This is a genomic window from Negativicoccus succinicivorans (assembly GCF_018372215.1).
GTDB lineage: Bacteria > Bacillota > Negativicutes > Veillonellales > Negativicoccaceae > Negativicoccus.
Genome location: NZ_JAHAJN010000009.1, coordinates 1 through 57,148, shown reverse-complemented (window position 1 = coordinate 57,148; position 57,148 = coordinate 1). Strand labels below are relative to the sequence as shown.

Here is a 57,148-nt window from a genome sequence, read left to right as displayed (position 1 = left end):
GTTGGAAACGCGTACGCCGAGGCTGTTCAGTTCGTTCGCGAATTCGTCAGCCAAACGGTTCAATTGCGCCTGTTGTTCCGCGTTCAACTGATCCTGTTTTACCATCGCGCGAGCGACCATCTGCGCCATTTCATAGCGGGTGATGTTCTGCTGGCCTTTGAATGTTCCGTCCGGGTATCCTTCGACTACGCCTTCAGCGGCGAGTTGGGATACTGCCTGGTAAGCCCAATCGTTTGGAGTTACATCCGAGAACGGATTCGGGGCCGCGAATGCTGTCGTTGCGCCGAGGACGCAAGCAGCTGCCAATACTGTTGCCAATTTTTTATTCATCATAATTGACACTCTCCTTTGAGTTCAAAATTTCGACAGAAAGTTTTCAGAGTGTCGCGGTGCGAGTGACCTGGTTTCCTCTACCCTCGACTCTGCCAGCAGCGTCTGTCGGATCGCTGACTTATATGCAGTGTATCATTTAAAAAGTGTGAAAGCAATCTTTTTACAATGGTTTTGGGCTGTTTTGGAAACTTTTAATTTCATTCTAGTACCAACGTCAATTTCTATTTTTGCGCTCATTTTTTAATATTTAGCCGCATCCGCCGCCCCACGGAAAGAAAAAGCCTCTCGCTCAGGGCAAAGCGAGGGACTAAATTAAAATGTGTTTTAGTTTTCTTCATTAGCGGCGAGATAGGCTTTCATCAGCCAAAGGCTGTCGATCGGTCGCACGATACGCGCGTCAACGTACGCCATTTTCGGAGTCAACAGCGTGTGCGCCTGATAATTTCCCGCCGGCGTAATGCCTACAACCAACGCGCCGTAAGCGATGTCATCATCACGGAAACGATACAAGGGAAGGATGACGCTCATCGTGTTTTTGCCGGGATAGTAGACGGGAATGGCGATGGCGGGGTTTTGATCCACGCGGTCGCGCGCGACTTTCACATGCTCTTCCAAACGATCGAGCAGGCGATTTTGCCATTCTTCATGCTCGGCTACCAACGTGCCGAGTTTATAGTTTTGCTGCGCGACGCCTTCGCGGTCGCCCTGCTCTTGCAAGCGACGACGCTGCACGAGGATATTTTTCAGCGGCGATTTGGTCTCCCGGTCGCTTTCTTCAATCAAGGTTTCTTCGGGCAAACGACCCGCGTTGGCGATCACGATATGTTGGAAATCGACATCCAGCTCCGTATCGCGTCCGATCTGTTGCAAGCGCGGATCGAGCGCGTAATCGGCTTTTTCCGGAAACTCGATGAATTTCTCGCTGAGGATTTTACCGTCGCCCGTGCCGCGAATGCAGAACGCGCGATAGACCCATTCCTGGCGGTAACCGGGTTCACGCGCGAATAAGGCGTAAATTTCGTTATCCCGATTGTCGACAAGACCGGTGTTAAAAGCGGCGTATTGGTTATCCAGGGAGTAAACGATTTTTTGCTCGGTTTGCAAACGATAGAAAGTATAGTTTATATAGCTCGCCAAGCTGGCATTGTGAGTGTCGTTCGAAAAATACCATGGCTCGCTCTTCATCATCTTATATAAGTCGTTATAAAACTCAACTTCCGCGCCGAGCCAGGCGAATTGCCGCAACGCGACGTTCGGGCCAACCTCTTCACCGCCGGGCGCGCCGCCCGCGATTTCCGGCGGCAACGCGTCGACGATGCGATGCGCCGTTTTCACCGAATTGTTGTTCGCTATTTTCTTCGCCGCTCCGTTATCTTCCGTCGACGGCGAAGCGTTATTTTGCTTGGCCGACGATTTCGACGAGCGGTTGACCTTCGCCGGTTTATCCGGCGGGACTTGAATGCCCCGTTGCGTCGTGGGCGTCAATGTTTTGGCGAATTTGCCGTTTTTCGCGCGAGCAGGTTTACGCCGTTCCTTTTTACCATCGCCTGCCGCCGCTTCCGTTTCATTGACTTCGCTTAAATACCAAATCCACTGCGGATTTTTCGCGCGGTATGAGTCGGCGTTGGGAATGTAACGAACCGCGACCGCCTTGCCGGTGACGCTGGGGCGATTCAGCAGGTACGCGACTTCCTCATCCTTCCGTTCCGTGAGAGTGCCGTTTTCGCGAGCGCTGAGGTAACTTTCTTCGAGTAAATTATAATAGTCTATTCTTTCGTTACCGTAGAGCTTGCGCAAACGATTCCAACTGGTGGAGGGAATGCAGGCTTTGTTTTTAATTCCTGCCACAGGACACCTCCTTATCTGTGTATACTCGTTTATTATAGCATATGGGTTATATTTTTCACTACGCCGCGGCCGCATGCAGTTTGCCGTGGGGCCGTCGTTGAAAAATAAATGCGCCGCAAAAAAAGAGCGTCGATCGACGCTCTTTTTTATGCCAAGACCATGCTGTCGCTGAACGACGCCGCGGTTTCTTCAAATTTTTGCAACACGTCGGTGACGGTAAGTCGCGCTTTCTCCTCACCTTTCACATCCCAAATAATGCGTCCCTGATTCATCATGATCAGGCGATTGCCCAAGCGCAAGGCGTCGCGCATATTGTGGGTGATCATCAGCGTGGTGAGTTGATGCTCCCGCACGATGCGATCGGTGAGCGCCAATACTTTCACCGCCGTTTTCGGATCCAACGCGGCGGTCGGTTCGTCCAAAAGCAAGAGTTTCGGACGTTGCAAGGTCGCCATCAATAAGGTAACGGCCTGGCGTTGTCCGCCCGATAAGAGCTCCATGCGCGTGAACAGACGATCTTCCAACCCCAGACCCAGCGTCGCCAAAAGTTCGCGATAATGCTCCCGCTTGTCGTTGCTGAACGCCCAACGCAGAGAGAGCGGCAAGCCTCGTTTCGCCGCGAGTATTAAATTTTCTTCCACCATCATGCCGCCCGCCGTGCCTTGCAACGGGTCTTGAAACACGCGCCCGATGTAGCGCGCGCGCCGGTGTTCCGAACAGGCGGTCACATCGCGACCGTCAATGACGATTCGTCCGGCGTCGACAGGAAACACGCCGGCGATCGCGTTCAAAAGCGTCGATTTGCCCGCGCCGTTGCCGCCGATCATCGTGCAGAAGTCGCCGGGTTGTAAATGCAAATCGCAGCCGTCTAACGCGACTTTCGCATTGACCGAGCCGGGGAAAAATGTTTTTTTGAGGTTCGTCATATGAAGCATCAGGCACCTCGCTTCCCGGCCGACCATTGTTTTTGCACCAACGGCAAGGCCAACGCCAACGCCACCAAAACAGCGGTAAACAGTTTCAAATCGTTCGGCGGCATGCCCATGTACAAGACGACCGCGATCACGATGCGATACATAATCGAACCCAAAACAACGGAGCAAAGACTGTTTTTAAAACTGGACCGGCCGAAGAGCACTTCGCCGATGATGACGGCCGCCAGACCGATCACGATGGTGCCGATGCCCATGCCGACGTCGGCGAATCCCTGACTCTGCGCGACGAAAGCGCCGCAGAGCGCGACCAGCGCGTTGCTCAACAGCATGCCCAACACGATCATGCCGTCCGTATTGACGCCGAGCGCGCGAATCATGCGCGGATTATTGCCCGTCGCGCGAATCGCCGTGCCGAGTTCGGTGCCGAAAAACCAATACAGCAGCAAGCCGAAACCGACGGCCAACGAGAGTCCGACCAGAAAGGGCGTCCACATCGGCGGCGCGAAGCCGCCGGCTAAATCGGTAAACACCGTGCGCGCGCGCAATAAAGAAATATTCGCTTTCCCCATGATATGCAAATTCACGGAGTAAAGCGCGATCATCGTTAAAATACCGGCCAAGAGCGCGGGGATTTTCAGCTTCGTATGCAAGAGCGCGGTAACCGTGCCCGCCGCGGCGCCCGCCGCGAGTGACAAGAGCAGCGCCGTCCAGGGAGAGCCGCCGCCCGCGATCCACATCGCCGCGACCGCCGCGCCGAGAGGAAAGGTGCCCTCCACGGAAAGGTCGGCGATGTCCAATACCCGAAATGTCAAAAATACGCCGAGCGCCAGGAGCGACCAAATCAATCCCTGCGCTAAAGTGGCTACGAGTAAACTCAACTTCGTTCTCCTTCCCGCGTTCCTATACTTCCGTAAAACCGATATCCGTCGGCACGGTAATACCCAATAATTCCGCCTGCGCGCGGTTCAGCACGGGAACGAGTTCCGTTTGCGTTTCAATCGGCATGGTTTCCGGTTTCGCTTCGCCTTTGAGGATCTGCGCGCCCATCATGCCCGCCCGTAAGCCGAGCTTGTAGTAATCTACGGAAACCGACGCCAACGCGCCGTTTTTCACGTGCGCGATCTCGGCGCCGTAAACGGGTATGTTCTTTTCGTTCGTCACCGCGATCAACGCCAGTAACGCGGACGCCACCACATTATCCGTCGGCACGTATACCGCGTCGACTTCGCCCGTCATTTGGTACGCGGTCTGCGGGATGTCGTTCACCGACGCCACCGTAAATTTTTTCACGGTCATGCCCAGCGCTTGCGCCGCCGGCTCCAATGCTTTCACTTGCAGTTCGGAGTTGACCTCGCCCGCGTTATAGATGACGCCCAATGTTTTAACCTGCGGCGTCAATTTCCGCATCAAATCCAATTGCGCTTTCAAATCGGTGCGGTCGCTGGTGCCGGTCACATTCGTTTGCGGTCGCGACTCGTCTTTGACAAGTCCCGCCGCCGCGAAATCCGTCACCGCCGTCGCCACCACCGGTATTTCATGCGTGGCGTTCGCTACCGCTTGCGCCGCCGGCGTAGCCACCGCGTAAATCAATTGTTTTTTGCTAAATAAAAAATGCCGCACAATCGTATCCAAGTTAGACTGATCGCCTTGAGCGTTTTGGCTCTCCAGCGTATAATCAGCGCCCTCTTTCAGCCCCGCCTGCGTCATGCCGTCAGCAATGCCGCGAGCCGCTTCATCGAGCGCCGGATGCTGCACAATCTGCACCAATCCGACCGAATACGGTGTACCGCTTTGTTTATGTTCGACGGTCGCTCCACATCCTGCGAGCGCGCCGCACAATACTATGCCTGCCAATCCTACCCACGCTACTTTTTTGAGACGGTTTTTCTCCATCATTCTCATCCTTCCCTGCTACTCTGCTACTCATGCTGCCATCCTGCTTATGCTGCCATACGCTATCTGTCAAAAGATAGTTGAACAGTATTTTACAAGAAAGCGCGGAAAAAGTCCAGCATTTATAATCGCATTTTTGAAAAAGCGGCATTCGCGACAATCGTCAAATAAAAAAAGAACCCGTGAATGGGTTCTTTAATCGTTGATGCGGTAAATCGTTTTCGCGTTGCGGGAAGTAGTTTCGATCATTTTTTCGACCGGCATGTCGTGCAAGCGGGCGAGTTCTTCCGCGACGTAGTACACGCGCGTCGGATCGTTGCGCCGACCGCGGAACGGCGGCGGCGTGAGGTAGGGACTGTCCGTTTCGATCAACAGACGATCAAGCGGCAGACGCCGCGCCACATCTTTTAATTTCGTGCTTTTCGGGAACACTACGGTACCGGAAAAGGAAATGTAAAAGCCCAATTTCAATAATTCGGCGGCCATTTCATAACTGCCGCTGTAGCAGTGCAAAATGCCGCGCAGGCGAGGATGCGCCTCTTCCTGCAAAATCCGCAGGGTGTCGCCGTGCGCGTCGCGATCGTGAATGATGATCGGCAAGTCCAGCTCGATTCCCAATTTCACAAAGCGGCGAAAAACCTCCTGCTGAATATCCCGCGGGCTGTTGTCGTAGTAGTAATCGAGACCGATCTCACCGATGGCGACTACTTTTTTCTCCGTTTGCGCCCATGTTTTGATTTGCGCGAAATCTTCTTCCGTCATCGCCGCGGCCAAGTGCGGATGCACGCCTACCGCGCAATAAAACGCGGGGTATTTTTCCGCCAGCGCCAACGCTTGCGCGCCGGTTTCCCTGTCTTCGCCGGGAATGACCACATGCTCGACCGTTTTCAATACTTCGGCGATCATTTCCTCGCGATCGTACTGAAATTTTTCATCGTAAAGATGGGCATGCGTATCGAACAGCATTTATTTCACCCGACTCCCGGCCGGCAGATCCGGCAGGAAAGGAGCATGCAGCGCGCCGTCTTTCGAACCGGCTAAAATCATGCCTTGCGACAATACGCCGCGCAATTTGACCGGTTTCAAATTGGTCACCACAATCACATGTTTGCCGACCAATTCTTCCGGCTGATAATGCTGCGCGATGCCGCTCACGATGCTGCGTTCCTCATCGCCCAAGGTCACCGTCAAATGCAGTAATTTATCCGCTTTCTCCACTTTTTCGCAAGCGAGTACTTCCGCGACGCGCAAATCCAATTTCGCGAAATCGTCAATCGTGATCTGCGGTTTTTCTTCCGCGGCCGTTTGCTTGCCGTCTTTGGCGGCAGTTTCCGTCTGCGCTTTCGTCACAGCCGCTTGCGTCGGTTTCGTTTCTTCCGTCAATTTCTTCTCCTCCGTAACAGTGTCTAATTCATGGCGCGGGAATAAGGGTTGCGTTTTATGCACGGTCGTGCCGCTCGGATAGGTTTCCGGCGCCGCTCCGTCAAGACGCGCCGCGGCGAAATCCGTCAAGCCCAGTTGCGCCCACATGTTTTCCGCCGCCTGCGGAATCAGCGGCGCTACCAAAATGGCGACCGTGCGCAAACCGTCGACAAGGTGGTAAAGAACGCTGTCCAAGTCGGCCGGCGCCGTTCCTTTGCTTAATTTCCAAGGTTCTGTCGTGTCAATGTATTTATTTAACGCGCGGACATATACCCAAACCGCCTTAAAGGCGTCATTCATCGCGAGCTTATCCATGTCCCGCGTATAGCTTGCGACCGTTTCCCGCGCCAGTTTCGTCAACGCCGCGTTGGCGTCAGCGACTACGGCGCCAAGCGGCGCGTCAGTCGCCGTGACAACGCCGTCACGATATTTTTCGACCATTGTCAGCGTACGGTGCAAGAGGTTGCCGAGATCATTCGCCAAATCCGAATTCGTTTTTTTGATCAAACGTTCGCGACTGAAATTGCCGTCCTGACCGAGCGAGATATCGGTGGTGAGGAAGTAGCGAATCGCGTCCGCTCCGAATTCGTCCAACAGCGGCATCGGATCGACAACGTTGCCGATGCTTTTGCTCATCTTCACACCATCGACGATCAGCCAGCCGTGGCCGTACACTTTTTTCGGCAAGGGCAGGCCGAGGCTCATCAGCATGATCGGCCAGATAATGGCGTGGAAACGCACGATTTCTTTACCGACCAGGTGCAGATCCGCCGGCCAATAATGCTCGAATTTTTCCGGCGCGTCGAGGTAGCCGATACCGGTCAAATAGTTGACGAGCGCGTCAAACCATACGTAAACGACATGCTTATGGTCAAAGGGTACGGGAATGCCCCAATCGAAACTCGAACGCGACACGCTCAAATCTTCCAGACCGCTTTTCACGAATTCAATCATTTCATTGCGGCGCGACGCCGGCTGAATGAAATCCGGATTTTCTTCAATGAATTGCAACCAGCGATCCGCGTAATTGCTCATTCGGAAGAAATAGCTTTCCTCCTTGACGAGTTCGACAGGACGGCCGCAATCGGGACAGGTATGATCCGGACCTAATTTATTTTCCGGCCAAAACGTTTCATCGGGCGTGCAATACCAGCCTTCGTACTGCGATTTATAAATATCGCCTTTGTCGTAGGCTTTTTGGAACAGCGCCTGCACCACTTCCGCATGGCGTTGTTCCGTCGTGCGGACAAAATCATCATTGGTAATATTCAGTTTTTTCCACAGCTTCTGGAAACCGGCCACGATATGATCGACGTAGGCTTGCGGCGTGACGCCCGCTTCTTCGGCTTTGCGTTGAATTTTTTGACCGTGTTCATCCGAACCCGTCAGGAAAAACACATCCTCGCCTTTCAAACGGTGGTACCGCGCCAAGACGTCGGCGAGCGTTGTGCAGTAGGTGTGACCGATATGCAATTGCGCGCTCGGATAGTAAATCGGCGTCGTTATATAAAAAGTCGGTTTCTTATGGGCTTGTTCCATTAATGAGCCTCTTTCTGTAAAGATAAACAATGAGAATATACTTCACGGCGGGAAACGCCCGCCTGCTCCGCGACGATTTTACACGCCACGCTGTATTTTATACCTTGCGCCACCAATTCGGCAACCGCACGGGGCCAGGATTCTTTCGCCGGCGCTTCTTTTTCCGCAGGCTCCGCACCGGCGATCATGATAACGAATTCGCCGCGCGGCGCTTTCATATCCGCGTGCTCCCTGAGTTGCGCCAGCGACCCGCGATAAAAGGTTTCAAATTTTTTCGTAAGTTCGCGCGCGATGACCGCCGGACGATCGCCCAGCGTCGCTTGCAAAACGGCGAGCGTTTCTCCCAACCGATGCGGCGCTTCATAAAAGAGCAACGTGGCGGGTTCATCCGTAAGCGTCGCCAACAACGCCTCGCGTTTCGCTTTCGTGCGCGGCAAAAAGCCGATGAAGCGAAACGTTTTCGTATCTAAGCCGGAGGCGATCAACGCCGTCAACGCGGCATTCGCGCCGGGCAGCGGCACGATCGTAATACCGGCCGCCACCGCCCGCTCCACCAAGTCGCTCCCGGGATCGGCGATCGCCGGCATGCCGGCGTCACTCACCTGCGCGATGTCTTCGCCCGCCAACAAACGTTCGATCAGTTTCGGACCGGCGGTGTCTTTATTGTGCTCATGGTAAGAAAAAAGCGGCGTCGTGATTTCATAATGGCGGCATAAAAGTCGGGTATGACGGGTGTCTTCGCACGCGATCAACGCCACGTCCCGCAACGTCGCGACGGCGCGATACGTCATATCCTGCAAGTTGCCGATAGGTGTCGGCACTAAATATAATGTACCTTTCAATCGGCAACTTCCTTTCCGTATAAACGTAAAATATCCGGCGTATAGTCGCCGTGATCATCATGCACAAAAAGCGGCGGCAAAACGGTACAGTCGGCGCGGCCGTTCATGCGCGCTTCCAGCAGCACCAACTTCGCCGGCAAACCCTGCCGACTGTGCACAAACTGCAAGCGTTTAACGGCAAGTTTCGCCGCTTCCAAGGCCGCGCACCATTCCGCCGTTCGATCGGCGCGCTGCACGAGCGCGAACCGCCCGCCGTAACGCAGTAAGTACGCGGCTGCCGCGATGACATCCTGTTTCGTAGCCGTCGTTTCATGTCGCGCCGCGGCAACCCCCGTCAATTGCGAGCGATCGCCGCCACCGAGCGCGCGATACGGCGGATTGCAAATGACGAGATCGGCGCTGTTGGCGGGAAATAATTCCCGATGGCGGCGATAATCCGCTTCGCGCACTTTAATTTGCGCCGCGCGGCCGTTCCCCACGACATTGCGGCAGGCGATATCCGCCAGCACCGGATTTAACTCCACCGCGGTAATGTCCCTTGCGCCGCGGCTCGTGAGCAAGAGCGCGAGCACCCCCGTGCCCGTGCCCAGATCCCAAACGCGATCGGCCTTTTTGAGGCTCGCGAATTGCGCCAAAAGAACCGAGTCCAGCGAAAAACAAAATTCATCCGAACGTTGGATAATCTTCATGTCGTCACGAATCAAATCGTCCAGCCGTTCGCCCGGGCGCAGTATGAAGTCGGTGCTAGCCACGAACCTCTCGCACCTCGTCCCAACTCCACTCGGTCCGACGCTGATTCTCCATCTGCACGCTGACCGTGCGTTTGTTCGCGTTGACCCGCTGCACTTTCCCGCGGCCTTCCGGCGTGTCGACATTCTTACCGACGCGCGGTGCCGCCGGCTGCTTTTGTTTCTTATGCGGGCAGCTGCAGGTCTTGCACAGTTCGCCGCCTTTTTTATACATGTCGTTTTCGTAACGCAAACAGCACATCAGGCGGCCGCACGCGCCGGACACTTTCGTCGGATTGAGCGAGAGTCCTTGATTTTTCGCCATGCGAATGGACACCGAAGAAAATTCTTCGAGCCATGCCGCGCAGCAATATTCCCGACCGCAAGGTCCGATGCCGTTCAGCTCTTTCGCCTCGTCGCGCACGCCGACTTGCCGCAGCTCGATGCGCGTATGGAAAACGGACGCCAAGTCGCGTACCAATTCACGGAAATCGACGCGCCCGTCAGCGGTGAAAAAGAAAACGATTTTATTCATATCGAACGCGTATTCGACATTAATCAGCTTCATCGGCAAACCGTGACGCTTGATTTTCTCTTTGCAGATGACAAACGCACGCGCCTGCCGTTCTTTATTTTGTTGTACCTGCTTCAAATCCTGCGGGGTCGCTAAACGCAGTACCGGTTTCAACGGCGCGGCGATCTCTTCCTCCCGCACGTTGCGCGGACCGATGACAATGCGTCCATATTCTTTTCCCCAGGCCGTTTCCACAATAATTTCGTCATCGGGAACTACATTCAGTTTCTGCGGATCAAAATAATAGATTTTGCCGGCCTGCTTAAAACGTACTCCTACTACGGTTGGCATGGCGGCTCCTTTCTGCCAATGTATTCAGTTCCAAAATCACCATATCACCGATCAGCTTGGTCGCCATATATAATTCGTTGGCGCGCAATGCCTCGCGCAAGATCGGCGTGACCTCTAAAATCGTTGTCGCATCCCAATCGGCGGCTATTTTTCGCAACCGATTTTCGGCAAAAGGTAAACGTAAAAGCGTTGCATCATTCGTTGTAATGAGGATCGCCAAATCATGCGCGACCCATTCCAACCAATGAATGTATATGCTCAATTCCGCGCGCTCGTGCGCTTGCCATAACGCGCTCAAATCGAGGTACGGCGTAGCGCTTGCGCCGCGAGTTTCAAAAAACGTGAGCGCCGCATCGGCGCTTGCTTTCAAATCGCCCTGCAACAGCGCGACGGCCAGACCCGGATTCCCTTCCGAGACGGCGAAAAGCATTTCCGCCTCTTTTGCGGAACGTTGCTTCGTCGCGAGCCACGCCGTGAATGTCCGCGCATCGTACGCGGTAAAAGCGTAGCGAACAACGCGCGACCGAATGGTCGGTAAAAGTCCGGCATCACTTTGGGCAAGCAAAATAAAATACGTGTTTTCCGGCGGCTCTTCCAAAGTTTTCAAAAGCGCATTCGCCGCCGTGACGTTCAAACGGTCCACGGCTTGTAAAATCACTACGCGCGCTCCCGTATGAGTGCGGCTGAGCGCCTTTTCCACCGCGCGAATCTGGCTGATTTTAATTTCGCTTCCCTGCGGGGAAACGCGAAAGAAATCGGCTTCATCCGCGAGATAAAAAGTGTCTTTCGGTAATTCATCCGCCGGCGTCACGCGCAGTTCGCGTCCCAATATCCGCGTCGCCAATTGCCACGCGGTCGCCGCTTTGCCCAGTCCCGCCGCGCCGACGAACAGCAACGCGTGCGGCAGTCTGCCCGTTTGCCGCTCCGTTTGCAACCGGGACCAAATCGCAGGATGCGCCGGTATTTCAGTGCTCATAATCTCTCCCCGCGACACGCTTACGCATCAATCATAATTAATAAATTATATTATAACATATATTTTTTGACTTCTTCAGCGCCCCGACGCCGCCGCGCGTTGCGGCAAGCGGAAAACCGTGACCGGTATCTCTCGATGCTTTTTCATGACAAATAACATGCCGCTAATCACAAAAGAGAGAAGACGTTTCCGATCTTCCCTCTTTTTCTGTATCCCATGGCGTTTTCTCTCGGCCTCATCATTTGCGCGCCCGTCATGTCCGATTTCGCGAGCGCTTCGGATAAAAGCCGCCAATGCCGCGCCATATAAAGCCTTTAGTTTCGCGACAGGAAATCGCTCTCGGCAGGAATTTGCTCTTTCCCTACCAAATAATCCGCTAACTTAGCGAAAATCGTGTATCCGCCCGAACGAAACGCTACGCTTTCCCACGTGAGCAGTTCTTCTTTATCGACGTCCCACCACTGCTCAGTGAGCGCCATACCATAATTGCGATTGGTGCTTTCCCGTTCGGGATAAATAGAAAGCGGCAACCACAGTAAATATTTGGCGCCTCGCGCGCGCGCCGTCGTCAATGCGTCGGACAGTTCCAATTCTCGGTAATCGCGCGCGATGCGTTGCGTTTCCGGTAAGACCGCCGCATAAATGGCGGTATTGCGATACGCTTGGATGATGCGCGGCGCAAGTCCCATGTCCGTTGTCAACGCGGGCGCGGCTACATAGATATCGACCGGTCCCGATGTCGGCAGGTTCGCGGAAAAGGTCCACGCCGCCTGGTAAAACGCCTCGTCCAAGAAACCGATCATCGTGTGCGGTATGCCTTGCGACGGCGTATGCAAACTCCAAGTGATCGAGTTGGGATTGCTGCGATAGCGATAATTCACCAAACGAAACAGACGCGGAATCAAATCCGCTTCCATGCGAAAATTGACCGCCGGATACTGACCGATCGCGCGGCTGCCGAAAGAGTTGACAAAATCCGGCGCGGCAAACGTAATGACCCGCATTTGCGCGAGATTTCCAGCGTCCTCGCTTACTTTTTGCAAACCGATCAAAGTGGCCACTCCGCCGCCGAGACTGTGCCCGGTGAAAATAACGCGACCGCCGTCGTTCGTGCTCGCCACGGCTTCCCTGATTTGCGGCATCTCCGACAAACGTTGCGCGGCCTCCCAATACCCCTGATGCACGGAAATCTCAGGATATTGCGGAATCGTGACCATGTCATCGCGCAGATTGGCCTTGAGATCGACTTTTCGCTCCGTTCCGGAAATGGCCACTACGTAGTAGGGATGACCTTTAATCTCTTGCGAAGCAATAATGAAACGTTCCTGTCCTGTGTCACCGGGGATGACTTGCCAACCGGTTTTTTGCAACGTGGAAACGGGCAAACCGCTCCACTCCGATTGGTACGCCGCCAATGACGCGTAGGCCGCCAGCAACACCTCATTGCTGTTGACTCCCGCTTTGCTCATCATTTCCGCGCTGCGCGAGTTCGGCGCCACGATGGAAACTTCATCCGCGGGAAAAGGCGAAAGCATCACCGCGTCATGGGCCCATGCCTGCGGTCCGATCCCAAGTAACAAAACAACTGCTAAAACGTATGCATGCATTCTTCCCATCGCGTTTGCACCTCTTCCCATTCATTTTGCCGCGCCAACCATGCTTGCGCCGTATGGATCGCGTCCGCGGTCGCGTTCCCCAACGGCAGTTGTCCCAAGAGCGCCGGCGTTAAATAACGGAAATCTCCGGCCAAAAGGGACATGAGTTGTTCCCTTACCCAATCGGTTTGAAGCGTCATCCACAACCACGCGGCGTGTTCCATGCGACGCGGGCGCATGACAAAAGCGTGTCCCGACAAATATTTGCCGGCATTTTTCTCAGTGATGATCCCGACGCGGTACAGGTCTTTCGTAGCGGCGATGACAATATCCCCCGAAGCGAGCGGTCCCACAGCTTCACCCGACATCGATTCTTCCCGAGCCGTCAGCGGCCACGGTCCGTCGTTGAGCGCCGCCGCCAAAGTGACGCCCCCGTCAGGTATCGGTCGCGTCGGCAAAAGGTCGGCATACTGTTGCAATGCGGTTTCCGCTTGATCCGCTTGCCACGTTGCCGGTGAACGAATTTCTTTTTCCCATCGCCCGTCACTGAAACGCGCCATGCCGTAACGTTTTTTCTGCGTAGGATCCGGATGACCGATCCAATACAGTTTTTCATCATCGGCTCCGTAAAGGTACCACGCGCCCGTCGGCAGTTGCTCTCGATCACGAACGCCGTCAAACAAAAGCCACATATATCTGCGATTCCGCGATGCCCAGTGCGCGAAAACACTCCACCCGTTCCTGCCGTTGCATAATATCCTCACTTTCTCGACTGCCGTTGATGATTACTATTGTACGAAAGTGCCGGCAGGCTGTCAAAACGCAAAAAAGGCCCGAAGGCCTTTTACAATGCGTAAATCACATAATCTGAATGCCGCGGAATTCCAGTTCCGGCGACAGCATGATGACGACCGAGTTGCCGGCAAACATTTCACCGACATCATAGTAAATCAAAACGCCCTCATTCTGTTGCGCATACACGGCCGCGACGTTTTGGAGTTGCGGCAATATTTCTTCTACGGTCGCCGGCGCTTCGTTCACTTCCAGCCAATGCGCATTTTTAAGACTCACAATCGCGGGAGCAATGTCATCGATATGCGAACGATTGGCCACCAGCCAATTCCAAATCTCGTCCGCATACGCCTGCGCAGCGTCCGCCTCCGTTTCGGCAAACGGTTCCACTGTCAGGAGAACAGGTCGACCCGCCAACACTTTTTCCGTGATAAAGCCCGGCTCTACATACGACCAATTCATGCATCATCCCCCCTTATTCGTTATTATACCGAATCGGCAGATTCTTGTCGAACACCGATCGGGCAAACATGGCGCAGCGGACAACTTGCGCATAACGGCCGACGCGCTTTACAGACAAGCCGTCCGTGCCAAATGAGCCAATGGTGCGCTTGCGACCATTTTTCGCGAGGTATATTGCGCTCCAGTTTGCGTTCGACGGCGGTGACGTCTTTGCCCCGCCCCAATCCTAACCGATTGGCGACGCGAAAAACATGCGTGTCAACGGCAATCGCCGGCTCGTCATAGAGAATACTCACCAGCACATTCGCCGTTTTTTGTCCGACCCCCGGCAACGTCATGAGCTCTTTTTTTGTCCGCGGAACTTCCCCGTGATACTCTTCCAAAAGTCGCGTGCAAGTAGCTAATAAATGTTGCGCCTTGCTACGAAAGAGACCGCAATCGCGAATTTCTTCTTCCAGTTCCGCCTGTGTGAGTTGTCCCATCTTCGCCGGCGTATTGAGCCGCGGAAAAATCCGCGCGGTAATTCTATTCACACGCTCGTCGGTGCACTGCGCGGATAAAACGACAGCGACCAACAGCTCAAAGGGCGAGTTGTAATGAAGCGCCGTCTTACGATCTTTATACGTCGCTTCCAAAATCGCCAACTGCTCTTCGCGAATCGCCTTCGTAACGCGCATCTTACGCCTTATGCAGCAGGTAATCGTGCGCTGCCAACGCGGCTTTCGCCCCGTCAGCGGCCGCGATCACGACTTGGCGATGCGGATAATCCGTGTTGTCGCCGGCGGCAAAAAGCCCCGGTAAGTTGGTCGACGTGTCACGTTCCACTTTCACTTCGCGATTGTCGCTTAATGCCAACTCCTGCGGCACGAAACCGGTGTTCGGTTCGCCGCCGATTTCGACAAAGACACCGTCCAGCGGCAATTCCGCAACTTCGTCGGTATCCGTATTTTTCAACTTCAGCGCGGATACTTTTTTATCGCCGATAACCTCCAAGGGAATGTAGTGATGCCATTCTTTGACCTTGCCCGTAGCCTGCATTTTGGAAATTAAAAGCTCTGTCGCGCGCAACCGACTGCGAATCAAAATATGCACTTCGGAAGCGATCCGCGCCATTTCAATCGCCGCCTCGACGGCGCTGTCCCCGCCGCCGACAATCGCGACTCGTTTGTTGCGATAAAAAGGACCGTCACAGGTCGCGCAATAGCTTACGCCGCGCGCGGTCAAGGCCTCTTCGCCCGGAATGCCGAGCGTGCGGCTGCGTTGTCCCGTGGCGATAATAGCGGATTGGCCGCGATAGGTTTCGCCATCGGAAGTAACGGCGCTGTAATTCCCGTCTTCATCGCGCGTTAATTGATCCACGCGCCCCGTGATCCAATCAATCGGATATTTTTTCGCGTGATCCGTCATTTTTTGAATCAGCTCATACGCCTCGATGTCCGGAAAGCCGAGGTAGTTGTCGATGTCTTTGGTGAGCGTCATCTGACCGCCGATCAGTTCCGCGATCACGCCGACTTTCAATTCTTTACGCGCCGCATACATCGCTGCGTTCAAACCAGCCGGACCGCCGCCGATAATTAATACGTCGTACATCATAAAACCTCCCTGATAAGTTTTATTTATATCGAATATTTTCGTTTCTTCTTCATTATACTCATTCTCGTTTATTCGAGCAAGTCCCCGCACAAAAAAAGCATGCCTTGCGGCATGCTTTTCAGCGTGACTTATTTTTTCGCAGCGGCGAATAATTCGTTCACAAATTTCCAGTTGATTACTTTGAAGAAGTTATCGACATAATCCGCGCGTTTGTTTTGGTATTTCAGATAGTACGCGTGTTCCCAAACGTCGATGCCGAGCAAAGGTTTCTGTCCGTCAGCCAACGGGTTATCCTGGTTCGGTGTGGACACTACCGCGAGTTTCTCTCCGTTCCAAACCAGCCATGCCCAACCGCTGCCGAAACGTCCGGTCGCCGCGGCTCCGAATTCTTTTTTGAACGCGTCGAACGAACCGAAATCTTTTTCGATCTGTTCTTGGATCGCGCCTTCCAGTTTGCTGTCTTTGACCGGGGCCATCATCTGCCAGAAAAGGCTGTGGTTATAGTGACCGCCGCCGTTGTTGCGGATAGCCTGACGAACTGCTTCGGGCGCTTTTTCCCAGTCGGCGACAATCTCTTCGATATCTTTCGCCGCCCATTCGGGTGCTTTTTCCAACGCTTTATTCAAGTTGTTCACATACGTATCATGATGCTTATCATGATGGAACTGCATCGTTTCCTTGTCAATCACCGGTTCAAGTGCATCATATGCGTAAGGTAATTCAGGTAATGTAAATGCCATTATGGTTAGCTCCTTTCACAACTACTGCGAATAGTAAGTGTCACATCTACATTATAACCTGAAAACGGCAAATTGACTACTAATTTTTTCGATATAGTTTTTTTCTAACCTGCCCACTTTTCTTTTACTTCGTGCTTAACGCAATTTTTTGCAACACCTCACCGGGGTCATTTTCCGTATCGAGATGCAAAATAAGTTCCGCGATTTCAGCGGCGGCTTTCGCGCCGATAATCGGAACGGCGAGACCGTCATATTTCGCGCGAATTTCTTCGATGGTCATGGTATTGGCGGGGTCGCCTTTCGGATATTCAACGAGCTTTGCCAGCGTCTCCCCGTTCTTTTTGACAATGCGTACACGGGATGCCAGCTTAGTCGGATCGTCCGCTTTGATTTGTTCGATTTCCGCCGAACGTTCCACTTTGATTTTTTTCATCACGTCGCGAATGGCGGTATCTTCGATCCCTTGCGGCGTGAAATGTTCGATGCCCACTTCACCGTAAACTAACGCGCAAGCCAGGCAGTATTGAATACTGAATTTGCAACCGTACGGTGTTTGCGGCGTCGCATTATTGATCAAGCTGTCCGTAATATCATTGACTTCCACGGTAATTTCCCTCATCTCTGCCAAATCGCATTCCTCGCGCAAGCTAATGCCCGCGAAAACAGCGGCGTGCGCGTGCTTACAGCAGGCATACGGTTTGAACGAATTCTCGTCAATTTTGAATGTGCCGTTGCCGAGGCCGTCGGTCAATTTACTCCAATGCGGATCGGGGGAAAGCGCTCTGCAAAATCCCTTTTCGCCTTCCAAAATATGCGTGGCGCCGGTAAAACCGCGGGCGGAAATGTAGGCGGATAAAACGCCCGCGTAAGAGGCTTTGCCCGCGTGAATCGGTTTGCTCATCGCGGCTTCCGCCACAAACTCCCAAAGTCCCGCCGCCTGCGTGCCGGCGGTGCCGAGGTTATACAACATTTGTCGGTCATTCAAGCCGAGCGCACGGCCGGCCGCGGCCGCCGCGCCGAAAATTCCCGCGGTGCCCGTCGTATGCCAGAAATGGTACGATTCCGGAATGATCGTTTCCCCGACGCGGGCGCCGACTTCGTAGCCCGCCACTACCGCGGTAATGAGATCCCGACCGCTTTTGTGCTCGGCTTCCGTCACCGCCAACGCAGGCGGCACGACGACCGTCGCCAAGTGAATAATGGAGGCGTTATGCAGATCGCCGAAGTCGAGCGAGTGTGAGGCCGCTCCGTTTAAGAGGGCCGCGTCCCAGGCGGCGGTGCGCAACAACGGAGAAGTCAGCACCGTCGCCTGATCCGCGCCGGTATTTTGCCCCAAGATCGAGAGTAAAATTTGAATCGGCGTTTCCTGCGAGCCGCGAATGCAAACGCCCGCCCAGTCTAAGATGCATTTTTTCGCATTCTGCACAGTCTCTTCCGCCAAGTCTTTATATTGTAACCTGGCCGCATAGCCTGCAAGCTGTTTGGTCAAGTCCATACGGATCCCTCCTTAAAATGCCGGATGATCCTGATGATATTCACCGAATTCTTCGCGCAAAACGCCACAGATTTCACCGAGCGTCGCATACGTTTTAACCGCTTCAATCAGACACGGCATAATATTTTCTTCGCTGCGCGCGACTTTACGAACATTGGCGAGCGCTTTTTCGACAGCGGCGTTGTCGCGGGTTTCTTTCAATTTTTTCAGTTTGGCCATTTGCCGATCGCCGACGGCCGGATCGACTTGCAACAGTTGCGTGTGATGTTCTTCATCTTCTATGACATATTTATTAACGCCAATGACAGTGCGTTTGCCGCTTTCAATTTCCTGCTCATATTCAAATGCGTGGGTTGCCATTTCCTGCTGCATGTAACCCTGTTCAATCGCCGCGACCGCGCCGCCCATTTCATCGATCTTATGAATGTATTCGCGAGCTTCGCGTTCAATTTGGTCCGTCAAGGTTTCCACATAGTACGAGCCGCCCAGCGGATCGATGGTATCGGCAATGCCGCTTTCAAAAGCGAGCAGCTGCTGTGTACGCAGCGCAAGCGTTGCCGACGCGCGCGTCGGAATCGATTCCGCTTCGTCTTTAGCGCACAAAGCGAGCGATTGCGTACCGACCAAAATGGCGGACATGGCCTGCCAGGCAACGCGGATGATATTGTCGTCATCCTGCTGCGCGGTCAATACGGAGCCGGCGGTATGGACATGGAAACGCAACGCCAGCGTAAACGCGTGCGCGAGATCCACCGGCCCGTGACCGCCGCCGGCCAATGCGTGTTCAACATATGCTTCCAACAAGGGTCGGTAAGCCGGATGCTCGCAGTGCGTGATAATTTCGCGCGCCCGTTCAATCGGTCCCATGCCTCGGGTATCGGCTACGCCCTGCTCGGTGATGAAGATCTGGCTGTCGTGCTCCGTGTGATCGACGTGGCTTACCATCGGCACGACTTTGGAAATCGCGCCTGCGCGATCGTGCCCGAACAGGAAGCGGAAAACTTTTCGAATGAAGTCTACTATACGGCGCTGGATGTGCCCGATCTCTATGTGCAAAAAAGCATCGTCATCGTGCGAGACCGACCGCTCACCAAAGTGGCGCAAAACTTTTTACAATTTCACAATCTGACGCTCGCCGAGCCAAAAAAAAAAGAACTGCCGCAACGGCAGTTCTTTTTTTATAATAATTTATTTTTTCAAGTGCGCGAAGATATCTTGACCGCCATAAAGCGACAAGCCTTCCAGTTCTTCTTCAATGCGCAACAGTTGGTTATACTTCGCGACGCGATCAATCCGCGCGGGCGCGCCGGTTTTGATTTGGCCGGCGTTGACCGCGACGGCGAGATCGGCAATCAACGAATCGTCCGTTTCACCCGAACGGTGCGAAATCACCGTCGTGTATGCGGCGCGTTTGGCCATTTGGATGCATTCCATGGTTTCCGTAAGCGTACCGATCTGATTGACTTTGATCAAGATCGAGTTGGCGATGCCTTCCTGAATGCCTTTTTCCAAACGAGCGCTGTTGGTGACGAAAAGATCGTCGCCGACGAGCTGAATTTTTTGGCCCAGTTTCTGCGTGAGATGTTTCCAGCCGACGTAATCCTCCTGGTCCATGCCGTCTTCGATCGATACGATCGGGTATTGGCGAACGAGGTCCGCGTAGTATTCAACGAGTTCTTCGGCGGAACGTTTCACGCCTTCGCCGACGAAATCGTAAACGCCGTCTTTGTAAAATTCCGAAGCGGCTGCGTCGAGCGCGAGCACGATATCTTCGCCCGGGCGGAAGCCGGCGCGTTCGACAGCGGTCAAAATCAGCTGGATCGCCGCTTCGTTCGACGCCAGATTCGGCGCGAAGCCGCCCTCATCCCCGACCGCGGTAACGAGTCCCTGTTCTTTCAGAACGACTTTCAACGTATGGTAAATATCGGCGCCCATGCGCAAGCCTTCGGCGAAAGATTCCGCGCCGACCGGCATAATCATGAATTCCTGAATATCGACGTTGTTATCCGCGTGCATGCCGCCGTTCAAAATATTCATCATCGGTACGGGCATTTCGCAGGCGTTGATGCCGCCGAGATAACGGTAGAGCGGCAAATGGCAAGCCGCCGCGCCCGCGCGGGCCACCGCCATGGAAACGCCCAGGGTCGCGTTCGCGCCGAGTTCGCTTTTATTATCCGTACCGTCTAAACCGCACATGATCGAATCAATCAAAACCTGTTCGGTCACCGGCAAGCCGATTAATTCCGGCACGATGCGTTCATTAACATGTTCGACCGCTTTTTGCACGCCTTTGCCTTGGTAACGGCTCTTATCGCCATCGCGCAATTCCAGCGCTTCAAACACGCCGGTAGACGCGCCGGACGGAACGGACGCGCGCCCGCGGGTACCGTCATCGAGCAATACATCCACTTCCACTGTCGGATTGCCGCGCGAATCCAAAATTTCTCTGCCGTGAATATCTACAATCATCATAGGTCCTCCTAGTCCAATAGTGACCGGCCTGTCATTTCGGCTGGCACGGATATTCCCATTAATGTTAAAAGCGTCGGCGCCAAGTCGGCCAAGATGCCGTCATGGAGCGCTTTATTTTTATTCTTTTCGCTCAGCAATACGAGCGGTACGGGGTTCGTCGTATGCGCGGTGTTCGGGCCTTGCGTAGCCTCGTCCCACATGCGTTCCGCGTTCCCGTGGTCAGCGGTAATCAGCATTTCACCGCCCTGCGATTTCACTTCTTCCCAGAGCGCCGCCACACATTTGTCCACGGTGCGTACGGCTACCTGCGCCGCCGCCAGCACGCCGGTATGACCGACCATATCCGCATTGGCGAAATTCAAAATGATCGCATCGTACGTACGCGCGCGCAATGCTTCCAGTAATTTTTCCGTCACGATATACGCGCTCATTTCCGGCTGCAGATCATATGTCGCCACTTTCGGCGACGGCACTAAAATACGATCTTCGCCCGGAAACGGTTCTTCGCGACCGCCGTTGAAGAAATACGTCACATGCGCGTATTTTTCCGTTTCGGCGATGCGCAACTGGCGTAAGCCCGCTTTGCTCACCAATTCGCCAAAAGTATTTTGCGGCTGCTCCTTGCGATAAATCACGGGTGTATGGAAGGACGCTTCGTACGGCGTCATCGTGATGAGTTCCAAGGCCGGCACCCGCGGTCGCTCAAAACCCGCGAATTCGGTTTCGGCGAGCGCCGCCGTCAATTGCCGCGCCCGATCGGGACGGAAATTGATGAAAATGCCGCCATCTTTCGGCTGCATGGTAACCGCTTCACCGATCCGTGTCGGCAACACGAATTCATCCGTTTCGCCGCGTTCGTACGCGCGCTGCAAACCTTCCGCCGCCGTCGGCGCGATCGTTCCTACGCCCGCGGTCACCAAATCATACGCGAGACGCGTGCGTTCATACCGTTTGTCTCGATCCATCGCGTAGTAACGGCCGCACAATGTGGCGATGCGTCCGCAACCGATTTTTTGCATTTCTTCTTCCACATGCGCAAGCGACGGTCCCGCACATTTCGGCGGCACATCACGTCCGTCTAAAAACGCATGCACGTACACCTCTTTAATACCATGCTCGTGCGCCGCTTTGACGCACGCCAACAAATGCTCTTCGTGGCTGTGCACGCCGCCCGGTGAAACGAGGCCGAGAAGGTGGAGCGCACCTCCCCTTGCGGCGACTTTTTCGAGCAGTTCGACAAGCACCGGTTTCCGGAAAAATTCGCCCGAGGCGATATCGCGATGAATCCGCGTCAAATCCTGAAAGATGATCCGGCCTGCGCCGATATTTAAATGACCGACTTCGGAATTACCGATTTGCCCCGCCGGCAATCCCACTTTTTCACCTGAAGTGGTGAGCGTCGCGTGCGGATATTCTTTCCACCACTGCGGAAAATGAGTAATGCCCGACGTTTGAATCGCGTCATACGGATCGCCGGGTTTACCGATGCCCCATCCGTCCATAATAACCAGCATCACCGGTCCGCGGTCGGAAGATACTCCCTCATTTTTCATAATTAACCACCGCGGCGAAATCATCGGCCTTGAGGGATGCGCCGCCGACCAAGGCCCCGTCAATGTGCGGCGCCGCCATCAGCGCGCTGATGTTGTCCGGTTTGACGCTGCCGCCGTAAAGAATGCGCACCGCTTCCGCCGCATCGTGGCCGGCGATGGTCTCAATCGTGACGCGAATAAGACGGCAGACTTCATTCGCCTGCTCAACCGTCGCCGTTTTGCCCGTGCCGATCGCCCAGATCGGTTCGTACGCCATGACAAGCGTCGCCACTTCCTCCGCGGACAGATTAATCAACGCCGCTTTGACCTGGCTTTCAATATGACCGCGCCATTCGTCCTCTTCCCGATGCCGAAGCGTTTCACCGACGCAAATAATCGGCGTTAAGCCGTGATCGAGCGCCGCTTTCGCTTTTTTATTGACGCGGGGATCCGTCTCACTGAACAGTTGACGACGTTCCGAATGGCCCAAAATGACATATTCACAGCCGACCGATGTCAACATGGTCGGGGATATTTCACCGGTAAACGCTCCCGATTCTTCCCAGTACATGTTTTGCGCGCCGAGTTTAAGCGGGGTGTCCGCAATTCGTTCGCCGACCGCGGCCAGCGAAATAAACGGCGGGCACAAAATGACTTCCGCCCGTGTCGCAAGTTCTTTGCCGACGAGTTCCTCCGTAAGTTCACAAGCCCGGGACAGATCCGTATTCATTTTCCAGTTTCCCGCAATAATAGGTTTACGCATCGATGCCCTCCTTTTTCTGCGCGAGGCAGGCAATACCCGGCAGAGGTTTACCTTCCAAGTATTCCAAGGAAGCGCCGCCACCGGTCGAAATATGAGAAATTTGATCCGCCACGCCGCTTTGGTTGACAGCTGCTACACTGTCGCCGCCGCCGACGATCGAATAGGCGTTGCTTTGCGCGACCGCGCGGGCAAGCGCCTGCGTTCCTTTGGCAAAGGCCGGGAACTCAAACACGCCCAGCGGACCGTTCCAAACGATAGTCGCCGCATCACGAATCGCCGCTTCATACGCCGCCACCGTGTCCGGTCCCGCATCCAAAATCATCTGATCGCCGGGTACATCCGCGACCGGCACGATCGTCGGAGTCGCCGCCGCGGAAAATTCCGGAGCGACTACCACGTCCGTCGGCAACAGCAGTTTGGTTTGATGTTGCGCCGCCGCTTTGATAACCGCCTGCGCCACATCGAGTTTATCTTTTTCAACGAGTGACGTGCCGATTTCGTATCCTTGCGCCAACAGGAATGTATTGGCCATGCCGCCGCCGATAATGACGGTATCCGCCAATTCCACAAAACGTTGAATCACGCCAATTTTATCCGACACTTTCGCGCCGCCGATAATCGCCACGAACGGACGTTTCGGATTCTTGGCCGCTTTGTCGAGGTGTTCGATTTCTTCGTGGAGCAGTAAGCCCGCCGCCATCGGCAAATATTCGCTCACGCCGACCACGGACGCGTGCGCCCGATGCGATACGCCGAAAGCGTCATTGACCGCGAGATCCGCCAGCTCCGCCAATTGTTTGGCAAAGTCCGGATCATTTTTCGTTTCTTCTGCATGAAAGCGTACATTTTCGAGCAGCAACACTTCGCCCGCGGCAAGTTGCGCCGCTTTTTGCTTGGCTTCTTCGCCCACGCAGTCCGCGGCAAATTGCACCGGGGTCCCCAAAAGCTCAGACAAATGCGCCACTACCGCTTGCAGCGAAAGCGCCGCTACCGCTTTGCCTTTCGGGCGTCCCAAATGCGCCGCCAAAATGACGGCCGCACCATGCTCGCGCAGCCATTGAACGGTCGGCACCGCAGCGCGCAAGCGCGTAGCATCCGTAATTGTGCCGTCATCAGCGAGCGGTACGTTAAAGTCTACACGCACGTAAACTTTTTTGCCCGCCACATCAAGATCCGTCACTTGTAATACCGGCATATTGCCTCCTTAGTAAAAGAAGGCCGCAAAATGCGGCCTTTACCATTATAAACCTTGCTTACCGATGTAGGATACGAGATCCACCAAGCGGTTGGAATAGCCCCATTCGTTGTCATACCAGGAAACCACTTTCACCATGTTTCCGTCGATGACCGAGGTCAAGAGACTGTCGACTGTCGAGCTGTTCGGGCAACCGTTGTAGTCGCTGGAAACAAGCGGTTTTTCCGAGTAACCGAGGATGCCTTTGAGTTCGCCTTCCGCCGCTTTTTTCAGCGCCGCGTTGACTTCTTCGACTGTCGTGTTTTTTTCGACTTCGCAGGTCAAATCGGTAATCGATACATTCGGTACCGGTACACGCATAGCGAAGCCGTTCAATTTGCCTTTGAGTTCCGGAATCACGAGAGCGATCGCTTTCGCCGCGCCGGTGCTCGTCGGGATGATGTTCTGCGCGGCCGCGCGGGCGCGACGCATATCTTTATGCGGCAAGTCCAGCAAACGCTGGTCGTTCGTGTACGCATGCACTGTGGTCATGAGACCTTTTTTGATCCCGAAGGTATCATGCAATACTTTCGTAAACGGAGCGAGGCAGTTCGTCGTGCAAGACGCGTTGGAAATGACATGATGCTTAGCGGCATCATATTTATCCTGGTTAACGCCCATGACAATCGTAATGTCTTCGTTTTTCGCCGGCGCGGAAATCACAACTTTTTTCACCGTTTCATGCAAATGTTTTTTCGCATCTTCCGCATTGGTAAAGCGACCGGTGGATTCAATGACTACTTCGGCGCCGTTTGTACCCCAGGGAATCTTCGCCGGATCCAGTTCCTGAGTGACTTCGATTTCTTTCCCGTCAATGACAAGCGCGGAGCCTTTGATTTCAATTTTCGCATCGATTTCGCCATGCACGGAATCGTACTGCAGTAAATGCGCCAATGCTTCGATGTTGCCCGGATCGTTGATCGCGACGATTTCCACTTCCGGGTTGTTCATCGCTACGCGAAATACGTTTCTGCCGATTCGTCCAAATCCGTTAATCCCGACTTTTGTTGACATGAGTTTGCCTCCTCTGGCTGTTCACTATTTGATAAATTGCCTGTGCGGCGCCTTCGTCCGTGACCAAACGGCCATGTACTCCGGCCCGCGCCATCGCCAAAATCGCGGCCGCTTTTTGCGACCCGCCGGCGACCAAAACTACATCCGGCACGCTTCCGAGCTCCTCTAACGTCAGCCCGACATTGTGCCGGCAATACACAATTTCACCATCGGCTCGCGCATAATACCCGAGCGTTTCACCAACCGCGCCGCCGGTCATCAGCGTCGCGCGTTCCGCCGGCGGAATTTGACGCAAATCCGCCATGCGTGCCGCATCACCGATGCCCATGATCAAAAGATCCGCACGATGAATCAGTGCTTCCACTTCCCGCAAGCTTTTATCCTCGCGCCGCAGGATGTCAATCAATTCCGGAGAAAATCCGTCCGGCACGTGCAGCATGCGATAGGTTCCGCGCGTTTTCCGCGCCACCATCGCCGCAATCGTGTTGGCCTGCGTTTCGAGCGTTTCGCCGAAACCGCCGCGAGCCGGCACCACAGTTACTTTTGCCGTGCTCTCCGGTAACGCTTTGGCCACCAAGGATAATGTCGTACCGCCGGAAACGGCGACCACCAAATCATCCGCTAAATAGCGGGCCACCAACAGCGCGCCTTCCTGCGCCAGATTGCGTTGCACGGTGCGATCCCTTGACGAATCGCCGCGCACAATCCGTACTTCTTTCATCGCCAAAATTTCCACCAGTTCACGCTCCAGTCGCTTGACTGATTGGCGCGTACGGAAATAGGCGGCTAAATCGACCAGCAGCTGTTCACCGCGTCGAGTCATGGAAATACCGGCAGGAGTGACGGTCACTAAGCCGTTCGCCTCGAGCTCGGCGGCAAGATTGCGCACCACCCGCTCGGTAAAGCCTGTCGCATCCGCAATGGCGCGGCGTCCGATCGGTGCTTGCAACGAGACTTCTTTGAGAACGGCGTACCGGCGTTCCGCTTCGGCAAAAAGTTCCGGAACCAAACTCACCAATACGTCTTCTTTCGTCGCAATCACCTCGCTTGCCCGCGGGACAAATTTTGTCCAACCGTGGTAAAAAAATCTTTCCGCATTCATTGTAGCAAAAGAAATCTCAAGACGCAACGACCAACCGAAGCGCTCTCCCTTTTCCCGATATTTTCCGGAATCCCAAAGCCGATTACGAAAATACCGATTCGTTTGTTATACTTACATCGGAAAATGCAAAGGAGCGATACGATGATTACTGTCAATGCCACATTGCCTGCCGAAGCACGTAAGCTGCGGGAGGATGTTTTTATTCATGAGCAGGGCTTTCAGAACGAGTTCGATGAAACCGACCAATGCGCCCGCCATGTGATCTGTCGGGAAAATGATCGCGCGGTGGGCACCTGTCGTTTTTTTCCGGCGGAAGAGGCCGGCACCTACTACATCGGTCGGATGGCCGTCGCCAAAGACCATCGCCATCAACAGTTAGGCACCCTGATTTTGGAAGCTGCGGAGAACGCTATCAAAAAACTGGGCGGCACAAAAATCATGCTTTCCGCGCAAGTGCGCGCCCAAAACTTTTATTTGCGCAACGGTTATACCGGCGATCTCGAAGAAGTTCATATGGACGAAGGGGAGCCGCATCGTTGGCTGTATAAAGAGATATGACGTGTGAAAATTTTTATTTCACTATGCGTAATTCGCAATCTTATTGTTGTATTTTCATTGAACGCATGATATTTTTAGCTCATAATTTAGTTCATAATTAAGTTATAAATAGAAAACATTCATTATAAGGGGGAAATGGTATGAAAACGAAACTGACCGAGCTGCTCGGTATCCGATACCCGATTATTCAGGGTGCCATGGCCTGGATCTCCGAATCGACTCTGGTAAGCGCTGTTGCGAATGCCGGCGCCACCGGCGTGATTGCGACCGGCGGTCGTTCGTCGGAATGGATTCACGAACAGATTCGTAAAACGAAGGAATTAACCGGTCATCCCTTCGGCGTGAATTTGATGTTGCAGGCGCCGAATAAAGATGAAGTGCTCGAAATTATTTGCGAAGAAAAAGTTGCTTTCGCGACCATCGGCGCGGGCAATCCGGTGCCTTACTTTGAACCGTTGCATCGTGCCGGCGTTAAAGCGATCCCGGTCGTGCCGAACGTCAAACTCGCTAAACGCGTGCAGGAAAAAGGCGCCGACGCTTTGGTCATCGAAGGCTTTGAAGCAGGCGGTCACGACGGCATGCAAACGACGATGGCGCTCATGACAAATGTCATTCCGGAAATCGATATTCCGATCATCGTCGCCGGCTCCATTGTCGACGGTCGCGGTATGGCGGCGGCTCTCCTGATGGGCGCCGACGGCGTGCAGATGGGTTCGCGCTTCCTCTTAGCCGAAGAGTGCAAAGTCCATCAAAATTCGAAAGACGCCATCATCGCCGCCACCGATACGGATTCCGTCATCACCGGTTTTACGCGCAACAACAATGTCCGCGGTTTACGCAGCGCATTCACGGACGAATACTTGCGTCTCGAGCGCGAAGGCGCCGCCGATGAGGTTCTCACCGCTCTTTCACGCGGCACGAATCGTCTCGCCGCGGTCGACGGCGACATGGTAAACGGTGTGGTGCAAGTCGGCCAGGGCTTGAACCGTTTGACCAAGATCCAACCGGCGAAAGAAATCGTAGATGAAATTATTCATGAAATGACGGAATGTTTGCAGAACGCCCCGCAATTACTGAAATAATTTTTGAAAGCAAAGGAAAGGAAGTTTCTATGTATACCTATGATGGAGATGCGTTCCAGGGCGTTTCGCCCGCCTTGCATGAAAACGTCTATGTCGCGAAAGGCGCTCAAATCGTCGGCGATGTTCGCGCCGATGAATGGAGCAGCTTCTGGTACAACGCGGTAGCCCGCGGTGATGTCGATTACATTTCCGTCGGCAAATATTCCAATGTACAGGATCTCGTCTGCCTGCATGTGGCGAAAGGTTACCCCTGCATCATCGGTGATTATGTTACTATCGGCCACAGCGCGGTCGTTCACGGCGCCACGGTCGAAGACCATGTGTGGATCGGCATGGGCGCTAAAATTTTAACCGGCGCGCATGTCGGCCGCGGTTCGATTATCGCCGCCGGCGCGCTGGTTCTGGAGAACCAAGAGATTCCGCCGAATTCACTCGTCGTCGGTGTGCCGGGGCGCGTGGTGCGCACGCATGACCAATGGGACAACATTCACAGCCAGGCGATCAAGTACAAAGACGAGTGGACGGTCCAATACAATCTGTATCCGGACGCGCCGGGTGAAAAACATCACGGCGAAACGATCATCTGACCACAAAAAAAGAATCTCCGCGGAGATTCTTTTTTTATATCTAACCATCGGTGCCGCGCCGGCCGTATGGCATTTGTTGTTTCCATCAATCCGGTGCCGCCTTTGCCCGAAATATTTTCAGATAATAAAAAACCCTGCCTCGGCAGGGTTTTATTTGGTACCAATTAACGTTTCGAGAACTGGCTTGCTTTACGCGCTTTTTTAAGACCGTATTTTTTACGTTCTTTCATACGCGGGTCACGAGTCAGGAAACCTTCTTTTTTGAGCGCTTTGCGGAAATCGGCGTCGACTTCCAGGAGCGCGCGGCTGATACCGTGACGAATCGCGCCGGCTTGACCGGTCGTGCCGCCGCCGTGAACATTGACCAAAACATCATACTGGTCGGTGGTGTTGGTCAGTTCGAGCGGTTGTTTAACGATCAGCTCGAGTGTCTTCAAACCGAAGTATTCCGACATCTCACGATTGTTGATCATGATTCTGCCTTGGCCCGGAACAAGACGAACGCGGGCAACGGATTTCTTTCTACGACCTGTGCCGTAGTATTGTGCTACTGCCATTTACGGTTCCTCCTTCCGGTTAACGAATGTTCAACTCAAGTACTTCCGGTTGCTGTGCAGCATGCGGATGTTCCGCGCCGGCGTATACTTTTAATTTACGATACATATTTTCGCCCAGCGAGTTCTTCGGCAGCATGCCGCGAACCGCCATTTCAATAACCTGTTCCGGCCGACGTTCCAAGAGCCAGTTCAGATGAATGAAACGGCCGCCGCCCGGATAACCGGAATGACGGAAATATTTTTTCTGTTCTAATTTTTTACCCGTAACAACGACTTTCGCCGCGTTAATGACGATCACGAAATCGCCCGTATCTTGATGCGGTGTGTAAGTCGGCTTATGTTTGCCCCGCAGGACTTTCGCGACTTCGGCAGCTAAACGACCGAGCGTTTTGCCTTCCGCGTCAACGATGTACCATTTCCGCTCAATGTTGCTCGGATTGGCCATAAACGTAGTTTTCATGCGTAGAATTCCTCCTTATCAAAATCGAAACGTAAACGGTTATCCTTTCCGGGGCTAATGGGTAGGACAAAAGTTCACTCGTATTATTTTAAGCGTTAGGATCCTGTTTGTCAAGAAATTTTCATTACAAACTCGTATTCCTGCTGTTTTCATAATAATGTAAATATAATAACGAATTTTTATGACCGAGTAAAAACTTTGCCACGCAGATTTTTATTTATCGCATGGGCGCGATTTTGCGCCGGCGGTAAATTTTCCAGTATCAATGAAAGCAAATTTTTCTACCATTACAGAAAAGAGGCTCGTATGATTATTTCCCAACTTGCTGTCAGTCCCGCACTGCGAGAGTTATTTGCCTCCGCTGCCGTTACTTTTGTCAATCCGGCGCAGGCGGATCCCGACGCTTTCGCGGCCGTTGTCTTAAGCGCGAAGGATCAGTCGATCGCCCGTCGCTTTCAAGATGTCGACGACCTGCCTCGTTTTATTGTGGACAGTGACGCGCCGCATTTTATACGCCTGTGCAAAGACCAAGTGAGCGAAGTGGTACTCGCGGCCGCGAAACGATTTGAACAAGGTTTATTGCCGCCTTTTGTCGCCGCGATGATTGATTATACCGACGGCGATCAGACATCCTTTGCGACCCCCGGCCATCACGGCGGCGAATTTTTCCGCCGCACGCGCGCCGGTCGTCTCTTCTATGATTTTTACGGCGCCAATACCTTCCGCAGTGACCTTTCGTCTTCGGACGGTTACCTGGGCGACATGTTGACCCACGACGGTTTCGCCGCGGCGGCGGAGCAGCATGCGGCCGAAGTGTTTCACAGCGACCGTACCTACTTCGTCTTAAACGGTACCTCAACGGCCAATAAAGTCTGCGCGACGGCGCTGCTGACTCCCGGCGATCTGGTGCTTTTCGATCGCAACAATCATAAATCCGCGCACCATGGCGCGCTGGTGCTCGCCGGCGCGACACCGGTGTATTTGGAAGCCACGCGCAATCCGTACGGTTTTATCGGCGGCATGCCGGCGGCCGCGCTGGAAGAAAACGCATTGCGGGAGCGTATCCGTAAAATCGCTGCCGCTAAAGCGGATCTGCCGCGACCGTTCCGTCTCGGTATTTTTCAACTCGGCACGTACGACGGGATTTTGTACAACGCCCGTCAAATCGTAGAAAGCGTCGGCCAACTATGCGATTACATTTTATTTGATTGCGCCTGGGTCGGCTATGAACAATTTTTGCCCATACTCGCGCCGATGAGTCCTCTCACCTTGGAGCTCGGTCCGAACGATCCGGGGATTTTGGTGACGCAATCCGTGCACAAACAGTTAGCGGGATTTGCGCAAACTTCGCAGATTCATAAAAAGGATAATCACATTAAGGATCAGGCGCGGCACGTCAATCACGACCGTTTCAATGACGCCTTTTTGTTGCACGCGTCGACGTCACCGAACTATCCGCTTTTCGCTTCACTCGATATGAATGCGAAAATCCATGAAGCCCCATACGGCGAACAACTTTGGCGCGATGCCGCCACCGTAGCGACCGATGCCAAAAAAGAAATATTGAAACGCTGCCGATATTTCCAACCCTTTGTGCCGCCGACCGTTGACGGTACTCCCTGGCAAGATATCCCGACTGACGTGATCATCTCCGATCGCCGCTATTTCGTCATCGATCCCAACGCGTCCTGGCACGGCTTCAGCGGCCTTGCCAAAGAGCAATACGCGCTCGACCCCTGCAAAATTTTATTGTACACTCCGGGTATTTCCCTTCGCGACGGCACGTATGAAGAATTCGGCGTTCCGGGCAGTATCGTCTCGCATTACCTGCAGGAGCACGGCATGACGCCGGAAAAAAGCGATTTGAACTCGCTGCTCTTTTTGATCACTCCGGCGGAATCTCCCGCCAAGTTGAGCCGGTTGGTCGATTTGCTCGTGCAGCTGGAAAAAGCCATCGAGGAAGACGCCCCCGTCGCCGATGTGCTGCCCCGCGTGGCGGCAGCCTATCCGGATATTTACCGCACGCGATCGATTCGCTGGTTGTGCCAAAAACTGCACGATTTTTACAAAGAAGCGAACGTCAGCCAATTACAACGTAAGCTGTTCGCGGCTGAATATTTACCGCCGGTCGCCCTGTCCGCCGCCGAAGCCACGCTTGCGCTCCGCCGCAATCAGGCGCGCGCGCTGCCGCTTCGCGAACTTTCGGGCGAAATCGCATTGGAAGGCGCGCTGCCGTATCCGCCGGGCATTTTCACCATCGTCGCCGGGGAACGTTGGACGGAAACCGCCGTCGAATACTTTACGGTTCTCGAACGCGCGATGCAAGCCCTGCCGGGATTCGCCCCCGAAATTCAGGGCGTGCATCAGCGCCAACGCGGCGACGGCGCGCCGGAACTGTACGCGTATGTGTATGAAGCGCCGCCCAAACCTTCCCGACGTGCAATTTATGATTGACACGAAACAATATTCATGGTACACTTGTAAAGCTTGTAAACAAGCTATTGCCAAATTTGTAAAGGAGTGATTGCATGGCAACAAATCGGAACGCACGTTTTAAGGCGAGCCGACGGTTTGACCTCAACATCTACGGTCATCCGAAAGCGTTAAAACGGCAGTCCAAAGAGCGCCGCCCGCGTAAAATCTCGGAATACGGCACCCAGCTCTTGGAAAAACAGAAAGTTAAAGCGATCTACAATTTATTGGAACGTCAGTTCTACCGTTACTACGTCAAAGCGCGTAAAATGGAAGGCATCGTCGGTGAAAACCTTCTCTTCCTCCTCGAAAGCCGCCTGGACAACCTCGTCTATCGCATCGGCTTCGCGCGTTCGATCCGTCAGGCTCGCCAGATGGTGAACCACGGCTTGATCCTCGTTGACGGCAAACGCGTTGACATCCCGTCGTATAACGTAACCCCGGGTCAGGTCATCTCGTTGAAAGAAGATCAACGTGCCAATGAAATGTTCAAAGCCAGCTTCCAGGAAGTTCGTTCCTTCGAGCTGCCTTATATAGAAAAGAACTTCGACAAATGGGAAGGCACTTACACCCGTCTCCCGCTGCGTGAAGAATTGCCGTTCGCGAACGACATCAACGAAACGCTCATCGTCGAATTGTACAACAAGTAAGAATTGGCAAAACCTCCCTTGCAAAGGGAGGTTTTTTATTGTTGACAGTATATTTTCCTCTCCTTGATCTGCAATTTATAAAAGATGCCATTAATGGTATAATAAATAAAAATGTGAATAATTAAAAGGAGGCATTTATGCGACATTCGAGCGCGCGCGCAAGGAAACGGAAAAAGCGCGGTGCAAATAAAAGTACGCTCATTATCGCCGCGATTATCGCGCTGGTCATTTTTCTGGGCGCCGGTTGCGGATTTATCGGCGCTACCATCAGCAATTTGCCCGATGTGCAGCAAACGGATACCCCGGCGGCGTCATCGCAGATTTTTGACATCAAAGGTCGCCTGATTACGACCATTCATGCGGAGGAAAACCGGTTACCGGTTTCGCTGGATCAGGTCCCCGAGAATTTGCAGCATGCCTTTTTGGCGGCGGAAGATATCCGTTTTTATGATCATCACGGCATCGATCCCCGCGGCATCATGCGCGCGATCTTTGCCAACATCACGCACAACGGCATCGCGCAAGGCGGCAGTACCATTACGCAACAGCTGGCCCGCAACGCATTCCTGACGCAAAATCGGACTTTGGAGCGTAAATTCCAGGAAGCCATTTTGGCGTTGCAGATCGAACGCGAATACACCAAACCCGAAATCTTGCAAATGTACATGAACCAGATTTATTTTGGTGAAGGCGCCTACGGGATTCAGACAGCGGCCAATATTTATTTCGGTAAACCGGTAAGCGAACTGGATTTGGCGCAATGCGCTCTCCTGGCCGGTTTACCGCAAAGTCCTAACTACTACTCCCCGTTCAGCAATTTGGAAGCGGCGAAAACGCGACAGGCTACGGTTTTGAATCAGATGGCCAAGTACGGCTTCATCTCGCAAGAAGACGCGGACGCCGCCAAGGCGGCCGATTTGGGCTTGCGCTCACAGGAAAGCCTGAAACAGATTCGCGGCTCCCGCGCTTCCTATTTCATCAGCTACATCGAGCAGCTGATCAGCGACAAGTACGATGCGGAAGCGCTTTATAAAGAAGGCTTGAAAATTTACACGACGTTGGATCTGGATATGCAGGAAGCGGCGGAACGCTCGCTGGAAGCGAATCTGCCGGACTTCTACACCGACGCCAACGGCTTGCGGCAACCGCAAGGCGCTATCGTCGCCATCGATCCGCACAACGGCCATATTCTAGCGATGGTCGGCGGACGCGGCACGGACCATTTCAACCGCGCCACCCAAGCGGTGCGTCAGCCGGGCTCGGCATTTAAGCCCTTCGTCTACATCAGCGCCGTGGAAAAAGGCATGACCCCGGGCACGATCGTCGACGACTCGCCGGTCACAATCGCCGGTTGGAGTCCGCAAAACTACAGCCGTACATTCAGCGGTAAAATGACATTACGTCAGGCCTTGATGAATTCCGTCAATGTGCCGGCCGTCAAAATCGCGCAGGAAGTCGGCATGCATAATATCCTCGCCAATGCAGAAAACATGGGCATCAGCACGCTCGTCTTCAAGGGCGGCAACAATGATGAGAACCTGGCCGCCGCCTTGGGCGGGTTAACGCAAGGCGTCATTCCGCTCGATATGGCATCGGCGTACGGCGTGCTGGCCAACGGCGGAGTGCATATGGAACCGCTGGCGATCATTCGGATTGTGGACCGCAACGGTAATGTATTGGAAGAAAATACCGCTAAAGGCACGCAGGTCATCAGTCAAAAAACGGCGTACATTGTTACGAATATGCTCGAATCCGCCGTCTTGCACGGCACGGGCGGCAATGCGTACATCGGTCGTCCCATGGCCGGTAAAACCGGTACAACAGACGAAAGTAAAGACGCGTGGTTTGTCGGCTATACGCCGGACGTCGCCGCGGCCGTTTGGATCGGCGATGACTTTGACGGAACCTTGCAGGGATTGACGGGCGGTACCGTTCCGGCGGCCATCTGGCGTGACTTTATGCATGCGGCCGTCGCCGACATGCCGGCCAATAGTTTCCCGACGCCGGCGGGTGTCGAGGGAATCGCCGCGGAAGGTTTTTACCAGCCGGCCTCGGAATCTGACAAAAAAGACGAAGATAAAGACAAGAAGGATAAAGACGGCAAAAAGAAAGATAAAAAATCATCCGCTAAGAGTGATAACGACGACGGTGATGAAACACCGGAACGCGTGCCCGGAAAAGTGAAAGGCGCGGGCAACGAGTAAAAATCTTTTCGTAAAGAGCTCCTTGACCTGAGCGTTTATAAATGGATTCAAAGAGTTTCAGGTAGTACATACAGCAAGAAAAAAGGCGCTATTGAAAAATAGCGCCTTTTTTGATCTAGTATCCTATCACACGTTTCCAACTAGAATATATGGTTCGTGCCACCATTCTATGCGCGTTTATTATAGCACAAAGAAGGCAAGGGACAAACTGTTATTTGATGATCCTCAAGAGCTTTTTGATTCGTTGCGCTTTTGCGCTTCATCATTCGTTATCGGTAAAGCACTTGAAAAGCGTAAATTCACTCGTATTGCTCAATAACTTCTTATGACCAGATATTTTTATTCTCACAACAAAAAAGACGGCGAAAGCCGTCTTTTTTTGATTAAGTATCCGCTGTCGTCGTAATCGGACGATGCGTGTGAATATCCCGATGCAATACTACTTTTCCTTGCAAAAGAGATTCTCCGATCGCGATGACGCGCTGATTTGACGAGCCGCGGAAACGCAACGCGGGATCGCGCAACGCGTCCACGAAACGCCCGTCAACGAGCACGTCACACAGACGCAGAAGCGATAATCGAACGGGATCACTGATAATCTCTTCCCAGGTGTAGCCGGAATACACCCAAATGTTTTTTTGCGGCTGGGCCGCCCGCACGGCGCGCACGACCTCGATCAGTCCCTCGACATTTTGCATGGGCTCGCCGCCCAAAAGGGTCAGACCCGCCACATTCGGGTCATTGATGTAGTCGACCACCGTCGCGGTTTCCTTGTCCGTCCAAAGGTTACCGGCCTGAAAATTCTGGTATTCGACGTTGAAGCAATTCGGACAATTGTGAGTGCAGCCCGTGACAAAAATGCTTGTCCGAATGCCTTCACCGTTGGCAATATCGTAGTGCCGGATTTGTCCGTAACGCATGCGCGCCTCAGATATGGAGGACGCGGTCACGGATTTCTTTCGTGCGACCTTCGTTCCAGAAGTTTTCACCGAGGTAACCGCATGTCCGACGGATGACAGTCAACAGATTGCGATCGGTGTTGTGGCAACGCGGGCATTCCCACTGGATGTCGTCATTGACTTTGACTTCACCGTCAAAGCCGCAGACATGACAGTAATCCGATTTGGTATTAAATTCCGCATAGCAGATATTGTCGTAAATAAAGCGCATCATCGTCAGTACCGCATCGACGTTGCCGCTCATATTCGGAATTTCCGCATACGAGATGCAGCCGCCGGTCGAAAGTTTTTGGAATTCCGATTCGAAACAGAATTTATCAAAGACGCTGATCGGTTCGCGTACGTCCACGTGGTAACTATTGGTGTAGTAACCTTTATCCGTAATGTCTTCGATTTCGCCGAAACGCGCGCGGTCAATCGACGAGAAACGGTTGGTCAGGCTTTCCGCCGGTGTGCCGTACAGAGAGAATCCCAAACCGGTCTGTTCCTGCCAGGTATCGACCGCTTCACGCAGACGGCGCATCAGGCGCGCGGCGAACGCGTGACCTTTTTCGCCGGTATGCGATTCGCCGGTGATGAGTTTGGTCGCTTCATACACGCCGATGTAGCCGAGGGAAAGCGTGGAATACGTATTCTGCAAGTACGGATAAATCTTTTCACCCGGTTTGAGGCGAGCAATCGCGCCATACTGCCAATGAATCGGCGACACGTCGCTCACGACATCTTTCAAGAAGTCATAGCGCAACATCAATGCTTTGTAGCAAAGTTGCAGACGTTTTTCCAAAATTTCAAAGAATTTTTCTTCCGAATGTTCCGCCAAAATACCGATTTGCGGCAAGTTCAGTGAAACGACGCCCTGATTGAAACGGCCGTCCCAAACGTATTCGCCTTTTTCGTTTTTATACGGGCGCAGGAAGGAGCGGCAGCCCATCGGCGAAAAAACATTGCCTTCATAATTTTCGCGCATCTTTTTCGCGGAAATATAGTCCGGATACATGCGCTTCGCGGTGCATTTCGCCGCGAGTTCCGTGAGATAGTAGTACGGCGCGTCCGGCGCGATATTGTGCTCATCGAGCACGTAAACGAGTTTCGGGAATGCCGGTGTGATGTAGACATTCTGCTCGTTTTTGACGCCTTCTAAACGCTGCGCCAAAATTTCTTCCGTAATCATCGCCGCTTCTTTGGCGTATTCGTAATCCGGTTGGAAATACATGCACAACGTAACGAACGGCGCCTGGCCGTTGGTCGTCATCAAGGTATTGATCTGGTACTGGATCGTCTGAATGCCGTCTTTTACTTCTTTACGGGTACGTTTCCAAGCAATCGCTTCCGCTTTCTCCTGATCCGGTTCCATTTCATAAATGTCGCGCTGTTCTTCGAGCACGCTCTTGAGAATTTTATTGAACGATTTACGCACGAAAGGCGCCAGAATCCGATCAATGCCGTTGATGCTCTGTCCGCCGTACTGGCCGCTGGCGACCTGCGCAATAATCTGCGTCGTTACCGTACAGGCGACTTGGAACGATTTCGGTGAATCGATCTTTTTCCCGTTAATGACGGTGCCGTTGGTAAGCATGTCTTCCAAATTGATCAGACAGCAATTGAACATCGGCTGAATAATATAGTCCATGTCATGGAAGTGAATCGCGCCGCTGTCATGCGCCTGCACGATATCGGCGGGAATCAGTTTGCGGCGGGCGATATCTTTCGATACTTCGCCGGCGATCAAATCGCGCTGCGTCGAAACGACCTGCGCGTCTTTGTTGGAGTTTTCATCCAAGACTGCGATATTGCTTTTATTTAATAAACCGAAAATACTTTCATCGGTTGTATTTTCATGACGTTTGAATGCCTGTACCGCTTTATAGTTTTCGTACGCACGAGCCGTTGCCGGATTGTGGTTCTCAATGAGTTTATAATAGACCTTATCTTCGATTTCATAAATCGTTAAAGGCTTTTCCTGCTGACGTGCTTCCTGTTCGATTTCCCAGGCGATTTTGTCCGCCTGACCGATTTCATACACGCCGCTCGAGCTGTTCATTGCTTTTTCAATCGCGATCGTAATTTTCGACCTGTCAAAAACAGTTTTGTCGCCGTCGCGCTTGATGACTTCCAACATAGTACCGCTGCCTCCCTCATATTGTATCGGCTTTCTCACAAGCCGCCTCTTCAGATTTGAGTATACTACATATTGTAGTCTGGGCGCAATCCTAAAAGCAGATTATTCAATATGTAGCGCTCGGCTAAAATCCCCTTTAAGCCCGAAACGGTCGCATTTTACGCTACTTGAAACAGTCCTATACAAAAAACGCAAGGAGTCATCTCTAAATTACTGTTTGACATTCATTCTTTCATAGTGCTATAATCAGCGTTAATCAACAACGAAATACACCACTTTTCATCCAGAGTGACCGAGGGACCGGCCCAATGACGTCGCGGCAACCATCTCTACACGGAGAACGGTGCCAATTCCGCGGGAGTGATCCCGAGAGATGAAGTCGACCGGCTCTTCATCTTTTGGTGAAGAGTTTTTTAGTGGTTAAAGGAGTGAGAAAATGATAGATTTGCGACACATTAGCAAAGTATATCCCGGTCCGCAACCGGTGCACGCAATCAAAGATATCGACCTGCATATCCCCGAAAGCGAAATTTGCGGTATCATCGGCCTGTCCGGGGCCGGCAAGTCGACGCTGATCCGCTGTATCAACATGCTGGAAACGCCGACCGAAGGAGAAGTTTGGGTCGACGGTAAAAACCTGACGGCGATGAGCGAGCAGGAATTACGTAACGAACGCAAACATATCGGCATGATCTTCCAGCATTTCAATCTGCTGAGTCATCGTACCGTCTATGAAAATATCGCGTTTCCGTTAGAGCTCGCGGGACTTTCCAAAGCGGAACAAAAAGAACGGATCGAGCCGATTTTAGAACTCGTCGGTCTGACGCAACGCCGCGACAACTATCCCGCCCAACTTTCCGGCGGTCAAAAGCAGCGTGTCGGCATCGCCCGTGCGTTAGTTTCCCGACCGAAGGTGCTCCTTTGCGACGAAGCGACCAGCGCGCTCGATCCGCAGACTACCAAAGCAATCCTTGATCTTTTGAAAGATATCAATCGTCGCCTGCACCTGACCATCGTTTTGATCACGCATGAGATGCAGGTCATCAAAGAAATTTGTAACCACGTCGCCGTCATTGAAAACGGTCGCATCATCGAACAGGGCGGCGTGGCGGATCTTTTCACCGCGCCGAAAACGGCGACCACGCGCGAATTTGTCGGCTCAATTTTGAGCAATGAGATTCCGGAAAACTTAAACTATCTGCATATTTCCCAAACACCGATTCCCGATGCCGATTTACTGGTTCGGTTATCTTTTATCGGCGACGTTACCGATGAGCCGTTGTTGGCGACATTGATTCGTCGGTTTGATCTCGAAGTCAGCATTCTCTACGCTAGCATCGATTACATTCAGGACACCTCATTCGGTCGACTGATTGTGACGCTGGGCGGCAGTGAGGATCAAATGCAAGCCGCCTTGGCGTGGCTGCGCGCGTGTCCCATTGAAAGTGAGGTGATCGGTTATGTCCCCGCAAATCGTTAGCCTCTTATGGCAGAGTTTAGGGGAAACAATGTACATGGTGGCCGTTTCCTCCTTTCTCTCGGCCTTCTTCGGGATTCCTCTCGGGGTCTTGCTGCTCGTTACCGATAAAGGTCATATTTTGGAAAATGCCGCGATTAATAAACCGCTCGGCGCCGTCGTCAATATGTTGCGTTCGATCCCGTTTATTATTTTGATGGTCGCGATTATTCCTTTGACCCGCATTATTGCCGGTTCCTCGATCGGCACGACCGCCGCGTGCGTACCCTTGACGCTCGCCGCAATTCCCTTTGCGGGGCGCCTGGTGGAAACGGCGCTGAAAGAAGTTCCGTTCGGCTTGGTTGAAGCCGCGCAATCGATGGGCGCTTCCCCGTTGCAAATCATCTATAAAGTGTTAATTCCCGAAGCGCTTCCGACCATCATCGACAGCATGACGAACGTCGTCGTCAATTTGATCAGCTACTCCGCGATGGCGGGCGCGATCGGCGGCGGCGGCTTGGGCGATCTCGCAATCCGCTACGGCTACCAGCGTTTCCGTCTCGATGTGATGCTCGCAACGATTGCGATATTGGTCATCGTTGTCCAATTGATTCAAAGTCTGGGTAATTATTTAGCACGACGCGTTAATAAAAAATAATTCTGAAAACGAAATAGTGAAATGGGGTAATTGATATGAAACGACAATGGACAGTCTTATTTTTCCTGCTTTGCAGCTTGGCCGTACTGGCCGGTTGCGGCACCCAAAAAGAGCCGGCAAACGCTATGCTCGGCACCCAAGAACGACCGCTCGTTGTCGGCGTAACGGCAGGTCCGCAGGCGCAAATTTTAGAGCAAGTCAAAACGGTGGCCGCGCGTGACGGATTCGTCATTAAAGTGGCGGAATTCACCGACTTCGTCACACCGAATCAGGCGCTCGCCAACGGCGAAATCGATGCCAACGCGTACCAACACCAGCCGTACTTGAACCATTTCAATAAAAACAACGGTGACAAATTAGTCTCGATCGGCAAAACCGTACTCTTACCGATGGCGCTCTATGCACCGAAATACAAAACGCTCGACGCCCTTCCCGACGGCGCGAAAGTAGCCATTCCGAACGATCCGACCAACGGCGGTCGCGCGCTCTTGCTGCTGCAGTCGGCCGGTCTGATTCAACTCGGCACGAATGATATCACCGTCACGGTCGCTGATGTCAAAGAAAATCCGCATCATTTCGAATTTCTTGAAGTGGAAGCCGCGCAGGTGCCGCGCTCGTTAGATGACGTGGACGCCGCCGCAATTAATACGAACTACGCGCTTGAAGCGGGCCTTTCCCCGGTTGCCGACGCGCGCTTTGTGGAAACGAAAGAATCGCCGTACGCTTGCGTGCTGGCCGTGCAAAAAGAAGCGAAAACCAACGCGGCGTATGCGAAACTGCTTTCTTACTACCAATCGGAGCCCGTACGCGACTTTATTAACAAAGAATTTAAAGGCGCGCTCGTGCCGGCGTTCTGACTTGAGGTTTTCCTTTACAACTGAATGCAGCTGTGATAAAATACTACTGTTGCTAATAACGGAACTTGCAAGGAGGTGTAGATAATGGCAAATTATTGCGAAGTTTGTGGTAAAGGTACGCAAACCGGTATGAACGTCAGCCACTCACATTTGAAAACGAAACGAACCTGGAAACCGAATATTCAACGTGTACGTGTTGTTCTCAACGGTCAAACCACGCGACAGAACGTCTGCACTCGGTGCCTTCGTTCCGGCAAAGTGGAACGTCCTTAAGACAAACTAAAAACCGCCTGCGGGCGGTTTTTTTAATGCCTGTTTTCGTCATATATAAAAACCGCCCGCAGGCGGTTTTTTATTTAACATCCCAATAGCGCGGCAAAAACGTGTCTTGATATAAACGAATCGCATACTCGTCCGTCAAGCCGGCTACATAATCAATCACCGCCGTTGCGACCGGAATTTCGTTCGGCTGATGTTCCTCCGGCAAGCGCGCGGGATCTTCCAAATAGTAGCGGCAAAGCTCCTGTACCAAGCGGTAACCGCGTTTACGATCCGGCACCAGCGCCGGCGCCTGATAAACATTGGCGAACATGAATTCGCGAAATATGCGCATGACCGCCTGCGTGGCGTCCGGCATGATAATACAGTCCCGATCCAACGATGAATACACCAGGTCGCTTACCATCGCCGTGATCATGGATGAATGCGTCGTTCCGAAACGGCGTTGCACTTCCAGCGGCAAATCGTCCGCCGTGAGCATACCCGCCCGCTCCGCATCATCAAAATCGTGGCATAAGTAGGCAATACGGTCACTGTAACGAACCAGCTGCCCTTCTAATGTCTGCGGCAAATTTGGTCCCGTATGATTCAAAATACCATCACGTACGGCCTGCGTCAAATTCAAACCGGCGCCGTGCTTTTCCAGCACATCCAACACGCGCAGACTTTGCTCATTATGATGAAAATGTCCGAACAGATCGCGAATCGCAAATTCACCGACATGACCGAACGGCGTGTGCCCCACGTCATGCCCCAAGGCGATCGCTTCCGTCAAATCTTCATTCAAGCGCAACGCGCGCGCCATCGTCCGCGCGATTTGACTCACTTCCAACGTATGCGTCATGCGCGTGCGATAATGATCTGTCGGCGCGATATATACCTGCGTCTTGTGTTTCAAGCGTCGAAACGCCTTGCTATGCAAAATCCGGTCCCGATCCCGTTGATATTCGGTGCGCAAAGGGTCCTTGTCCTGCGGACGGTCACGCACGGCGTCACGGCTGTGGGCCGCGTGCGTCGCTAAATATTTGACTTCGCGTTCTTCGGTCACTTCACGGATTTGCATAGTTCACCTCACCCGTGTAAACGGCGGTTGCGTTCAATGATTTCCATAACCCGATTGGCCGTTTCTTCAATCGCTTTCGTGGATACGTCGATCACCGGACAGTGCAGTTTGCGCATAATCTCACGCGCATACGTCAACTCTTCCCGAATGCGATCCAGCGCCGCATAGCTTGCTCCGTCGGCAAGTCCCATGGATTTTAACCGTTCGCTGCGAATCGTATTGAGTTTACCCGGATCGATAATCAAACCGACAATTTTATGGGAAGGCAGCTGGAATAATTCTTCCGGCAACGGCACTTCCGGAACCAGCGGCAAGTTCGCCGCTTTGATTTTTTTATGCGCCAAATACATGGAAAGCGGCGTTTTCGAAGTACGCGACACACCGATAATGACGATGTCGGCTTTTAAAAATCCGGCCGGATTTTTACCGTCATCATATTTAACCGCGAATTCGATGGCTTCCACTTTTTTGAAATATTCCTGGTCGAGCTTGTGAACCATACCCGGTTGCATGCGCGGTTTGGTTCCGGCAATCACTTCAACCGCACGCAACATCGGACCCATAATATCGACCGATGTCACCTTGTATTGCCGAGCGATCTCTTCAAAATTGGAACGCAGTTCTTCGGAGACGATCGTATGACAAATGATGCCTTCATTCGCCTGCGCTTCGCGCACCGCATCTTCGACCTGCTCTATCGTGCGGATATACGGCACCCGAATGATGTCAATATCTTCCTTGTCAAACTGGCTGATCGTAGCCCGTGCGACGTTTTCCGCCGTTTCGCCCAATGAATCCGAAAGCACATAGATTGTCGGTACTTTCATTTTTTCACTCCTCTTCCCTTGCCTCGACCGATATCCACCAACAAACGGGTCATCCCCGTCTTGGAAATACGGCCGCGCACCCGATAGATTTTTTCGCCCGCCTTTTCCGTAACATCGACTACCGGCAGACAATCCACCTCGTAATCAATCATTTTTTGGGCCGCCGATAACACATCGTCATTCATTTCCACATAAATCAGACGACTGCTGGACGTCATGACCAACCGCACCGGCAGGGTAGTGAGTTCTCGTTTGCCCATAGCTGCTTTAAGGAGGTCTTTGCGCGAAATAACCCCCGCCAATTCCTGTTGCGTGCCGACAAATAAAGTTCCCACGTCTTCCGTAAACATCGTCACAATCGCATCATACGCGGACGCGTCCTGAGGCACCATAACCGGTTGTGACAAGCATTGCGAAACTGTCATCGAGCGAATTTGATCGGCCAGGAGATTATCCGATTCGTTTCCGACATAGAAATATCCCATCTTCGGCCGCGCGTCTAAAATCCCCAGCATCGTTAAAATCGCAAGATCACTGCGCAACGCTGCCCGCGTTACCGAAAGACGTTTCGCGATCGCATGGCCCGAGATCGGTCCGTCCTCACGCACCATTTCGGCGATTTTTTCCTGTCTCTCCGAAAGCACTTCGTTCTCACCACCTAACTCTATTATACAAAAAATGCCCCGTTACGGGGCATTTTTTTATTACCATTTAAGTTCTTCCTGATTGGGCACGCGACCTTTGCCGGTCACCGCATCCAACAAAATACGTTGTTCCAGTTGCGCGACCATTTTCTTGGTCGCTTTGACCATATCCGGGTTAACCGATACGGAATCGATGCCTTGACTGATCAGGAATGCCGTGAAGTCAGGATATACCGACGGCGCTTGCCCGCAAATCGAAACGGTTTTACCGTCACGATGCGCCGTTTCGATCAAGTGGCGAATGGCACGACGTACTGCCAGATTGCGTTCATCGTAAATGTGCGAAACGGTATCGTTATCGCGATCGCAACCGAGTATCAGCATCGTGAGATCGTTCGAGCCGATCGAATAGCCGTCCACAAATTCATTGAACTGATCCGCCAAAATAATGTTGGAAGGAATTTCCGCCATCAGCCAAACTTTGAAGTCCGGACCGCGACGCAAGCCTTCGGCCGCCATCAAGTCGGTGATAATGCGAGCTTCTTCCACAGTACGGCAGAACGGGATCATGACGTTCAAATTCTTGAAGCCGTATTCTTCACGTACTTTGCGAACCGCCGCCAATTCCAATTTGAATGCTTCGATATAGGTGGGGTCGTAATACCGCGACGCGCCGCGCCAGCCTAAGAGCGCGCTCGGTTCATGCGGTTCATATTTGTCGCCGCCTTTGAGGTCGCGGTATTCACTCGATTTGAAATCGCTGAAACGCAAGGTGACCGGACGCGGCGCCATCGCCTGGCACACTTTGCGAATGCCGTCCGCCAAACTGTCGACCACACGTTCCGGATGACCGATTTCGATCAGGTACAACGGATGTTCGTGAATGAAGGTGGTCCAGATAAATTCTTCGCGCATCAGACCGATGCCGTCACACGGCAACTGCCCGTGTTTTTCCGCCAAGTCCGGATCGCCGAGGTTCATGTATACTTTCGTGCCGGTCGCCGGGAAATATTCCGCCGCTGCCGCGGTCTGTTCCGTTGCTTGCGGTTGTTTAACGAGGTCTTCGATCAGGCCGTCATAAACGATACCGTTCGTCGCATCGACTGTAATCATCGCGCTGTCCTGAATCGTTTGCGTCGCCGCATCGCCGCGGCTCTGCGTACCGACAATACACGGAATGCCCAATTCGCGGCTAACGATCGACGCGTGGCAGGTCATGCCGCCCGCATCGGTAACAATCGCTTTCGCCTTCTTCATGGCCGGAACCCAGTCGGGCGCGGTCATTTTCGTGATCAGAATTTCGCCTTCTTTGAACGTATCAATCAACGCCGGATCCAAGATGACGTGCGCTTTACCGCCCACGCGTCCCGGGCTGGCCGGCAAGCCTTTCAAGAGCGGTTTACGATCTGTCGTATAATCGGCTTCCGCCGGATTGTCCTGCTTCTTTTCTTTATTTTTCTTCGACCAAACGGTTTCCGGACGCGCCTGGAGAATCTTGATCGAGCCGTCGCGTTCATCGACGCCCCATTCGATATCCATGTAGCAGCCGTAGTGTTTCTCAATCGCCAGCGCATAGCGCGCGAGTTCTACGACCTGTTCGTCGGAAATAACCTGCTGTTTCGCTTTTTCCGGAGCGACGTTCTGTTCGATGACGCCGCTGCCCGGTTTGCGGGTGAGCATAATCGGTTTTTCGTTGATATGTTTTTCCGTGATCGTGAGATCCTGTTTGTTGACAAGGAAGCTGTCCGGCGTTACCGTACCCTGAACAACGTATTCGCCCAAGCCCCAAGCGCCTTCAATCATGATGTTTTGATCATTGCCGGTAGCCAGATCAACCGTAAACATAACGCCCGATGCTTCCGAGAATACCATCATTTGAACGACGGCCGAAAGCGCCACTTCGAGATGATCGAAGCCCTGTTTTACACGGTAGTACACAGCGCGGTCGGTGAAGGTGGAAGCGTAGCATTCTTTAACGCGGGCAATCACTTCTTTTTTGCCTTTGACGTTCAAATAGGTATCCTGCTGACCGGCAAAGCTGGCGTCAGGTAAATCTTCCGCCGTCGCGCTGGAACGAACCGCTACAAACGGCGTCTTTTCGCCGACTTTTTTCGCTAATTCATCGTAGGCATTGCCGATGGCATCTTGCAATTCCTGCGGCATTTTTACGGCCATGATCGCTTCGCGAATTTGCGCGCAAACATCACGCAACTGCGCCGAGTCTTCCACATCCGTCAAATTTTCAAGCAATTCTTTTACTTTGGCATCCGCGCCGGATTCTTCCATAAAGTAACGATAGCCGTGCGCCGTCGTGGCAAAACCGTACGGTACCGGTACCTTCGTCTGCGAGGTAAGTTCCCCCAGGGAAGATGATTTGCCGCCGACTAAATCGACGTCCGAACGACGCAAGTCGTCAAACCAAAGTACATACGCTTTCTCTTTATCCATTTTGCTCTCCTTTCAAAACCCGAACAGTAAAAGAGTATACTATATATCAAAGTCAAGTTTATAGTATATTCTATTTAAATTTCTGTCAAGCACTATTGATCGACTTTCAAGATTTGCATAAAGTTCGTTCAGCTATCCTGTTTTTGCATACAAAAAAGAGCTCATGCGAGCTCCTTTTAATGACGGTTTTAACCCAAACGAATACGACGATATTTACGCTTACCGACCTGTAAAACATCATCGTTTTGTAATGTGTAATTTTCTTCGGTGACCTTTTCGCCGTTGACGCGAACGGATCCCTGTTGAATCATGCGTTTACCTTCACTGTTGCTCGAGACCATGCCGGCCGTATTTAACAATTGCGGCAACCAGACTTCACCCGCATCAATCGAAAGTTCTTCAATCTCGCTCGGCAGATCGCGTTCCTGGAAAACGCGGACAAATTCCTGTTCCGCCGCTTCAGCCGCCGCGGCGCCATGGTACAGTTCGACAATCGTTTTGGCGAGCAGCATTTTGGCGTCGCGCGGATGAACGCTGCCGTCTTTGAGACCCTGCGCCAGTTGTTCCTGCTCTTCGCGCGGCATATCCGTCACCAACATGAAGTAGCGCGCCATCAATTCGTCCGGAATCGACATCGCTTTGCCGTACATTTCCGTCGGCTCTTCATCGATACCGATGTAGTTGCCGAGGCTCTTGCTCATCTTCTGGACGCCGTCCAAACCTTCCAAAAGCGGCATCGTGATAACGACCTGCGGCTCCATACCGGTTTCGCTTTGCAAATGACGGCCGACAATCAGGTTAAACTTCTGGTCGGTACCGCCGAATTCGATATCCGCTTTGATCGCGATCGAGTCGTAACCCTGCATCAGCGGGTACATAAATTCATGCAGCGAAATCGGCCGTCCTTCGGTATAACGTTTTTGGAAGTCATCGCGTTCCAACATGCGGGCAACCGTATATTTCGCCGCGAGCGTCAAAACGTCGGCAAAGTTCATTTTACCGAGCCATTCGCTGTTGAAATGAACTTCCGTTTTATCACGATCTAAAATTTTGAAAATTTGATCTTCGTACGTCTTCGCATTGGCCAAGACCTGTTCTTCCGTTAACGGTTTACGCGCCGTGCTTTTGCCGCTTGGATCGCCGATACGGCCCGTAAAGTCGCCGATGATCAAAACGATCTGATGTCCCAAGTCCTGAAACTGTTTGAGTTTGCGCAAGACTACCGTGTGTCCGAGGTGAATATCCGGCGCGGAAGGATCTAAACCCAATTTAACCCGCAGCGGCGTATTCGTTGCAACCGCACGCTCCAATTTTTTACGTAATTCATCCAGCGGCAAAATTTCCGCCGCACCGAAACTCATTTGCGCTAACTGTTCTTCTACCGATTTCATCTGCTGCCTCCACTACCATTGTTAAACTACTGCTGAATAATATTATACCCGTTACATCTGCCCGCCCAATGTCGGTCGTTGCTCACTCGGATCGGTCTTACGCGCGGCATGCGCCAACACACCGTAGCCGGCCAAAGCCGAGAGAAGCGATCCGGCAAATATACCGATTTTAGCCTGATCTTGAAACGCCGGATTGACAAACGCCAACATCGTGACGAAAAGTCCCATGGTAAAGCCAATCCCGCATAAAATGGAACAACCGTACACATGCTCCCAACGAGCGCCGGTAAGCATGCCCGCATAACCCGTTTTTACCAAACCGTAAAACGCGGCGAAGACTCCGATCTGTTTACCGACGAATAAACCTAAGGCGATGCCGAGCACTACCGGATCCAAAAGGTCGCCCCAATGGAAACCATTGAACGACACACCGGCATTCGCAAATCCGAAGATCGGCAAGATGATGAAAAACACAGGCAAATGCAATGCTCCCATCCAGGCGTCGAGAATATGCATCACGCCGCCCGATTTCGTCTTTGCGGTCAGCGGAATCGTCAGCGCCAAAACAACGCCTGCAATCGTGGCATGCACGCCGGAACGCAGGAAGCAATACCATAAAATAGAGCCCAATATGGCATACGGCACGGCGTTACCCACCTGACGACGATTTAAAAAGAGCAACATCGCCACTATGACCGCGCCCACCAGAAGATAGGTGAACGCCACTTCATTCGTATAAAAAAATGCAATAATTAAAATCGCCAATAAATCATCAATAATCGCCAACGCCGTCAAGAAAATTTTAAGCGAACGCGGCACGCGTTTCCCCAGCAATGCCAAAACGCCTAACGCAAATGCGATATCGGTCGCAGCCGGAATCGCCCAGCCGTGCGCCGTATCACTTCCCAACGGATTAAAAATAAGGTAAATCGCTGACGGAACGACTAAACCGCAGAAAGCGGCAATCCCAGGCAACATGCGTGCGGAACGTTCCCTCAAATCACCCTCATAGATTTCACGTTTAATTTCCAGGCCGACGTATAAAAAGAAAAACGCCATCAAGAGATCATTGATCCAAAGTAAAGGTGTAAGACCGCCGAAAGGCTGATTCAAAAAGCTGAAATAGGAACCAGCCAGACTGCTATTCGCAACGATCAGTCCGAATGCAGATGCGATCATCAGCAGAATCCCGCTCGACGCATCCGCCTGAATAATCTTTTTCAATCCCGTCATCTTCTCAACCGCCTTTACGCGCCGGCAGAGTATCCGCATCATTCATAATACGTACCGACATAGTACCAGTATAACTCATGTATAATTATAATATAAATACGCTTTTATTTTTTGTATAAACTATTTCCATATGGGAGGCAATGATGCCCTACTTATTTGTCATTCTGCTTTGTCTTTGTCTGAGCGGCTGCGGCCAGGATGCGCCGCCCGCACCAACCGCGGCGACAAACGCCGCGCAAACCGTCCCGCAACCGCCGCCCGCTTGGCGAGAAGGCGTCACAAGCATGCAGGCGGGAAATTACGCCGCTGCCGAAACACATTTTACGGAAGCGATCAAAGTCGCCCCGCAGGATTACCGCGCGTACGCCGATCGCGGTTTGGTACGCGCGTTGGATGGGCGTTACGAAGAAGCGCGCAACGATCTGACGCGCGCCTCCGATCTGGCGCCCGGGATTCCCGCCGTCGAATATAATTGGGCCATGTATTATAAGTTACAAGGACAACTTGACGACGCCCTCACCCATTTTCAAAACGTGCTGAAAAAGGAGCCGAAAAACGCTTGGACATTGTACGGTATCGCGACGATTTACGCCGATCGCGGTGAAACAGAGCCGGCGCTTAACTATTTAGAGCGCGCGATGGCAGCGGATCCGACCGTTGCCGATGCGGCGCGCTCGCAGGATCACTTCCGCTTATTTCATGAAAACGCGCGTTTTCAAAAGCTTGTTCTATAATCCGTCTTACGAGACAGTATAAAAAAAGGAATGGAAGTCTCCATTCCTTTTTTGTCGTCCTTACTGCACATCCATTACGGCTTTGCCTTTGTAATGACCACAATATTTGCACACACGGTGCGGCATGATCATCTCGTGGCACTGCGGGCATTCAATCAAGCCCGGGGCCGTCAATTTCCAGTTCGCGCGACGACGATCGCGACGACTTTTCGACATTTTACGCTTCGGTACTGCCATGGTTGCACCTCCTCTTTACTCGTTCCTGCTACTTTGCTTCCAGGCAGCCAGAGCCGCCCAGCGAGGGTCGATTTCCGTGTCGCTGCAATCGCAAGATCCTTCATTTAAATTCGTTCCGCAGTGCGGACAAAGACCTTGACAATCTTCCCGACACAGCACTTGAACCGGCTCCTCAATGAGCAACGTATCCCGAACAAGAGATCGTACATCCACGGTCAGGCCGTCGTATCCAAGTGCATCCGCATCTTTTTCCGGTTCACGGACAAATCGTTCATAAACGGGCACGCGGATCTCCCGTTCAAATTCATCCAAGCAACGTGTACAAACGCCTTGCATGCGAGTGGTCAGTTCCCCTTCCCAATGCAAGCGTTCCCCATCATACCAATATTCACCGCGGATTTCCACGGGCGCCAATAAGCCTTGCAATTCCGGATCATCCGCGAATTCTTTCTGCGGTAAGGTAAACGCATACGCAATACGTTCTCCGGGATGAGCGATGGCGGCATCAATGGATACTTTCATGCTGAACCTCGACTTTCTTATTATAGCGATTCTACCCTTTATTGTCAATTGAGAGGATGCTTTTCCACGTGAATATAATTACATCTATTCTAACAAAGTAAACCTGTGATGTAAACTTAAGCGGCGCGGTCACTGCGCAAAATCATTTTTCCAACTGCAATCAAAAAGGCGGAGTGATCTCCGCCTCAACTTACCATGATCGGCCGGCGCCGCCGCCACCGGAGCTGCCGCCTCCGCCACCGCGAAAACCGCCCCCGAAGCCGCCGCCACCGCCGGAACCTCCCCCGCCGCCGCGCGAGAAGAACATCAGCAGCAGGATACGCGTCAGACGACCGCGATTAAAGATCCCGTCCAACATCAGAACCCCGATCAAAAACGCCAGCGGCCATACGGAACCGCTTTGCCGTTCCGGTTTCTCGACCCGTCCCGGCGTGCCTAAATCTTTCTCCGTGATACCGTATTCCTGCATCGTCACGCCGACCAAAGCGCCGTAGGTTTGCAAGATGCCCTGCTCGAATTGATTTTGCTTAGCGTAGGGAACAAAGTAGCGATCTAAAATCTCGCCCGCTTTCGCGTCATTGAGGGCGCCTTCCATGCCGTAACCGACCTCAATACGCACCTGTTTGGCGGACGGCACGACCAAAAGCAAAATTCCGTTGTTCTTCGCTTTATTGCCGATCCCCCAGCGCCGAAACAGCTCGGTCGCATACATTTGCATATCCCCGTCGGGAATACTCGGCATGGTCGCTACTACGACCTGGGCGCCGGTTTTATCTTCCAAAGCGCGCCCGACGGAGCGGATTTTTTGGACCGTTGTGCGCGACAAAATGCCCGCGAAATCCTGCGCATAAATATCGCCGCGCAGTGCCGGATAGGGCGTTGTCACAGGCGCCGTCGAGACATTGTCGGTGGCAGCGCCTGTCTGCGCGGGACCGGTCTGCCGCGGCGAAGGCTGATGATTAGGCTGACTCGGCACCAACCCCTGCTCCACCGGCAGAGTATCCGTCGCTTTCGGCCATAACGGCGATCGCTCCGCTGTCGCTACATCGGCCGCCGCTGCCGCGGGAACAATCGTCGCCATGACCAGCCAGCAAACGGTAACGAGCCATATCCCCCACCGGCGCAGCACTTCCGTCATGTGCACGCGCGTGTTTTCCATCACCGCACGTCCTTACTTAAAACTGAACTTGCGGCGGAGTTTGCGCGCTTTCCGAAGCGCGGAAATAGTCACGGCTGCTGAAACCCAACAATCCCGCCACGATATTCGTCGGGAATTGGCGAATCCGGGCATTGAACGCCTGTACGGTGCCGTTGTAATCACGGCGCGATGTGGCAATGCGGTTTTCCGTGCCGGCCAATTCGTCCTGCAACGCGCGGAAATTGGCGTCCGCTTTCAAATTCGGATAATTTTCAACGACCGCAAATAAACGTCCCAACGCGCTCTGCAGTTGCGCATCGGCTTCCGCTTTTTCGGCGACCGACTGCGCGCCCGCCATCTTGGCGCGAGCATTCGATACATTATCAAAGACCGCCTGCTCGTGTTGCGCATAGCCTTTGACCGTATTGACCAGGTTCGGAATCAAATCGTTGCGCCGTTGTAACTGCGTATCGACTTGCGCCCAAGCGCCGTTGACCTGTTCATTCGCAGTAACCAGTCCGTTGTACTGGCCGATTGTCCAAAATCCCGCCAGTGCGATAACTGCAATTACTATCCACCAAATTCTTTTCATAATAGCCTCCTCCAGCTCTATAAACAAGAAATCATTTGACTATATTATACCATAATCGACTCTTTTACTTGCTCCATGTGCCCTTTATATCTTCTTTTTTGTTTGTACCAAGTCATCTGTCACGTCGTACTCTTTCCTCACGTGAACTCATTGCATTATCGGGCCGTCACCGGTAATAAAAGGCGTTCTATATAAATACGTGCGAAGTGTAAAAATATTTTATCGGTAAAAAACGGTAACTGCCATTCGCTACGCAGTTACCGTTTTTTATTTATTCTTTTAAGACCGGAGGTTTATGTTGCAGTCCGCGCGTGGAAACGAGCAGGTAGATCAAGCCGACGAAGAGCCACACCGCGCCGACGATCAAACAGGTTGTGGAAAGGTTCGCCCACAAATACGCGCACACGGCGAAACCGATGAGCGGCGCGAGAAAGTAACGGAATATTTGCCGTTCTTTTTTCCGCCAGAAGTGGTAAACAATGACCGCGAGATTGACGCACATAAAACCGAACAAACCGCCGAAATTCAGAAGTTCGGTCACAATCGAGATGTCGAGGAAAATCGCGCCGAATACACCGATCGCCGCCATAATCAAAATATTGTACGTCGGCGTTTTGTACTTCGCATGCAAATGCGCGAAAAAAGTTTTCGGCAGCAAACCGTCGCGTCCCATGCCGTACAAAAGGCGGGCCGCGCTGGACTGACCGGCAAGTCCCGCCGTCATCGTGGAGATAATGACCGCAATCGTATACGTGATGGCGAGCCATTCGCCGCCGACGAGCTGCGCCACTTCAAAAAGCGCCGTGTCCTGCGAGGCGAAGGTCGTGTAATCCGGCCAGACGAGCTGCGCTAGGTAAGCCTGCAAGATAAAGATCAGACCGCCGAGAAGGCAAGCCGCCATCGCCGCGACACCGATATCTTTCTCCGGACGAACCGCTTCTTCCGCCATCGTCGTAATCGAATCAAAGCCCAGGAACGAGAAGCAGGCAATCGCCGCGCCCGCTACCAGCGCGGAGATCGAGTGCGAGCTTTCCGGATGAAACGGTGCGGCTGAAATCAATGTGCCCGCGCCGACACCGTTTGTCAGCGCCCATGCGCACATGGCGCAAAATAGAAAAACAATGACGCCCATGACCCCGACTAAGAGCATATTTGTTTTCGCCGCTATATCCACGCCGAAATAGTTGACGACGGTAGTCACCAGCGCGATGCCGAGCACATATGCATAGTACGGAATCGCAGGAAACGTCGAGTGCGCATACGCCGCCCCGACCATAAAAACAATCAGCAGCACCAGGACATAGTCCAAAAACATCGCCCAGCCCGCAAAAAATCCGAGATAGGGATTAATCCCTTTTTCCGTATACGAGTACGTCGAACCGGCGACCGGAAACGCATTGGCCATCTTACCGTAGCTCATCGCGGTGAAAAGCATCGCGACCATCGCAATGACGTACGCGAACGCCAAGGTACCCCCTGTCGTCATCGTCGCATAGCCGTAAATATAGGCCGGCGCGATCGGCGTCATAAACGCGATACCATAAATAATTAAATCTTTACGCGTCAACACCCTTTTCAATGTCTGATCATACCCCGTACCAACAACGTTACCGTTCGGTTCCGCCATGCCTATCCCTCCTTAGCTGTAATAATCAGAGTATACCATAATAAATAGATTAGAACGACCAAAAATAATTTTATTCATTATAAATGATATGACTTCTGTCGTCACCGTGCCTCATTTTGAGAAATAAAAAAGAGCCCGCAGGCTCTTTATTCACATGTGTATAATTCTCGCAAACTGGCGCGTGCCAACGCTGCCAGTGAGGACACCGCGCGCTGATCCGGAAGTTGAGCCGCGCCGTATGCCAACGGCAACTCCGTACAAGCCAACACGAGCGGCACATCGTTTTCACGCCACAAAAGCTCCGCCGCCTGACGCAAGCGTTCACCCGCTAGCGTGAAATTGCCCGATTTGATGTAGCGCAATGACTCCTCCGCCCACTCACCGGCAAGCGGCAACGGATCGTATAATGCAAAGCCTCGTTCCGCCGCTTTTTTCTGGTACAAACCGGAACGCAATGTTCCCTGTGTTCCCAAAAGCCAAGCCCCTTTAGGCGAAAGCTTCGCCGCCTCCGCCAACGTCACGTCCATGATATTGATCAGAGGCGCGGTGAGTTCAGCGGCAAATTGTTCAATGAAATAATGCGCCGAATTGCATGGTGCGCAAAGCACGTCCGCACCCCATGTGATCAACTTTTCAAAGTCGTCTCGCATTTGCGGGCCGGGATCCGCTCCTTTGCCGAGCATGGCCGCGCTGCGATCGGGCAGATCCGTGTCGCCGAGCATAATTACCGTCGGGTGCTCTTGATCCGTTTCCGCCGGCGCGTAAACCGCCAGCAATCGTAAAAATTCCGCCGCTGCCGCCGGTCCCATCCCACCGAGCACGCCTAATACTTTACCGTTCTTTTTTACCATAGCCATCTTCCGTTTCTTTTATTTTACATTTATCTTACCGTTTTACTTTAACGAATGCAATGATAACCGAAATATATACAAAAACGTAAAAAAAAGAGACCGTCACAGTGACGGTCTCTTTTTGGAGTTTTCTTACGTAAATCTTTTTCTTTTTATCCGATCAACGGCTTTTTATTCAACACTTTCGGCGTGCCGACACGGAAGCTGTCACCGCCGGCTTCTTCCACAAGGCAAGCCTGGTTGGCGCAGAGATATCCCTGAATGGACATATACATCGCGGTATCCGTGTAGTCCAAGTCATACGCATCGCTGATCAGGCGATGCAATTCCAAATATCCTTCGCGAATGGCGTCATCGCACGTCGGTCCGCAGGTATTGACAAAGTACGCATCTTTGGTTTCCGTAACCGTCCAATTCAGCTTGAAGTTTTTCAAAAGACGCACGCGCACGATCACTTCACCGGCGATTTCAATCCCGTTGCCGCAAACTTCGCCGTCCGCCATCGTGGCATGCAGATCGCCCATGGCCAGCAGTCCGCCTTTAACACGTACCGGGAACCAAACCGTTACGCCTTTTTTGATGATGCGGCTATCCATATTGCCGCCGTGATTTCCCACAAAACCGGTAGAGATTTCTTTTTCATCAGTCGCGACACCGATCACGCCGACCATCGTATCCAACGGCCATACCATATCATTGGCGTCCCAATGCACCAAACCGTTTTCAATGCGCATAATGTGCGTGCGCAATTCGCTTTTTTCGCAAAATGGACCGCATTCGGGAATCGAACATACCGCGCCCTGGTCGGCCACCGTGACATCCAAAATATCGACCGCCAGCGCGTCGCCCGGTTCCGCGCCTTCGATGTAAAGTGGGCCGGTCGCCGGATTCGTATGTTGCCAATCCACCGTTTCCGCAATATCCGTCGGCTTTTGCACCTGACCGTCGTAGCAGTCTTTGGTTATAAATTTGACCACTTCACCCGGTTTAGCTGTCGCAACCGGCTGCATATCGGGAGTAAACTTATAAATACATTCTCTGATCTCTTGCATAGAACTTCCTCCTTTACCATATCACTATAAATTTGCTACACACTACTATCTTGCCCAACATTACCTTTGCCGGAAAACTAGAACACAAAACCCGCGATTAAATACATCACGGCGGAAATTGCCGCAAAGATAACGGAGTAAGCAACGCAAGTCGATGCGTGGTAACCCGGTTTTAAGCCAAAGACCGATGAAGTCAACATCGTGTAATCGCAAATGTAACACATATTACAGCCGAAAGCGCCGGCCGAAATAATCGCCGCCCCTACCAGGTACGGATTGGCACCGACGGTCAATGATACCGGAATCAAAATCGGGAATGTAATTAAGATCAGTCCCCAATTAAGCGACATGATGCATTCCGAGATACAAAAGACGACAAACACGAGGAAAGGTAATAAATTCGGACTAACGAAGGTCTGTACCACATTTGCCAAGTAATCGATATATCCCAGATCTACCAACACATCATTGAGCATGTACGACACGCAGAACAAAATAATCAAACTCATAAAATCGGCGAAGCCGGCAATCAGACACTCTTCAATATCTTCCGATTGAATAATATTGCGCAATAAATAGTAGCCAACCGTCACCGGTAAAACCACCAGCATCGCCGGCACCGTATCGAATTCAAAATAGCAAACCACGCCCATCAAGAAAACAATCGGCAGGAAAAAGTCCAGCAGCCCGCCATCTTTTTTACCCGGGACCTGCTCTTCCATATTTTCAATCGGCACGTAGTATTCTTTTCGTTGCGTTTTCAAGCCGCCCAATCGCGGTAAATAACCGGCAGCAAAAAGAAATGTGCCGATCATGGAAACGATAGCATAGAAACTGAACGGTATGGAGCGGAAAAACGCCATCATGCCGTTGCCGTTTTCGGCAAGCCCCGCCGAAGCAAACACACCGCCTAAAAACGCCGCCCATGAAGTAATCGGAAACAGTACACGCAACGGTTCCGCCAAAGTATGGATCAAGTACGCGCCGTCTTCCCGCGGAGCGTCCAATTCATCATACATCGGCGCCATAATACTGCCGCCGATCGTAACCGTCATGTAATCATCAAAAAACAACGGAAATTGCATAAGCCAAGTCGCCATATTTAATTGCCGCGCCGATTTCACTTTACGTTTAACCAATCTTGCAAACGCATGCAATGCGCCAGTTTTACCAAGAAGTTTTGTAAATACGTTCAAAAAGCAGCACATGAGAACAATCCACAAAAAATCTTCATCCGCCATGGTCTTATACAACTGCTCTTTAAACCCGTCTACTACACCGATCCCTGTATTTAACGCCACTCCCAACATGGTGGCAAAAATCAGCGTCTCCAAAATACGTTTCGTCAGCAACGTATAGTAGAGGATATATACGATTAATAAAGTCCCTATCCCTTCCGGCAAATGGTCTTTCCCCGGCGTCAGAAATATGGCTCCCAATAAAAACAAAAAAGTAAGTCCGTAGCTCATACATTTGTGCAAAGCGGAATCGGGATCCAATAAAGTTTTGTATAAAGACCGCATGATAAAACCTCCATCCTTTTCTTCTGTAGTATACCAAATCATTGAAGAAAAGAAAACTCCAAAAACAACTATTAAATAAAAAAGAGACCGTCATTTCGACGGTCTCTTCGCGTAATCAGCAGCTACCTATGCTCCCGGGCCGTTTCCAGCCAAGTACTTTCGGCGTTTACGAGCTTAACTACTGTGTTCGGCA

At 52.6% G+C, this 57,148-nt stretch carries 54 protein-coding genes, 1 rRNA gene and 1 riboswitch; of the genes, 11 read left to right on the top strand and 44 right to left on the bottom strand.

What is annotated here, in order from left to right; all coding sequences use genetic code 11:
* The 25 genes from KIB08_RS05725 to KIB08_RS05600 all read right to left on the bottom strand — a co-directional run.
* Nucleotides 1–330, bottom strand: a 330-nt coding sequence (locus KIB08_RS05725) for an S-layer homology domain-containing protein (RefSeq protein WP_303990696.1), incomplete at its 3' end; no start/stop codon positions are given.
* A 327-nt stretch (nucleotides 331–657) separates the two neighbouring features.
* Nucleotides 658–2,181 carry a DUF3825 domain-containing protein gene (locus KIB08_RS05720; RefSeq protein ID WP_303990684.1) on the bottom strand — a complete coding sequence of 508 codons (1,524 nt, stop codon included), beginning with the start codon at nucleotides 2,179–2,181 and terminating at the stop codon, nucleotides 658–660.
* Nucleotides 2,182–2,327: 146 nt separating this feature from the next.
* Nucleotides 2,328–3,116, bottom strand: coding sequence for an ABC transporter ATP-binding protein (locus tag KIB08_RS05715; protein ID WP_303990681.1), 789 nt, complete (start codon nucleotides 3,114–3,116; stop codon nucleotides 2,328–2,330).
* Nucleotides 3,116–3,994 carry an ABC transporter permease gene (locus KIB08_RS05710; RefSeq protein WP_303990679.1) on the bottom strand — a complete coding sequence of 293 codons (879 nt, stop codon included), beginning with the start codon at nucleotides 3,992–3,994 and terminating at the stop codon, nucleotides 3,116–3,118. The genes KIB08_RS05715 and KIB08_RS05710 overlap by 1 nt, the downstream gene beginning before the upstream one ends.
* Nucleotides 3,995–4,016: 22 nt before the next feature.
* Nucleotides 4,017–5,012: an ABC transporter substrate-binding protein gene (locus KIB08_RS05705; RefSeq protein WP_303990678.1), complete on the bottom strand. Its 996-nt coding sequence runs from the start codon at nucleotides 5,010–5,012 to the stop codon at nucleotides 4,017–4,019.
* Between the two features lie 192 nt (nucleotides 5,013–5,204).
* The gene (locus tag KIB08_RS05700) at nucleotides 5,205–5,975 is read right to left on the bottom strand and encodes a TatD family hydrolase (protein WP_303990677.1); all 771 of its coding nucleotides are present in this window, start codon (nucleotides 5,973–5,975) and stop codon (nucleotides 5,205–5,207) included.
* A complete protein-coding gene (gene metG / locus KIB08_RS05695) occupies nucleotides 5,976–7,970 on the bottom strand; it encodes a methionine--tRNA ligase (RefSeq protein ID WP_303990675.1) in 1,995 nt (664 codons plus the stop codon). It abuts the gene before it with no gap.
* Nucleotides 7,970–8,812, bottom strand: coding sequence for a 16S rRNA (cytidine(1402)-2'-O)-methyltransferase (gene rsmI, locus KIB08_RS05690; RefSeq protein ID WP_303990672.1), 843 nt, complete (start codon nucleotides 8,810–8,812; stop codon nucleotides 7,970–7,972). Before rsmI ends, metG begins: the two co-directional genes overlap by 1 nt.
* Entirely contained in the window at nucleotides 8,809–9,564 is a 756-nt protein-coding gene (locus tag KIB08_RS05685) for a tRNA1(Val) (adenine(37)-N6)-methyltransferase (protein WP_303990671.1), read from the bottom strand. Before KIB08_RS05685 ends, rsmI begins: the two co-directional genes overlap by 4 nt.
* Nucleotides 9,557–10,405, bottom strand: a complete 849-nt coding sequence (locus tag KIB08_RS05680) for a PSP1 domain-containing protein (RefSeq protein ID WP_303990669.1) — start codon at nucleotides 10,403–10,405, stop codon at nucleotides 9,557–9,559. Before KIB08_RS05680 ends, KIB08_RS05685 begins: the two co-directional genes overlap by 8 nt.
* Entirely contained in the window at nucleotides 10,377–11,381 is a 1,005-nt protein-coding gene (locus tag KIB08_RS05675) for a hypothetical protein (protein ID WP_303990667.1), read from the bottom strand. Before KIB08_RS05675 ends, KIB08_RS05680 begins: the two co-directional genes overlap by 29 nt.
* Before the next feature lie 314 nt (nucleotides 11,382–11,695).
* Entirely contained in the window at nucleotides 11,696–12,997 is a 1,302-nt protein-coding gene (locus KIB08_RS05670) for a lipase family protein (protein ID WP_303990665.1), read from the bottom strand.
* Nucleotides 12,970–13,668: a hypothetical protein gene (locus KIB08_RS05665; protein WP_303990663.1), complete on the bottom strand. Its 699-nt coding sequence runs from the start codon at nucleotides 13,666–13,668 to the stop codon at nucleotides 12,970–12,972. The genes KIB08_RS05670 and KIB08_RS05665 overlap by 28 nt, the downstream gene beginning before the upstream one ends.
* Before the next feature lie 166 nt (nucleotides 13,669–13,834).
* Nucleotides 13,835–14,230: a hypothetical protein gene (locus tag KIB08_RS05660; RefSeq protein WP_303990661.1), complete on the bottom strand. Its 396-nt coding sequence runs from the start codon at nucleotides 14,228–14,230 to the stop codon at nucleotides 13,835–13,837.
* Nucleotides 14,231–14,253: 23 nt separating this feature from the next.
* Nucleotides 14,254–14,907 (bottom strand): endonuclease III, encoded by a 654-nt coding sequence (nth, locus tag KIB08_RS05655; RefSeq protein ID WP_303990659.1) that lies wholly within the window; start codon nucleotides 14,905–14,907, stop codon nucleotides 14,254–14,256.
* A gap of 1 nt (nucleotide 14,908) precedes the next feature.
* Nucleotides 14,909–15,823, bottom strand: coding sequence for an NAD(P)/FAD-dependent oxidoreductase (locus KIB08_RS05650; RefSeq protein ID WP_303990657.1), 915 nt, complete (start codon nucleotides 15,821–15,823; stop codon nucleotides 14,909–14,911).
* 128 nt (nucleotides 15,824–15,951) lie between these two features.
* On the bottom strand, nucleotides 15,952–16,566 hold the full coding sequence (locus KIB08_RS05645) for a superoxide dismutase (RefSeq protein ID WP_438362041.1): 615 nt from the start codon (nucleotides 16,564–16,566) through the stop codon (nucleotides 15,952–15,954).
* A gap of 121 nt (nucleotides 16,567–16,687) precedes the next feature.
* Nucleotides 16,688–18,058, bottom strand: coding sequence for an MmgE/PrpD family protein (locus KIB08_RS05640; protein WP_303990654.1), 1,371 nt, complete (start codon nucleotides 18,056–18,058; stop codon nucleotides 16,688–16,690).
* Nucleotides 18,059–18,070: 12 nt separating this feature from the next.
* Nucleotides 18,071–19,114, bottom strand: a complete 1,044-nt coding sequence (locus KIB08_RS05635; protein WP_438362040.1) for a methylmalonyl-CoA mutase family protein — start codon at nucleotides 19,112–19,114, stop codon at nucleotides 18,071–18,073.
* A gap of 132 nt (nucleotides 19,115–19,246) precedes the next feature.
* Nucleotides 19,247–20,530: a phosphopyruvate hydratase gene (eno, locus tag KIB08_RS05625; RefSeq protein ID WP_303990652.1), complete on the bottom strand. Its 1,284-nt coding sequence runs from the start codon at nucleotides 20,528–20,530 to the stop codon at nucleotides 19,247–19,249.
* Nucleotides 20,531–20,538: 8 nt separating this feature from the next.
* Entirely contained in the window at nucleotides 20,539–22,083 is a 1,545-nt protein-coding gene (gpmI, locus tag KIB08_RS05620; protein ID WP_303990650.1) for a 2,3-bisphosphoglycerate-independent phosphoglycerate mutase, read from the bottom strand.
* Nucleotides 22,073–22,825, bottom strand: coding sequence for a triose-phosphate isomerase (tpiA, locus tag KIB08_RS05615; protein ID WP_303990648.1), 753 nt, complete (start codon nucleotides 22,823–22,825; stop codon nucleotides 22,073–22,075). The genes gpmI and tpiA overlap by 11 nt, the downstream gene beginning before the upstream one ends.
* A complete protein-coding gene (locus tag KIB08_RS05610; protein WP_303990647.1) occupies nucleotides 22,818–24,020 on the bottom strand; it encodes a phosphoglycerate kinase in 1,203 nt (400 codons plus the stop codon). The genes tpiA and KIB08_RS05610 overlap by 8 nt, the downstream gene beginning before the upstream one ends.
* 45 nt (nucleotides 24,021–24,065) lie before the next feature.
* Nucleotides 24,066–25,073: a type I glyceraldehyde-3-phosphate dehydrogenase gene (gap, locus tag KIB08_RS05605; protein WP_303990646.1), complete on the bottom strand. Its 1,008-nt coding sequence runs from the start codon at nucleotides 25,071–25,073 to the stop codon at nucleotides 24,066–24,068.
* Nucleotides 25,051–26,115 carry a sugar-binding transcriptional regulator gene (locus KIB08_RS05600; RefSeq protein ID WP_184327591.1) on the bottom strand — a complete coding sequence of 355 codons (1,065 nt, stop codon included), beginning with the start codon at nucleotides 26,113–26,115 and terminating at the stop codon, nucleotides 25,051–25,053. The genes gap and KIB08_RS05600 overlap by 23 nt, the downstream gene beginning before the upstream one ends.
* A 201-nt stretch (nucleotides 26,116–26,316) precedes the next feature.
* Between KIB08_RS05600 and KIB08_RS05595 the strand changes: the two genes are divergently transcribed.
* The 3 genes from KIB08_RS05595 to KIB08_RS05585 all read left to right on the top strand — a co-directional run bounded on the left by KIB08_RS05595 (nucleotide 26,317) and on the right by KIB08_RS05585 (nucleotide 28,402).
* Nucleotides 26,317–26,733: a GNAT family N-acetyltransferase gene (locus KIB08_RS05595; RefSeq protein ID WP_303990637.1), complete on the top strand. Its 417-nt coding sequence runs from the start codon at nucleotides 26,317–26,319 to the stop codon at nucleotides 26,731–26,733.
* A 140-nt stretch (nucleotides 26,734–26,873) separates the two neighbouring features.
* A complete protein-coding gene (locus tag KIB08_RS05590) occupies nucleotides 26,874–27,815 on the top strand; it encodes an NAD(P)H-dependent flavin oxidoreductase (RefSeq protein ID WP_303990634.1) in 942 nt (313 codons plus the stop codon).
* A 29-nt stretch (nucleotides 27,816–27,844) separates the two neighbouring features.
* The gene (locus KIB08_RS05585; protein ID WP_303990631.1) at nucleotides 27,845–28,402 is read left to right on the top strand and encodes a gamma carbonic anhydrase family protein; all 558 of its coding nucleotides are present in this window, start codon (nucleotides 27,845–27,847) and stop codon (nucleotides 28,400–28,402) included.
* 164 nt (nucleotides 28,403–28,566) lie between these two features.
* On the opposite strand, the gene rpsI is transcribed toward KIB08_RS05585, so the two are convergent.
* The gene (gene rpsI / locus KIB08_RS05580; RefSeq protein WP_303990628.1) at nucleotides 28,567–28,959 is read right to left on the bottom strand and encodes a 30S ribosomal protein S9; all 393 of its coding nucleotides are present in this window, start codon (nucleotides 28,957–28,959) and stop codon (nucleotides 28,567–28,569) included.
* Nucleotides 28,960–28,978: 19 nt separating this feature from the next.
* Nucleotides 28,979–29,419 carry a 50S ribosomal protein L13 gene (rplM, locus tag KIB08_RS05575; RefSeq protein ID WP_024049116.1) on the bottom strand — a complete coding sequence of 147 codons (441 nt, stop codon included), beginning with the start codon at nucleotides 29,417–29,419 and terminating at the stop codon, nucleotides 28,979–28,981.
* A gap of 306 nt (nucleotides 29,420–29,725) precedes the next feature.
* Here rplM and speC point away from each other — a divergent pair, with 306 nt between their 5' ends.
* From speC to KIB08_RS05560, 3 genes are all read left to right on the top strand, one after another.
* Complete coding sequence (gene speC, locus KIB08_RS05570; protein WP_303990621.1) at nucleotides 29,726–31,873, top strand: ornithine decarboxylase; 2,148 nt, start codon at nucleotides 29,726–29,728, stop codon at nucleotides 31,871–31,873.
* Nucleotides 31,874–31,947: 74 nt separating this feature from the next.
* Entirely contained in the window at nucleotides 31,948–32,541 is a 594-nt protein-coding gene (gene rpsD / locus KIB08_RS05565; protein WP_303990618.1) for a 30S ribosomal protein S4, read from the top strand.
* Between the two features lie 137 nt (nucleotides 32,542–32,678).
* Nucleotides 32,679–34,745 (top strand): transglycosylase domain-containing protein, encoded by a 2,067-nt coding sequence (locus tag KIB08_RS05560; RefSeq protein WP_303990615.1) that lies wholly within the window; start codon nucleotides 32,679–32,681, stop codon nucleotides 34,743–34,745.
* A 383-nt stretch (nucleotides 34,746–35,128) separates the two neighbouring features.
* On the opposite strand, the gene nrdG is transcribed toward KIB08_RS05560, so the two are convergent.
* Entirely contained in the window at nucleotides 35,129–35,665 is a 537-nt protein-coding gene (nrdG, locus tag KIB08_RS05555; RefSeq protein WP_303990613.1) for an anaerobic ribonucleoside-triphosphate reductase activating protein, read from the bottom strand.
* Between the two features lie 7 nt (nucleotides 35,666–35,672).
* Complete coding sequence (gene nrdD, locus KIB08_RS05550; RefSeq protein ID WP_303990690.1) at nucleotides 35,673–37,823, bottom strand: anaerobic ribonucleoside-triphosphate reductase; 2,151 nt, start codon at nucleotides 37,821–37,823, stop codon at nucleotides 35,673–35,675.
* A 276-nt stretch (nucleotides 37,824–38,099) separates the two neighbouring features.
* Nucleotides 38,100–38,203: riboswitch (SAM riboswitch) on the top strand.
* Nucleotides 38,204–38,259: 56 nt separating this feature from the next.
* On the opposite strand from nrdD, the gene KIB08_RS05545 reads away from it, so the two are divergent.
* The 4 genes from KIB08_RS05545 to rpmB all read left to right on the top strand — a co-directional run bounded on the left by KIB08_RS05545 (nucleotide 38,260) and on the right by rpmB (nucleotide 41,067).
* Nucleotides 38,260–39,303 (top strand): methionine ABC transporter ATP-binding protein, encoded by a 1,044-nt coding sequence (locus KIB08_RS05545; protein WP_303990610.1) that lies wholly within the window; start codon nucleotides 38,260–38,262, stop codon nucleotides 39,301–39,303.
* Nucleotides 39,284–39,937 (top strand): methionine ABC transporter permease, encoded by a 654-nt coding sequence (locus tag KIB08_RS05540; RefSeq protein WP_075939061.1) that lies wholly within the window; start codon nucleotides 39,284–39,286, stop codon nucleotides 39,935–39,937. Before KIB08_RS05545 ends, KIB08_RS05540 begins: the two co-directional genes overlap by 20 nt.
* 35 nt (nucleotides 39,938–39,972) lie before the next feature.
* Nucleotides 39,973–40,794 (top strand): MetQ/NlpA family ABC transporter substrate-binding protein, encoded by an 822-nt coding sequence (locus tag KIB08_RS05535; protein WP_303990607.1) that lies wholly within the window; start codon nucleotides 39,973–39,975, stop codon nucleotides 40,792–40,794.
* Between the two features lie 84 nt (nucleotides 40,795–40,878).
* Nucleotides 40,879–41,067 (top strand): 50S ribosomal protein L28, encoded by a 189-nt coding sequence (gene rpmB / locus KIB08_RS05530; protein ID WP_024049106.1) that lies wholly within the window; start codon nucleotides 40,879–40,881, stop codon nucleotides 41,065–41,067.
* A gap of 79 nt (nucleotides 41,068–41,146) precedes the next feature.
* On the opposite strand, the gene KIB08_RS05525 is transcribed toward rpmB, so the two are convergent.
* The 6 genes from KIB08_RS05525 to nhaA all read right to left on the bottom strand — a co-directional run bounded on the left by KIB08_RS05525 (nucleotide 41,147) and on the right by nhaA (nucleotide 48,679).
* On the bottom strand, nucleotides 41,147–42,136 hold the full coding sequence (locus KIB08_RS05525; protein WP_303990602.1) for a deoxyguanosinetriphosphate triphosphohydrolase: 990 nt from the start codon (nucleotides 42,134–42,136) through the stop codon (nucleotides 41,147–41,149).
* An 8-nt stretch (nucleotides 42,137–42,144) separates the two neighbouring features.
* The gene (locus tag KIB08_RS05520; RefSeq protein ID WP_303990599.1) at nucleotides 42,145–42,963 is read right to left on the bottom strand and encodes a pyruvate, water dikinase regulatory protein; all 819 of its coding nucleotides are present in this window, start codon (nucleotides 42,961–42,963) and stop codon (nucleotides 42,145–42,147) included.
* Nucleotides 42,960–43,607, bottom strand: coding sequence for a helix-turn-helix transcriptional regulator (locus KIB08_RS05515; RefSeq protein WP_075939065.1), 648 nt, complete (start codon nucleotides 43,605–43,607; stop codon nucleotides 42,960–42,962). The genes KIB08_RS05520 and KIB08_RS05515 overlap by 4 nt, the downstream gene beginning before the upstream one ends.
* Before the next feature lie 60 nt (nucleotides 43,608–43,667).
* Nucleotides 43,668–46,055 (bottom strand): phosphoenolpyruvate synthase, encoded by a 2,388-nt coding sequence (gene ppsA, locus KIB08_RS05510; protein ID WP_303990596.1) that lies wholly within the window; start codon nucleotides 46,053–46,055, stop codon nucleotides 43,668–43,670.
* Nucleotides 46,056–46,243: 188 nt separating this feature from the next.
* Entirely contained in the window at nucleotides 46,244–47,446 is a 1,203-nt protein-coding gene (gene tyrS, locus KIB08_RS05505) for a tyrosine--tRNA ligase (protein ID WP_303990593.1), read from the bottom strand.
* Between the two features lie 51 nt (nucleotides 47,447–47,497).
* A complete protein-coding gene (gene nhaA, locus KIB08_RS05500; protein WP_303990590.1) occupies nucleotides 47,498–48,679 on the bottom strand; it encodes a Na+/H+ antiporter NhaA in 1,182 nt (393 codons plus the stop codon).
* 143 nt (nucleotides 48,680–48,822) lie between these two features.
* On the opposite strand from nhaA, the gene KIB08_RS05495 reads away from it, so the two are divergent.
* Complete coding sequence (locus KIB08_RS05495; RefSeq protein ID WP_303990588.1) at nucleotides 48,823–49,413, top strand: tetratricopeptide repeat protein; 591 nt, start codon at nucleotides 48,823–48,825, stop codon at nucleotides 49,411–49,413.
* Between the two features lie 60 nt (nucleotides 49,414–49,473).
* On the opposite strand, the gene rpmF is transcribed toward KIB08_RS05495, so the two are convergent.
* The 9 genes from rpmF to rrf all read right to left on the bottom strand — a co-directional run.
* Complete coding sequence (rpmF, locus tag KIB08_RS05490; RefSeq protein ID WP_060803419.1) at nucleotides 49,474–49,650, bottom strand: 50S ribosomal protein L32; 177 nt, start codon at nucleotides 49,648–49,650, stop codon at nucleotides 49,474–49,476.
* Nucleotides 49,651–49,665: 15 nt separating this feature from the next.
* Nucleotides 49,666–50,172 (bottom strand): YceD family protein, encoded by a 507-nt coding sequence (locus tag KIB08_RS05485; protein WP_303990582.1) that lies wholly within the window; start codon nucleotides 50,170–50,172, stop codon nucleotides 49,666–49,668.
* A 190-nt stretch (nucleotides 50,173–50,362) separates the two neighbouring features.
* The gene (locus tag KIB08_RS05480) at nucleotides 50,363–51,331 is read right to left on the bottom strand and encodes a TPM domain-containing protein (RefSeq protein ID WP_303990687.1); all 969 of its coding nucleotides are present in this window, start codon (nucleotides 51,329–51,331) and stop codon (nucleotides 50,363–50,365) included.
* Nucleotides 51,332–51,347: 16 nt separating this feature from the next.
* Nucleotides 51,348–51,902, bottom strand: a complete 555-nt coding sequence (locus tag KIB08_RS05475; RefSeq protein ID WP_303990580.1) for a LemA family protein — start codon at nucleotides 51,900–51,902, stop codon at nucleotides 51,348–51,350.
* A gap of 271 nt (nucleotides 51,903–52,173) precedes the next feature.
* Nucleotides 52,174–53,529 (bottom strand): APC family permease, encoded by a 1,356-nt coding sequence (locus KIB08_RS05470; RefSeq protein ID WP_303990577.1) that lies wholly within the window; start codon nucleotides 53,527–53,529, stop codon nucleotides 52,174–52,176.
* Nucleotides 53,530–53,675: 146 nt separating this feature from the next.
* Nucleotides 53,676–54,380 carry an aspartate/glutamate racemase family protein gene (locus KIB08_RS05465; RefSeq protein ID WP_303990574.1) on the bottom strand — a complete coding sequence of 235 codons (705 nt, stop codon included), beginning with the start codon at nucleotides 54,378–54,380 and terminating at the stop codon, nucleotides 53,676–53,678.
* A 152-nt stretch (nucleotides 54,381–54,532) separates the two neighbouring features.
* Nucleotides 54,533–55,432, bottom strand: coding sequence for an acetamidase/formamidase family protein (locus KIB08_RS05460; RefSeq protein ID WP_303990572.1), 900 nt, complete (start codon nucleotides 55,430–55,432; stop codon nucleotides 54,533–54,535).
* A 77-nt stretch (nucleotides 55,433–55,509) separates the two neighbouring features.
* The gene (locus KIB08_RS05455) at nucleotides 55,510–56,955 is read right to left on the bottom strand and encodes a Na+/H+ antiporter NhaC family protein (protein WP_303990569.1); all 1,446 of its coding nucleotides are present in this window, start codon (nucleotides 56,953–56,955) and stop codon (nucleotides 55,510–55,512) included.
* Nucleotides 56,956–57,068: 113 nt separating this feature from the next.
* Nucleotides 57,069–57,148: ribosomal RNA gene (gene rrf, locus KIB08_RS06970) — 5S ribosomal RNA — on the bottom strand; the annotation flags it as partial.

Coding starts and splice junctions, on each gene's coding strand:
- nhaA (WP_303990590.1), bottom strand. CDS start 48,679: ATGACGGGATTGAAAAAGATTATTCAGGCGGATGCGTCGAGCGGGATT.
- KIB08_RS05545 (WP_303990610.1), top strand. CDS start 38,260: ATGATAGATTTGCGACACATTAGCAAAGTATATCCCGGTCCGCAACCG.
- KIB08_RS05700 (WP_303990677.1), bottom strand. CDS start 5,975: ATGCTGTTCGATACGCATGCCCATCTTTACGATGAAAAATTTCAGTAC.
- KIB08_RS05485 (WP_303990582.1), bottom strand. CDS start 50,172: ATGAAAGTATCCATTGATGCCGCCATCGCTCATCCCGGAGAACGTATT.
- KIB08_RS05460 (WP_303990572.1), bottom strand. CDS start 55,432: ATGCAAGAGATCAGAGAATGTATTTATAAGTTTACTCCCGATATGCAG.
- rpsD (WP_303990618.1), top strand. CDS start 31,948: ATGGCAACAAATCGGAACGCACGTTTTAAGGCGAGCCGACGGTTTGAC.
- KIB08_RS05610 (WP_303990647.1), bottom strand. CDS start 24,020: ATGCCGGTATTACAAGTGACGGATCTTGATGTGGCGGGCAAAAAAGTT.
- KIB08_RS05455 (WP_303990569.1), bottom strand. CDS start 56,955: ATGCGGTCTTTATACAAAACTTTATTGGATCCCGATTCCGCTTTGCAC.
- KIB08_RS05715 (WP_303990681.1), bottom strand. CDS start 3,116: ATGCTTCATATGACGAACCTCAAAAAAACATTTTTCCCCGGCTCGGTC.
- KIB08_RS05465 (WP_303990574.1), bottom strand. CDS start 54,380: ATGGTAAAAAAGAACGGTAAAGTATTAGGCGTGCTCGGTGGGATGGGA.
- tyrS (WP_303990593.1), bottom strand. CDS start 47,446: ATGAAATCGGTAGAAGAACAGTTAGCGCAAATGAGTTTCGGTGCGGCG.
- KIB08_RS05560 (WP_303990615.1), top strand. CDS start 32,679: ATGCGACATTCGAGCGCGCGCGCAAGGAAACGGAAAAAGCGCGGTGCA.
- nth (WP_303990659.1), bottom strand. CDS start 14,907: ATGCGCGTTACGAAGGCGATTCGCGAAGAGCAGTTGGCGATTTTGGAA.
- KIB08_RS05650 (WP_303990657.1), bottom strand. CDS start 15,823: ATGATGTACGACGTATTAATTATCGGCGGCGGTCCGGCTGGTTTGAAC.
- eno (WP_303990652.1), bottom strand. CDS start 20,530: ATGATGATTGTAGATATTCACGGCAGAGAAATTTTGGATTCGCGCGGC.
- KIB08_RS05660 (WP_303990661.1), bottom strand. CDS start 14,230: ATGAATTGGTCGTATGTAGAGCCGGGCTTTATCACGGAAAAAGTGTTG.
- KIB08_RS05670 (WP_303990665.1), bottom strand. CDS start 12,997: ATGGGAAGAATGCATGCATACGTTTTAGCAGTTGTTTTGTTACTTGGG.
- KIB08_RS05540 (WP_075939061.1), top strand. CDS start 39,284: ATGTCCCCGCAAATCGTTAGCCTCTTATGGCAGAGTTTAGGGGAAACA.
- rpmB (WP_024049106.1), top strand. CDS start 40,879: ATGGCAAATTATTGCGAAGTTTGTGGTAAAGGTACGCAAACCGGTATG.
- gap (WP_303990646.1), bottom strand. CDS start 25,073: ATGTCAACAAAAGTCGGGATTAACGGATTTGGACGAATCGGCAGAAAC.
- KIB08_RS05680 (WP_303990669.1), bottom strand. CDS start 10,405: ATGCCAACCGTAGTAGGAGTACGTTTTAAGCAGGCCGGCAAAATCTAT.
- KIB08_RS05520 (WP_303990599.1), bottom strand. CDS start 42,963: ATGAAAGTACCGACAATCTATGTGCTTTCGGATTCATTGGGCGAAACG.
- KIB08_RS05585 (WP_303990631.1), top strand. CDS start 27,845: ATGTATACCTATGATGGAGATGCGTTCCAGGGCGTTTCGCCCGCCTTG.
- KIB08_RS05495 (WP_303990588.1), top strand. CDS start 48,823: ATGCCCTACTTATTTGTCATTCTGCTTTGTCTTTGTCTGAGCGGCTGC.
- KIB08_RS05525 (WP_303990602.1), bottom strand. CDS start 42,136: ATGCAAATCCGTGAAGTGACCGAAGAACGCGAAGTCAAATATTTAGCG.
- gpmI (WP_303990650.1), bottom strand. CDS start 22,083: ATGAAAAATGAGGGAGTATCTTCCGACCGCGGACCGGTGATGCTGGTT.
- KIB08_RS05480 (WP_303990687.1), bottom strand. CDS start 51,331: ATGGAAAACACGCGCGTGCACATGACGGAAGTGCTGCGCCGGTGGGGG.
- speC (WP_303990621.1), top strand. CDS start 29,726: ATGATTATTTCCCAACTTGCTGTCAGTCCCGCACTGCGAGAGTTATTT.
- KIB08_RS05470 (WP_303990577.1), bottom strand. CDS start 53,529: ATGGCGGAACCGAACGGTAACGTTGTTGGTACGGGGTATGATCAGACA.
- rplM (WP_024049116.1), bottom strand. CDS start 29,419: ATGAAAACTACGTTTATGGCCAATCCGAGCAACATTGAGCGGAAATGG.
- KIB08_RS05475 (WP_303990580.1), bottom strand. CDS start 51,902: ATGAAAAGAATTTGGTGGATAGTAATTGCAGTTATCGCACTGGCGGGA.
- KIB08_RS05535 (WP_303990607.1), top strand. CDS start 39,973: ATGAAACGACAATGGACAGTCTTATTTTTCCTGCTTTGCAGCTTGGCC.
- KIB08_RS05705 (WP_303990678.1), bottom strand. CDS start 5,012: ATGATGGAGAAAAACCGTCTCAAAAAAGTAGCGTGGGTAGGATTGGCA.
- KIB08_RS05640 (WP_303990654.1), bottom strand. CDS start 18,058: ATGGACTTGACCAAACAGCTTGCAGGCTATGCGGCCAGGTTACAATAT.
- ppsA (WP_303990596.1), bottom strand. CDS start 46,055: ATGGATAAAGAGAAAGCGTATGTACTTTGGTTTGACGACTTGCGTCGT.
- metG (WP_303990675.1), bottom strand. CDS start 7,970: ATGGAACAAGCCCATAAGAAACCGACTTTTTATATAACGACGCCGATT.
- KIB08_RS05675 (WP_303990667.1), bottom strand. CDS start 11,381: ATGAGCACTGAAATACCGGCGCATCCTGCGATTTGGTCCCGGTTGCAA.
- nrdD (WP_303990690.1), bottom strand. CDS start 37,823: ATGTTGGAAGTCATCAAGCGCGACGGCGACAAAACTGTTTTTGACAGG.
- KIB08_RS05590 (WP_303990634.1), top strand. CDS start 26,874: ATGAAAACGAAACTGACCGAGCTGCTCGGTATCCGATACCCGATTATT.
- rpmF (WP_060803419.1), bottom strand. CDS start 49,650: ATGGCAGTACCGAAGCGTAAAATGTCGAAAAGTCGTCGCGATCGTCGT.
- tpiA (WP_303990648.1), bottom strand. CDS start 22,825: ATGCGTAAACCTATTATTGCGGGAAACTGGAAAATGAATACGGATCTG.
- rpsI (WP_303990628.1), bottom strand. CDS start 28,959: ATGGCAGTAGCACAATACTACGGCACAGGTCGTAGAAAGAAATCCGTT.
- KIB08_RS05595 (WP_303990637.1), top strand. CDS start 26,317: ATGATTACTGTCAATGCCACATTGCCTGCCGAAGCACGTAAGCTGCGG.
- KIB08_RS05665 (WP_303990663.1), bottom strand. CDS start 13,668: ATGTGGCTTTTGTTTGACGGCGTTCGTGATCGAGAGCAACTGCCGACG.
- nrdG (WP_303990613.1), bottom strand. CDS start 35,665: ATGCGTTACGGACAAATCCGGCACTACGATATTGCCAACGGTGAAGGC.